This window comes from Bacillus sp. z26 (genome assembly GCF_058313635.1).
Genome location: NZ_JBZFQM010000006.1, coordinates 1 through 57,671 on the forward strand (window position 1 = coordinate 1; position 57,671 = coordinate 57,671).

A 57,671-nucleotide genomic window follows, 5' to 3' on the forward strand; every position below is an offset into this window, starting at 1 on the left:
ATATAATTGGAGCGGGTGAAGGGAATCGAACCCTCATCATCAGCTTGGAAGGCTGAGGTTTTACCACTAAACTACACCCGCATATTCAATTCATTGGAAGTTGATGGTCGGGAAGACAGGATTCGAACCTGCGACCCCTTGGTCCCAAACCAAGTGCTCTACCAAGCTGAGCTACTTCCCGTTATATTGGCGCGCCCGAGAGGAGTCGAACCCCTAACCTTTTGATCCGTAGTCAAACGCTCTATCCAATTGAGCTACGGGCGCATAATTAATTTAGTTGGTGCGGCCGAGAGGACTTGAACCTCCACGGGGTTAACCCCCACTAGGCCCTCAACCTAGCGCGTCTGCCATTCCGCCACGACCGCGTTATAATAACGCGACGACAACTTTCATTATAGTATTTATCCCACTTACAATCAAGTGATAATAAATGGTGCGGGTGAAGGGACTTGAACCCCCACGCCGTAAGGCGCCAGATCCTAAGTCTGGTGCGTCTGCCAATTCCGCCACACCCGCATATTTATAATGGTGAGCCATGAAGGACTCGAACCTTCGACCCTCTGATTAAAAGTCAGATGCTCTACCGACTGAGCTAATGGCTCTAAATGGCTGGGCTAGCAGGATTCGAACCTACGCGTGACGGAGTCAAAGTCCGTTGCCTTACCGCTTGGCTATAGCCCAAAGGTGTTTTTTCAAAACACTATTTATTATAATCACTTTTTCTCTTTTCGAGTTAAGTGTTATTTTTAATAAAAATGGCGGTCCGGACGGGACTCGAACCCGCGACCTCCTGCGTGACAGGCAGGCATTCTAACCAACTGAACTACCGGACCATTTTGTTAATTGCGGGGGCAGGATTTGAACCTGCGACCTTCGGGTTATGAGCCCGACGAGCTACCAGACTGCTCCACCCCGCGACGATCATATTCTTACTCTAACAACCTAAGTTGTGAATGGTGACCCCTACGGGATTCGAACCCGTGTTACCGCCGTGAAAGGGCGGTGTCTTAACCGCTTGACCAAGGGGCCATACATAGTATATCAATGGCATTCATTTCAGTCTCTCAGACACTTTATCATCTCTTTCAGATACTATCAAGCGCCTCAGTCGACTTTATCTATTATAACGGCATTTACTTAACTCGTCAACACTTTTTTAAAAGTTTTTTTCAGGTGTTTTTCAATGTCGTTTTTTGTTTTCGGCTTTTTTAAGGCCGCTCAAATAAATTACCATGTTTGCAAGGTCTATGTCAATGACTTTTTTAAAATTATTTTTCCACGGCATTTTCCACATACATATCTCTTAGTATCAATCTGTCTTTTTCTCCTGTACTCAAGCCCACATTGTCCACATTCGTATATCCATTTAATAGGCCGCGCGGTACGTTTGTTACTTTCTAAAGCAGAACAAAAACGAGGTGAGTTTGTTTCTGCCATCAACCTTTTGAAATCATGGTCTCTATGCCGGTAACCCTTTCCTTGGAGATGTAAATGATAGTGGCATAATTCATGTTTGATAATTCCCTCTAATTCACCTATTCCCATTTCATCTAAATATCTTCGATTAATCTCGATATTATGGCTGATTAATAAATACCGCCCGCCAGTTGTTCTTAACCTTTCATTAAAGATCGCTTTATGAGTGAATGGCCTGCCAAAATAAAGTGTTGATAATTTTTCAACTAATTGCTGTAACTCATTGTCTGTCATCTTTGATAAACCCTCCGCACTATTTAAAGTAACAAACCCGGCTGCCATCACATACAATAAACTAACCATGGGCGTATCACCCTATTCATAGTACAACATTTATCAAAGGAGGTCTAACCGTGCCTGGCTGGTTGCAAAATCAAATTCAAAAAGCCTTTTTTGAAAAAAACAGCAGACAAGTGCAGCTTTTGAATCAATGTTGGTTTTTTTATAAAAAAAGCATTGCCCTTTACGAATAAAGGCAATGCTCTTCATTTACTTTATTATATAGATGAATTTACCATTGTTAGGGCGATGCGTTCTTTGGGTATATCTACATGATCTACCCAAACCGTAACCACATCCCCAACCGATACAACATCCATGGGATGCTTCACAAACCGATTACTTAATTTCGAGATATGTACTAACCCTGCCTGCTTTACACCGATATCGATGAACGCACCAAAGTCTACTACATTACGGACCACTCCCTGAAGCTCCATTCCCTGCTTAAGGTCCTCCATTTTTAACACATCTGATTTCAGTAGAGGTGCTGCCAATTCATCACGTGGATCTCTTTCCGGCCTCATTAAGGCATCTATGATATCTCCCAACGTGATTTCACCAATATCCAATTTAACTGACATTTCCCTTCTATTTATGGTAGACAATGCTTCCCTTAACCGATCGCTTCCTAAATCCTCGGTTGTAAAACCAAGCATTTTCAATAATAAACGAACAGACTGATAATTTTCCGGGTGTATAGATGTTCGATCAAGCGATTCCTCTCCACCACTTATCCTTAAAAATCCAATGGCTTGTTCATATGTTTTTGCACCAAGTCTTGGTATCTTTTTTAGCGCAGCGCGATTAGAAAAAGCTCCTTCTTCTTCTCTTTTTTTGACGATATTTTGGGCTACAGATTTTGAAAGCCCGGCCACATATTGCAACAAAGAAGGAGAGGCCGTATTCACATTAACCCCAACCTTATTAACTGCTGTTTCCACCACAAAGCTCAGGGATTCATTCAGTTTCTTTTCTGAAACATCATGTTGATATTGACCGACTCCTACTGATTTAGGGTCTATTTTGACCAATTCTGCCAATGGATCCTGAAGCCTTCTGGCGATTGATACAGCACTTCGTTGTTCCACCTGTAAGTCCGGAAATTCTTCTCTTGCGATATCCGATGCTGAATAGACACTCGCACCAGCTTCATTCACAATGACATAATATATCTTTTCACTTTGCATCTTTAAAGTATCTGCAATAAATTGCTCTGTCTCCCGCGAGGCTGTTCCATTTCCAATTGTGATAATTTCGATGTTATATTTCTTTAGGATTGACAAGATAATTTTCGTTGCTTCATGCTTTTTAGCTACCGGAGGATGTGGGTAAACTACCCCAACCTCAAGCATTTTACCTGTAGGATCGACCACTGCAAATTTACAGCCGGTTCGATACGCAGGATCTACACCTAAAACCATTTTCCCTTTCAAAGGAGGCTGAAGCAGTAAATTCCTGAGGTTCTCTGAAAAAATATAAATAGCCTGATCTTCAGCCTTTTCCGTTAATTCATTACGTATTTCCCTTTCAATAGAGGGCTGAATCAATCGCTTATAGCTATCTTCTATTGCTTCTTTCATAATCCTCATGCATGGATTATTCGCATACAAATTCATTTTTTTATAGAGGTAATCTAAAATTTTCTCCACATCCGCTTTGACAGAAACTCTGAGCACTCCCTCTTTTTCACCGCGATTTAGAGCTAAAACACGGTGAGGGACTATTTTTCCAATTGCTTCTTCATAGTCATAGTACATTTCAAATACTTGTTTCTCATCCTTATCCTCATCTTTGCCAACTGACTTGATGGTACCACGCTTATATGTTTCATCCCGAATCCAATTTCTAAACGAGGCGTTATCTGATATATTCTCTGCGATAATATCTTTAGCTCCATCAATAGCTTCGGCAGCCGTTTCAACTCCCTTTTCCGGATCTACAAATTGAGCCGCTTTTTCTAAAGGTCTTGCGGAGACAGGCGCTTCCATAATCCAAGCTGCCAACGGCTCCAACCCTTTTTCTTTAGCTATTGTCGCTTTTGTACGACGCTTTTGCTTGAAGGGTCGGTAGAGGTCTTCCACCGTTTGTAATTTTACTGCCTTAGTGATATCACTGGATAACTCTTCTGTGAGCTTCCCTTGTTCCTTGATAATACGCAGGACTTCTTCTTTCCTTTTTTCCAAATTCTCGAGATAGGTCCACCGCTCAGATATTGATCTAATTTCTACCTCATCCAACGAGCCTGTCATTTCTTTTCGATAACGCGCAATAAACGGGATTGTATTTCCATCCTCTAACAGCGCCAATACATTATCAACTTGTTTTTCCTGCACTGAAAGTTCTGCTGCAATATGTTTACTCAGTTCCTTCTTGGATTTCATCCCATCAAACCTTCCCTCTGCATTAATTACTTTTATAGTAACATAACCTTCTTCACTTCAAATACCGCGCTAATACGTATAACAAAAAAGAAGCCTCTTATCATTGTAAAAGACTTCCAAAAATAATTGTAATATCATCGTTAAAGGCACTGTTTTGCCTTTCTAATTTTCTTGCCGTTTCTTCAAGAGAACCAGAACTACGCAAAAAATCTTTAGTTCCCTTCATTTCAAAACCATCTGAGTGAATGAAAAATTTAGAGGCCGGCACATACGTAAAACGTTGGGTATGGAAACGTTGCTTCCTTCCAGATAAGAAACCCGTTACAGGTAGGGGATAAATCAATTTACCATTTGGAGGGTATAAATAAAAACGTATATTGCCTACACAACTATAGTGGAATTCCTTCTTTTTAAAATCCACTTTAAAAATAGCTACGGCTGCGCCTCTTTTTCTAAGCAGAGCCTGATTACACCGCTCCATAATAACTTCAACTTCTTCGCTCTGAAACTCTCGGACAACATTTGTAACTGCCCGAGATGATTCATGCGCAAACTCTCCTGACCCCAATCCATCTGCGATTACACATATAAAGTAATCATCGGTCACTTCAAAAAAATAATCGTCTCCACACAAAAGTTTCCCTTGTTTAGGGGACTGAGAAGCAATTAATTGAACTCTGCTGTCTCGTAATACTTCGTGATTCACCGTATATACTCCGAATTCTCAGCATTAATGGCTTCTTGCAATTTTTTTATAGCACGACGCTGGAGACGAGACACGTGCATTTGGGAGATACCTAAGCGGTCTCCGGCTTCCTTTTGACTCAGGTTTTCTAGATACGTATATTGAATAATTTTCTTTTCGCGATCTGACAATACATGGAGAACTTTTTCCAAAACCAGACGCTGGTTCACTCTTTCATATCCTTCATCTACATTACCGAAAATATCTAATAGAGTGACCGTTCCGCCGTCCGAATCTGCTTCAATTGAGTGATCCACTGACAGAGCTTGATAACTTTTACTCATTTCCATGGCTTCTAATACTTCTTCCTCAGAAACTTCTAAGTACTGAGCAATCTCTTCAATCTTTGGAGAGCGTTGTAAGGTTGAGGTAAGTTCTTCAACAGTTGTTTTAATTTTTGGCCCAAGTTCTTTAATTCTGCGTGGGACATGGACACTCCATGTTTTATCACGTAAAAAACGCTTAATTTCACCAATTATTGTTGGGACAGCAAATGCTTCAAAGCTTTTTCCAAAGGAATCATCGTATCTGCGAATAGCACCCAGCAATCCAATCATACCGACCTGAGCAATATCTTCGTGATAGGATTTACCCTTTGAATATTTTCTTGCAATGGTTTCTACCAGTCCCTGATAGTGCTGAACAAGTTGAGCTTGCGCTTCTTCATCTCCGTGCAGTTGATAGGCTTTAATCCATTCGGTGACTTGTTCTCTCATTTGAGCCTTTTTCTCTTCACTAATTTGAGATTGTTTCTGCATCACTCTCCACCTGCTCTCCCTCAAGAAACTTCGTCATGAATACTGTCACACCTTCATTTTGATGTATTTTCACTTCATCCATGAGTGTTTCAATCAGATATAGACCTAATCCTCCTTCTCTTAAGAATTCTACCGATTGGTCTCTTTCGTACGGTCCCAAACCTTGTCTCACTTCTTCAAAATCGCAGCTTTCTCCGTTATCAACCACCATCACTTCCAAACGGTCTTCATATAACCCGAAACCGATAACCACTTCACCGTTATGGTTTTCTTTGTAGGCATGCTGTACCGCATTTGTACAGGCCTCGCTGGTAGCAATTTTCAAATCTTCTATACTATCATATGAGAATCCCATACGGCTGGCTATACCTGATAAAGTTAATCTCATTACCCCAATAAACTCAGGTTTTGCTGGTATCTTCATTTCAATATATTCATATGTTTCACTCATTGCGATCCACCCTCTGCATGGCTTTTTATATGGATTATATCCGCTAGACCAGTTATTTCAAAAAGACGATGTAACCTCTCAGATAGTCCGATGATTCTAAAATCTCCATTATGCGCACGAACATTTTTAAACAATCCTACAAACACTCCAAGACCTGTGCTATCCATATAAGAAACTTCTGTCAAATCGACAATCATGACTACTTTATCCTGATCCGATAAAGGGAAAAGTGCCTCCCTTAACTTCGGTGCTGTGTATGCATCTATCTCGCCTTTAACATTTACATGTATTTCAGAATTCACATTTTGTACATCAATCGAAATGTTCATGAATTGTACCTCTCCTCAAAAAGTCAAGTTTCGCTTCCTAACCTATTACCCGATTTTATCCCTTTAAAACTTCCGCCGCATAATTATTAAAGTGAAATCATCCCTCAATTGAAAATTCTGCATCTTTTCGAGCTTTTTATAAAGATTATTCACAATTCCTTGAGCATCTAAATGAATGGATTCCTGAATAAATTTAACCAGAGTGTCTCTTTCAATAAATCCATCATTTGTTCTGCATTCCGTTACTCCATCTGATAGGAGAATAATCATATCGCCTACTTCAATTTTGCGTTCATATTGCTGGTAGGTCGTTCTTTTATTTACCCCAAGCAATAAACCCTTGGCACTTAATTCAGTAAATTCATTTTCTTGATATCTATAGAAAAAGCCCGGTTCATGCCCAGCAGATGCATAAGTAAAAATATGATTAGAGGGATCATACAAACCATAGAACATGGTTATAAACATACTCGGACCTACATTTTGCTCAACTACGCGATTAATACTTTCAAGAACACTGGCCGGAGAAGTACGATGCTCCGGTAGAGAATCCATCGCATACTTGATCATAGACATACACAATGCTGCTGGTATCCCTTTGCCAATAATATCAGCAATTGCTACAGCTACCCGACCATGTTCATCTTCGACAAAGTGAAAATAATCTCCGCTCATATGCTTAGCAGGAACGCTAATGGCACCAATCTCCAGATTTTTGAGGATGGGAACTCGCGTTTCCAATAAAGTTTGTTGAACATTAGCGGCGATTTCCATCTCACTCTTCAGTTCTCTTTGTTGATGGCGAAGACTCTGTAATTCACGAAAAGCAACACCATACTCCATCATAATTTCCAATAAAAAATCAAGAGAGTGGCTAACTTCCTCCGAAACATCTGGAAGAATCTCCTTCAGTGCATTCTTATGTAAACTTATGATTTCTTCTGGAGATATCATATGTTCTATCGCTTGTTTGCTTAATTTATGTCCGAGATATAATGCTTTTTCCGTATGCTCTGTCAAATAGTTTGAGAGAGCTTCACGGTATCTTTCTTCCATGCACTCTCTATTATCCACCTATCTTCCCCCTATCGAAGCCATTTGGTTGATGTAATGCACGTACCCTTTCCAACATCGGAGTCAATATCAAAATCATCCATCAATCTTTTGACTCCAGGGAGTCCTGCTCCAAGACCACCTGATGTTGTATACCCATCTTCCATCACTCTTCTTATATCACTTATTCCGGGACCGTTATCCTCAGCAGTGACTCTAAGGCCTGTTTTTCCATTATCGTATACCTTTTCAATGCATATTTGACCCTGCCCTGCATATAAATATATATTCCTTGCTAATTCACTTATGGTTGTGGTTATTCTTGCTTGATCCACGGTGCCAAACCCCAACTCTTTGGCCACGTTTCTGCCCACCTGACGGGCTGCAACAATATCCCATTCATTTAGAATTTTTACGTAGGATTGGGTGCTCATCATGCTAGTCCCCCAGTTCCTTTTGTAATTTCTCCAAACCTTTTTCTAGATCCAATGCGGTCATAACATCGGATAATGTAATCCCCAGTTCGATTAACGTGATGGCAACAGCCGGTTGAATGCCTGTAATCACAACCTTCGCACCCATTAGTTTGGACATGTTAATAACATCGCCAAGGACTTTAGCAATAAAGGAGTCTATAATATCCACTGAGGTTAAGTCAATTACCACTCCGTTCGCATTTGTTTCATGTATTTTATGCAATAAATCCTCTTGAAACTGGAGCGCTGTTGCATCATCCAGTTCCCACTGAATGGAAATCAACAGGCAATCGTGCAGCTTTAATATCGGAATCCTCATACTAACTCCTCCGAGGTTATTATAATTTTTCTGTTTGTAATTTCCAGGGCAGCCTCTACACCCTTTTTCAATGTATTTTTAGTTATGATTTCATCTAAGTTAATCCCAAGATTAACAATTGTTTGAGCAATCTCCGGGCGTATCCCGCAAAGCATACAACGCGCGCCAACCAAGCGAACAGCCTCTGCAGCCTGGATAATATGGTGGGCCACCATGGTATCTACAACCGGTACCCCTGTAATGTCAATTAACACTACTTCTGAACGATGCTTAACAACGCCATCGAGAAGGTTCTCCATTATTTGTCTGGCACGTTCTGTATCTATTGTTCCTATTAAAGGCATTACTGTAATCCCTTCAAACACCGGAATGAGCGGGGCGGATAATTCCTGAAGAGCTATTCTTTGCAAAGAAACCGTTCGTTCCCATGTAGATGTATAAACATTAAGGATTTCATTATTCAGAGGAGTAATCCATTCATCAAAATCGAGCACAATCTCAAGCTGATTTTCTTTTGTCATTACTCCCTCGTTAACCAATCCTTCTGTTACTACGATATTGAATGCCTTCATCCCGTCATTCACAAATGTTAACGGCCAGCCTAAACGAATAATCTTAGCTGCAAAATCACCTAGTTTTGTCTTGAACTCTTCATCGGAATCTGTAATATTAGATATCAATACATCGATAAACTCATTACTTGTGTGTAAGAACATTTGGTCAGAAACTATCTTACCAACTCGTTCGTCTGCCTTTTCTTCTACGCGGTTAACCCACTGCCGTAAAATAATGTCTTTATGATCCTGGATATAGTTTTGCACAAGCTTATTCATTAGTTCCTCCTCCATCGAGTTTTTCTGAACTTTTTATATGAAAATTTGCTCTTTTAATGAATTATTGAATAATTTTAAAAAGTCATTTACACAAACTATTATAAACACTTGAAAAGAAAATAGGAAATTAGAAATCCAAATCCCTTTGTTTTATTAAAACAGAAAAACCACTACTTCTTCATACTTTCTATAACTTACACTTTATTCCCTCTATTCTTCAAAATAAACGTTAAAATTTATCTTTACCACTCTGTAAAAGTAAATAAAAAGGCTGCCAAGAATTCAGATTCTTGGCAGCCTAGCCTTCAGTACAGAAGTATATTTTTATAATCTTTTTATTATTATAATTCCACAAGTCCCAGACTGATTTGGAGCGCGTTATCGACCTTACGCATCATTTCATCATCCAACTGTGTTATTTTATCTGTTAATCTCTGCTTATCAATTGTTCGAATTTGTTCAAGTAAAATAACAGAATCACGTTCGAATCCATATTTTTGGGCGTCAATTTCTACATGGGTTGGCAGTTTCGCTTTTTGTATTTGAGCCGTAATTGCCGCAATAATTACGGTAGGGCTAAATCGATTACCTATATCATTCTGAATAACAAGAACAGGTCTTACCCCACCTTGCTCAGATCCAACCACCGGAGACAAATCAGCGAAATAAACGTCACCACGCTTTACATTTATACCCTTATTCACCGCTAACTAGACGCTCCACGGCATGTTCAGCCTCATATTCTGCCTGAAAAGCTTCAGCTGCCATAGTCAAATTAATATTGGCCATCTCCATATATCCACGGCGCATGGATTCGCGAAACTCTTTCTTTTTGCGTTCTTGCAAATACATTTTGGTTGCTTGATAAATAAATTCGCTTCGATTCACATTTTCTTCTCTCACGTATCCATCCAACTCACTTAGCAAATTTTGGGGCAAGCGTATTAGAATTTCCGTAGTTGCACTGGACTCAGACACAGGCAAACACCTCCACCATCACTACAAACCACATAGTTCTTTACTATTCTATCTTACCATTAATACTTCTGCATGCAAAGGTGTCTAGTACATTTCTTTCTTATTATGAGGCTAAATAGATGTTCTTTATTCATCTTTCATGCACAATATGCTAAATACTCAATACCGGAATAATTGATTTACAGTTTCAACTATTGAATTATTCTGTTTATACACCCGAGGAATTCGACTGGATAATTGACAAACTACCTCATAGTTAATTGTCTCTAATTTTCGGGCAATCTCATCAGCTGTAATCGTATGATCTCCATCGGACCCGATGAGCGTAACAATCGTATCTTCCGGTACAAATTGATCTAATTTTACCATGCATTGGTCCATGCAGATCCGTCCCACAATAACCGCTCGCTTTTCTTTAACCAGCACAGATTGACCAGATAGTTTTCTTATCCATCCATCAGCATATCCAATAGGCAGTGTTGCAATCCACTCTGGTCCCTCTGCTTTATACGTTGCACCGTACCCAACCGTATCCCCTTTAAATATCTTCTTGATTTGCTTTACTTTCGTATAAAGTGATAAGGCCGGCTTTAGTGACACAGGCAGAAGATCTTTTATTTCAGGGGATGGGCTTAAGCCATACATAGAAATGCCAAGCCTTACTGTATTAAAATACGCATCAGGATATCGCATAGCTGCCGCACTATTACTAGTATGAATGAAAGGCGGCAAGTATTCCATACTATCAAGAATCTCCCTGAATTTCAATAATTGATTTTGAGTTCTGCTTAAATCAAGCTCATCTGCGTTAGAAAAATGTGTAAATACCCCTTCGAGATGGATATGATCCTGATGTTTAAGGATATATTCAATTTCTTTCATTTCTTGTTTGTTTCTAATTCCTAGCCTGCCCATACCCGTATCAATTTTCACATGTATATTTAACGGTTGCTCAATATTTTCTTCCTGTAAATATTCAATAGCTTTCCCAATCCAATCAATATCATGTACATTTAAAGAAATATTGTACTGCACTGCAACCTTTGCATCTTTAGCTCCTGTAGAACCAAGCACTAATATCGGAACCTTAATTCCTGCTTGGCGCAGCCGAATTGCCTCATCCAGAAAAGCTACCGCTAAACTCGTTGCTCCGGCACCAAGGGCTGCCTCAGCCACTTGTCTATCACCATGACCATAAGCATTCGCTTTTACAACTGCCATGATGCCAGTAGTAGAAGGTAAGTACTGCCTAAATTGTTTGACATTATGCTGTATATGATCCAAATCTATTTCTGCCCAAGTATCTCTATACGATAATTGACTATTTTTCATAAGAGGTTGACCTTCCTTTAGATGTTTATAACATGATTATTCCCCTTAATGAATAGATAGTCAATTCATACCTAAAGAAACCCAAAAGAATAGGCCTGTATGTATAACAGACCCGTTTATCATTATTTCTCTGCAGTTTCTTGTACAGATCGCGCAATCATGACCATCTCATCTGCTGAGAGATTTTCTGTTGCCAGCATAAAGTCTATTCCTTCATAAGACCAGGATATCGAGTTTTCTGTCATATTCCCGATTGTGAATCCTAAATCTACAGGCTCACCTTCCGCTGTCGTAACCGCAGCTTCTTTAACAATCTTTGATTTGCTCTCAATTAGAGTGTATTGTTTATTATCACCCGCAAATGTCAGAACAGCCCTCTTTCCATCATCTGATTCAATCATTTTCTCACCTGCAGGCTCCACTCCCTGAATCTCAGCAGTTGGATATTGAACTTCAAAATCGACCTCTTCTTCAGAAGACATGACCGGTACTTCCAGCTGTGCCCCTGTCATATTTTTTTTCACATCAAAGTCACCATTGCCGTAGTTAGGATTAAACTTTGTTTTTTCAAATTCCACCTGAACTAACGTATTACGATCAGAATCCATTACGTCTACACTTATCGGCTCCAGTGTTTTCCGGTCGAATTTCACGACTTGTAATGGGAGCATTTTATTATTTTGATACCTCGTTTTTGTCTCAAACACATAGCTATCTTCTGTTTCTTTAAAGGTTGCATCCTTATCTACAGATACATCTGTGATTAAGGATTCGTACAGATATGCCTGTGAGCTGTTTTTAGGCCATTCGCTCTGAAATTTAAAGCTTTTATTAAGGGCAGGAGTTAATACAAATACTCCTTCTTTATTCCGCAAAATAATTTGACTTTGATCTTTTTGGGCATTTTTCAAGTTTACACGGTAGTCTGACGGCGATTGATACCATACTTCCACATCATATACTTGTGGTTCCGCCCCCATTTTCAAGGTCATTTTTGCATCAGTCTTGTATCCCTTTAAATCATTCATCTTTTTCGTTAGTGCGTCTACAACATCTGTTTGTGATTTTTCCCCGCAGCCTGCCAAGACCAACATAAATCCTATTGTCAGCATCAGCATCATTAACCTTTTCAAGATCTCATCCCCTTTTAACAGTAGTAAGTAAAAGGGAGAGGAAAAGCCACTCACGTTTCGTTCGTTTTAATCTCACATTTTATTTAACAACGTATTATCTGGATATATTCGTTCAAAACAGTTAGTATTTCTGCTATTCTTTATTTAACTCCTACCTGTTTTTTAAACGCCCGCTATTGCGAGTGCTATCCAAACTAAATGTGGGGATAGTAAACTTCCGAAACAAGGCCTTGTCTCTCCAATTCGCTAATTGAATATATGAGACAATCCTTCTGATTATGTGCTTGTTGGACAAACAATTTGTTTTTACTGTTCCTCTAAAATAACCTGGGCAGCTGCATATTGTTTTGTATGGGTTATACTCACGTACGCCTTCACTTCTAAAGGATGCTGAATAACCGGTTTACCATTACTGCCTGGCATAATACTAATATCACGGAATGCAAGTTTTCCGCCAATACCTGTTCCATACGCTTTAGAAAATGCCTCTTTGGCAGAAAATCTTCCGGCAAACCATTCAATTTTCCGAATTTCACTTAATGACAGGAAGTATTCTTTCTCATCTGCCGTTAGTATACGATCCACGAATTTCGGCTGTCGTTCAAGTAGATTTTTCACTCTCTCAAGTTCAATAATATCTAAACCAATCCCAATAATCATTGGTTCCCACCCTCACATTTTATGGTGATATATTTTTCAATCACACTCTATTATAAATGATTTACCAAATCTTTTATGTAAGGATGATGTCTTTTGTTCACACGTACTGAAAGTTTTCAACAGTTTCTCCGTTATTATCCGGGAGTGAGTATTTTAACAGCCATTTGTATAGCCCTTTATACCCTTACCTCTTTGCCGATATTTCCCGGGAGAGACCTCTATACATTATTAAGCGGAGTTAATTTCTACATAGCAGAGGGCGAATATTGGAGATTGGTCACATCAATTTTTGTCCATGTTGGTTTCTCCCACCTTTTGTTTAACTGTTTCTCCTTGATCATAATCGGTCCTGGTTTGGAACAAATTTTGGGGACACCCAAATTTATTTTATTTTTTATGCTGACCGGTGTTTTAGCTAATCTGCTTACTTTCTTTGCTGAACCCCTTATGTATGCTCATGCAGGAGCCAGCGGTTCTATTTACGGCTTGTTTGGATGTTTCGCTTATATCGTCTATTTTAGAAAAGACTTAATCTCGCCCCAAAATTCACAAGTCATTTTAGCTTTAATTATTATTGGTGTCGTTATGTCCTTTTTCCAATCATCCATTAATATTACCGGTCATATTGGCGGCCTCATATCAGGTTTCGCCCTCGCTCGGATATTTTTGTCCAATCGACAATGACCAAAAAATATATTTCCATTATAGGAAGAAATAACTATAATAAAGTATAGTATCGATAATGTTGTAGAGAGAAGGTAGAAGATAATGTATTCAGCATTTAAGGAATTAGAATATTTGATTCCTCCTCCCATAAAAGGAAAAGGCCGAGAATGCCTTACATATACCATCGCTGAGTGGGTAACATTATCAGAAACCTTTTCCCTTAAGACATATGAAGAGTTTCACCCAGTCTATGTCATGCAAGCAATGGCTTCTCATTCATTAAAAAATGAAGAGGAAGCCTTTAAAATAGTTAAGTCATATTACGGCAAATGTACATCTGGAACGGTTCATAAACTATTCATTCTAGAATATTTATTGCGATTGGGATGCATTGAATGGATTAAACAAATAGTATTGGAAGATTCCTCAGAACCGGAAGAGAATGAGTTAAAAAAGGTATTTTCCATTTATATCGACCAGGCAGAAGCCCAAACAGATGACATAGAATTGATTGATCGAGCATTTAATCTATCATCCAGCTGCTTGGAAATAAATATAGCTTCGATCATTTCCCATCTGTATGGAATTAGCCAATTACGTTTGCAGGAACCCTTTAACAAATTAATAAAAGCAGTTGAATCCATGCTTTTATTATGTAAAGATCAGGATTTGTTAACGATTTTTAAAATACAGCTTGGGGAAATGTACTTAGTTTCGATCTTATGCAGCAACACAGACCCTAAGCATGTACGAAATGCCTGTCAATTATTTAGCGAGAGAACAGAGTTATTAAAACAATTCCCTACTCTTGAGATATCTTTATGTCACATCTTAGCCCATTCTTATATGTTTGATAGCTTTATGATTGCAAAAAAATGGATCATGAAGGGTCTGACCTTAGTGAATAATGTACATCCACAGCGCAGGCCCTTTCTTGAATCCTCTCTTAATTGCTCAATGGATATTTTCAGGAGCATATGGCAAAGGGAATTGGATATTATACCAGCATCCATAGCTGAAAAGGCTCATCGTTTTATGGTCACTGGTCAGACAAGCATGGGAACTCAGCTATTGGACTCTATATACTCGGAAAAAGGATCACTTACCTTTTTTGAACACTTTTATTTAGCAATGAGCAAAGATATTAATACTATGCGAGAAATTCAACTACTTTTCATACATAGTCGGAATTACTATTATGCTCAGCTCATCGACTTTTACTTATCCGAGGGTCATAAGAAAACGTAGCACCCTTTAAAATTTTGATATCATCCAGCGATTGCAATTCTTCCATCATCTTGAATACGGCAAAGTCTTTGTGTTTCGCTTCTAGCATGCAATCAATTTGACTGGCCAAACTATTGTTTCCTTTTACTAATTCAATCACTTCTTCTATACGCACATGATCAGCATGTGCTTTTTTATTTTTCCCCTCTTTTTGGGATGAAAGATGGACTTTAACAGCCAGGGTCGAGTTGCTCCAAGTCAGTACGATTCTTGGCCACTGCTCTTTCCAATCGCCATGGTTATTGATTTTATGATGGTGTAAATCAAACACCATGGGTATTGACAGTTTTTCACAAAGATAGAGGGTATCGTGGATGTCAAATGTTGTATCATCATTTTCCAGTATAATCATTTCCTGTAGTTCAACAGGCACATAACCCCAATTATTAATGAATTGTTCTAAGGCTTGTTCCTTATCTTGATATAATCCGCCAATATGTAAAACACACCGGTGTTTTGGCGGAATCCCAAAAGCTATTAGTAATTGATAATGCATCCGTAATGTCTTAATGGACGTCTTTAAGATATTCTTATCATCACTATTCAAAATAACATAATGATCCGGGTGAAAATCAATTCTCATATCACGGTGTTTTTCCAGATATTCTTTAATAGCTCGGGTTTCATCTATAATACTTCGCATATAATTCCAATCTCTTAACTCCGGATGATTAGCCAGCGGTATTAATTTTGAGGAAAACCGGAAGAATTTGATGCCATTTGCTTCATTATGAATCAGCAAACGAAGGCAATTTTTCAGGTTGGCTTTTGTAATGGCCTCTAATCTCCTTATAGCTGCATCCCTGTCTGCCAACTTGCTGAATTGTGAATAGGTCATCGTTTTTGATGGTGATGCATTTTTCAATTCCATACTCATAGCTACGTAACCCAAACGAACGAACGTCATGAATTCCATTCGCCTCCTTTTTCTTATTATGTACAAAGGAAGCACGTAAAATAAAAAAAGGCCAATCCTCGCTAAGTGAGGATTGGCCCTATCATTATTTATTATTTACTTGTGTTTTTTGGCTTGGAGTTTGAATAGGACTTTTTGCGTCCATTTGGATTGCTGCTGCGTTTTCTGTCTCCACCGCCGCGGCTGTCTCTGTCTCCACCTCTATTGTATGGACGTTTGGCGCCACCTTTTCCGCCTTTATAAGAAGAACCTTCTTTACGGAACGGCAATGGTCTCTCTTCTGAAATATTTACAGGTTTTTCATCAGGATCTCTAATGAACAATTTCAAAGCGGCAGCAATTAGTTCTTCTGCACTTTGGTCTTCCAACATTTCTTTAGCCAATGGAAGATACGCTGATATGTCTTCCGAAGAAACAACATTGTACAATTTTTCTCTAACTGTTTTTTGTTGTACTTCCAAAGCATCTGTAACAGTCGGAGCTTTCATACGGTCCATTTTTCTTTTAGTCGTACGTTCTACCACTTCAAGATAGGACATTTCACGAGGCGTTACGAATGTAATAGCCATTCCTTCTTTACCCGCTCTTCCTGTACGTCCAATACGGTGGACATAACTCTCAGGATCTTGAGGAATATCGAAGTTATAAACGTGTGTAACACCAGAAATATCAAGGCCACGTGCCGCCACATCAGTAGCTACCAATATATCGACTGTTCCCTCTTTAAACTTGCGTAAGACTGACATACGACGGGCTTGTGTCAAGTCACCGTGGATACCTTCAGCTGTATAACCACGCACTGTTAATGCTTCTGCTAATTCATCAACCCGACGTTTAGTACGACCAAATATAATAGCTAATTCCGGCGTATGAATATCAAGCAGACGAGTTAATGTCTCAAATTTTTCTCTTTCCGGAACGCGAACATAATATTGGCTGATGGCTGGAACTGTCATTTCTCTCGCTTTTACACGTACCGTTTTCGGTTCATGCATAAATCTTTCAGCAATGCGACGGATTGGATCTGGCATTGTTGCAGAGAATAACAATGTTTGATGATTGTCTGGAACAGAAGACAGAATAGACTCAATATCTTCAATGAATCCCATGTTCAACATTTCATCTGCTTCGTCCAGTACGACTGTATGAACATTGTTTAAACGAATTGTTTTTCTGTTAATGTGATCCAACAGTCTGCCTGGTGTACCTACAATGATATGCGGACGTTTTTTTAATGCACGGATTTGACGAGAAATATCCTGTCCACCATATACTGCAAGAACTCGAGAACGATTACCCGCTCCAATTTTGTACAATTCTTCAGAAACCTGAATTGCAAGTTCACGTGTCGGCGCAATAATCAAACCTTGGATTTCATCTTTGTTTATATCGATTTTTTCGATCATCGGAATTCCAAAAGCAGCAGTTTTACCTGTACCAGTTTGAGCTTGTCCAATTAAATCTCCACCTTGCAATGCAAATGGAATCGTTTCTGATTGGATTGGAGTTGCTTCTTCAAACCCCATTTTCTCTACTGCTCTTAATGTGTCGCTGCTAATTCCTAATTCACTAAATAATGTCATTAATTTTTCTACCCCTTTTTCACAAAAATCGGTGTTTTTTTAACAATTGCTTCAATATATTTTTCATTCCTGTAAAACAGGATTACGGGTCATTTAATCGTGCCTGTCGCACAGGGTTTCGATCTCATAAAAAAAAGCGGCCGTCAGTATCCCGGCAGCATGAGTTCATAAGTCCAATTCATTTGGAAAATTTTCATGAAACGCATGTATTTAACTTATGTTAACAAATACTGAGCCGGATTGCAAATGAACAAGATTGCAATATTCTATTATGCTATGGATTGATTTTAATTTCATCAAGCTATTTCACTTATTGAACAAGCCTTTTATCTTTCTAAAACAGGAGATAAATATCCGCGTTCATACACCGCCTCCCTCTATTACGAAGATAGGATCTATATAGATCCTGTGTATGAAAGACACACAACACAGTAATTTTTTGTGCGATAAAGTGGAATTGATGAGTATTTCAGATAGAGGTTTAAGTATAAATCTTTTTGTATCGCACGTCTGTGAATTAATTTTTTAAAAGTCTGGGTGTCTTACGTTGATTGCTTTTTTTCATCAGATCTTATAGCAGTAGACAGTCAAATGATCCCAACAGTATTAATCAATCGATTGATTAGTTAAAGAAAAGCCGGCTAATCCCTTGCTACAGCAAATATCTTGTCACTGCAGCCTTTCAGGTGAAAAATTCTAACTATTCACTCAACCTCTATTCACATATAGTTTATATATACCCAACTGTAGATAAAATATGCAGGCAATGTCGGATTATTTAGATGATGTCCTTCATTCTTCACTACAATGCAAGAATGAAGGACATCTACCAAATATATATGAGAGGCGGTAAACTAATTAGGAAAACTAATTTTGGAGGTTGCGAACTATTTCCTCTAGTTTCATTCCCCTGGAAGCTTTAACCAACACAATGGAATGCTGATCAATAACCTCTTTTAATTTTGCGGATAATTGATCTTTATCATTGAAGTGGTAAACACGCTCTTTACCTATGTTCCCCGCAGCGCTTTCAGCAATCTTTTCTGCTAATTTTCCATACGTGAAGACATAATCAATTTCCTCAGTGATTAATTCCCCCATTTTTGAGTGATATTTCTCTTCTTCCGGTCCCAGTTCAAGCATATCTCCGAGTACAAGGATCTTCCGGTCGGCTCCTGTCATGCCCTTCACCAATTCAATGGCAGCTTTTACAGAAGTCGGACTGGCATTATAAGCATCATTGATGATTTTTTCGCCTCGCGCTCCCACTGACACTTCCATCCTCATATTTGAAAGCTTCACTTCGGCAAGCCCTTTTGCAATTTGATCCCATGACAATCCCATCGTTTTACCAGCTGCTATAGCGGACAAAGCATTCAGTACATTATGATTGCCTAATAGTGGCAATACAAATGAATGAATACCCTCTACATCAATCGTAAATCTCATTTCATTCTCACCTGATTCACTTTGAATAGGATAATAGTCATTTGTCATGCTGCTGCCGAATGTAATATGTTTATAATCATCCTTCGATACCCTGCTAACCAGAAGTGGTTCATCCCCATTGTAAATGAGTGTACCATTCTTCTTTAAGCCCTCAACAATCTCCATTTTGGCATCTGCAATTCCTTCACGGGAACCAAGGTCAAGTAGATGTGATTCTCCGATGTTGGTAATAATCGCAGCATCTGGTTGTCCTATACTTGAAAGCAGGGAAATTTCTCCGCGACTGCTCATTCCCATTTCAAGAATCAGTATCTCTGTATCTTCTGGGGCAGACAGAATGGTAAGAGGTAATCCAATATGGTTATTGTAATTCCCGCTCGTTTTATGGACCCGGTATTTTGTTTTCATAATGGACGCAGTCATATCTTTAGTAGTCGTTTTACCATTACTGCCCGTAATCCCGATAACTTTCGTATCCAGCTCTTGCAGATACGCTTTAGCTAACTGTTGCAATGCTTTTAAACTATCCTTAACGTATATCAATGCCGTGTTTTCAGGAGGGTTAGGTGCATCTGTTTCCCAAAATGATGCAGCTGCTCCCTGCTCAAATGCTGCCTCAACGTGATGATGTCCATTGCTATGTTCACCTTGAAGAGGGACAAATAGGTTACCATCTTCGATTTTTCTTGTGTCATTTGTCACTCCTGAAACAAGAATTTCTTGGAATCTTTCATTTATAGTGCCGTCTACCATAGCTGCAATTTCAGCCAGTGTGCGTTTGATCATATTAATCCTCCATTACCCTTTATCATCCCTGAAATAGAAACAACTACTCTGACAAATCGGCGATATGTTACTCCCTTGTCGTTTCCTCTTTACAAGGCAATATACCAGGCCTAACCATATCATATGGTTAGGCCTGAACGATGTCCGGCTGCTGCCTCTCCCAAGGATATGTGTGGTGCCCTGTTTAACCAAATTACGTACCGTATAGATTGATTAGCGTTAAATAGTATATTTGATTTTTTGCTTTTCAGCATGCCTTTCGATAGCTAGATTGATTAGTTTTTCAATTAATTGTGGGTATTCAACACCCGTGTGGTTCCAAAGTAATGGGAACATACTGAAAGGTGTAAATCCAGGCATCGTATTTACCTCATTGATATATGCTTTTCCATCATGCGTAAAGAAGAAATCTGCTCTTACAAGTCCGGAGCAATCCAATGCTTTATAGGCCTTGATTGCCATATCATGCAGCATTTGATATTCTTCTTTTGAAATTTCAGCAGGTATCACCAATGCTGTATCTCCGTCTTCATATTTCGCTTTATAATCATAGAAGTCTTTTTTCGGTATAATTTCACCGGCCACCGAACATTCAGGATAATCGTTGCCGATTACGCCAATTTCAACTTCTCTCGCCGTAACTCCTTCTTCAACAATTACTTTACGGTCAAATTGGAATGCCTCTTCAAATGCTTTATGAAGTTCCCCGGCATTATCACATTTGCTAATTCCCACACTGGATCCTAAATTGGCCGGTTTAACAAAACATGGATATCCCACTGCATTTTCTACTTCCTGGCATACTTTTTCTTCGTTACCGCTCCATTCTGAGCGTAAATAGGAAACATAGCCAACCTGCTCCAAGCCAGCCTGCGCAAAGATATTTTTCATAATGACTTTATCCATACCTGCAGATGACGCAAGGACGCCATTTCCTACGTATGGAATGTTAAGCAGCTCCAATAGCCCCTGTACCGTTCCATCTTCGCCGTTTGGACCATGTAATAATGGGAAGACAACATCGAATGCCTGCTCGGATCCATTAGCAATAATACTAGCAAAACCTGTTGTCTGAGCCTCCTGATTACTTCCATCGAATTCCAATTGCTCAACAGATTCAATCGGTCCCTGTAATTGCGGTCCTTTAATCCATTCACCTTCTTCATTTATGTAAATCGGATGTATATCATATTTAGAAGAATCCAACGCCTTGATTACCGCTAAAGCAGTTTGCATGGATACTTTATGTTCAGCAGATTTACCGCCATATAATAATCCCAGTTTGATTTTCATGTTATTTACCCTCCGTTAGTTGATACATACCTTATTGTATCATTTCCTTTTCAGAACATTAAATTAATATGCGATCTAATTTACCTTAATAGGCAAATCAAACATTCATCTTATTATATGCATTTTTGGATACAATTTGTGAACTGTTATATCTGTTTAATAAACAGGAAAACCTCCCTTAATCTTACAGGAGGTTTATTTTTCTTCTATAACCCATTCCTTCATTTTCTTCTGATAAACCAAATTGACTGTTTGCCTCTTTTGATAAATCAACCTTAATTCATCTTTTAATTCATCTTCATGGCGATAATCGCCGACAGCCCAGATCGGAATCTCAATACTCTGTCTTGTTTGAATAGATTTATGAAAGCTGATAAGCGCTCCCTCATTAAACAAAGGGGATAACTGTTTAAGAATATCTAATGGAATAACTGGATTTTCGGGTCTTTTCTTGCCGCCAAGCCATAGTCTGTCCGGTCTATTTGTTTCCACATGCTCTGGAATCAGTTTAGCAATCAACTGGTAAAAGTCATTCCAATACCGGTAATAAATTTTATTATAAAAACCATCTTCCAATGTTAAATACACAAACCGATTATTTAATTTTTGATAAAATGGGGATCTTAGATGGTTAAATGTATGTCTGATAAACAATATTTCAGCTATTTCCCATGGAGCCAATTCTTCCAGTCCCTCAATATCCTCAAAATCAATCCAGTTTATATGTCCGTATTCCTTTCCATTTTCTTTATAATATTTTTTGTAAAAGGGGAAAGAAACATAATTAAACTGTGTATGCATATCGTATTCAACATCCATAAACGGATGGTCCAATAATAAAACATTTTGCGGCGGCTCTTTCAAAGATTGCATAAAGCTGAAAAAGTCTATGCCAAATGAAGCTACAAAATGCTCAGTTTCCTGTTTATGAAGATATATAAAGTCTCTTTTACCCTGTTTCAATACAAACCCCTCCGGCATGTGTTCATCAATAAGATGTTTGGTTGCGATTAGACTACTTTTCCTGAGTCAACCCTCTATCTTATTACCCATTCCATTTTTAAACATATAGGTGCGAACTGTTTCTCTCTTATTCTAGACGATGTATTATCAAAAAAGATTCAAAAAAACGTAAAAAAATTATATTGTAAAGTTGTTGTAACATTGGTAATCCTTCAATCTGTCAAATAGAAAAAGATAAGTATGCCCCAATCTTATTTATATATTGTTGTTTAAATTGAAGTAGAATTTTATATAAGACTTTAGCTTTAAAAATTCAAATAATTCGATAAGCTTTGCATACTAAATTATATGACTTTTAGTACTACAATACTAAATTTTCGCCTTGACTATTTTTTATTCTTTTCCCTTTTCGAGGAGATACAAATCATTTCCTCTTCGGGGTTAACTTCAGGAGGGAACCGACCTGTTCATTTAATTTCGTCGTATGATAAGTTCCAGTAACCCAATCTTCCATTTGGTTTTGATACCACTTGCTGCTTAAATGGCCGGACTGTCCGGGTCCAACTAAATGATCTGCCTTTGATAAATCAGAGAGTTCTGCAACGAATCTCCAGGATCCGCCATGATTAATTTCACCAAGATTATTATACCCGGCTGCCCGGACAGTAACCGAGCTCCCCCCGCTTTCCACTGCTCCTTTATAATTAAATACATATTGAAGGGGACTGACACTGGATAAAGGATGTCTAAATTGAATTTGATGGTAATCTCCCCACCTCCAATTAGTAAGATTTTCACCTTGGAGTTCCTTTCCTTTTATCAACGCTTTTGTCAAACTAGTTTCCAGCACCTTCTTTATACCGCCCTTTTCATCCACCCATATACTTTCTTCACCCTTTAGCGTTTTCCGGAGAAGTTGATCAACAGCCTGCTTTTTGCCTCTGAAAAGAGAGAGCATTTCTTCAGATATTTCCTCATCGAACAGGGTATTTGAAATTTCCGTCATCCACAATTGAAATATCAATGGAGCAGCCATGTCTTTGTCATCGATGTAATTCCAGTCCTGCAGGATCTCAATAGCCTCATTTTCGTTCTTTGATATCTCTTCTAAAAATTTAGGTAAAAATTCTTCTGCCTGCAGGTTCAGTTGATCCATTTGCAAATCTTTCATACCTTCACTTGTTAAATCATGTTCACTTGAAAGAACATCATTAATCCTCATTTGGCGATAGGGCTGTGCCCAATCATGACTTATATGATAAGGATAACTATTATTTGTTACCTTATTGTTTGCCGTTGATATATACCCTTTTTCAGGATTAATGGTACGTGGTAATTCAGTAAACGGAATATATCCAATCCATTCATTTTCCCCCGTCCAGCCTTCTTTGGGCAAAAGTGCATCCTGTCCTTCTTTACGTATAGGTATCTTCCCATTAGCCTTATAAGCAATGGTTCCATCCTTTGAAGCAAACACAAAATTTTGTGCCGGCGTTTCAAAATCCTCCAGTGCCTTTTCAAATTCGGTCCAATTTTTTGATTTTCCCATATTAAGCACTGCTTCTAACTCGTTTGAAGGCTGCAAGGCGGTCCACTTTAAAGACAAGACATGTTCCTTGCCGGTATTTTTCAGAAACTCTGAGATAATAGGACCATGGCGGGTAATGGTAATTTTATAATCCTCCGTCTTCTGTCCTTTAATTTTTATATCCTCATGAATAACATCTACCTTTTCCCATTTTTCCTTATAGAGAAATTCGTCTTCCTGTCCAGGATTTCTTTTCTCAATATACAAATCTTGTACATCTGGACCTACATTTGTAACTCCCCATGCAATATCTTGGTTATGACCAAGGATAATACCCGGAATGCCCGCAAAGATGACCCCGCTTACGTTATAGCCGGGACCTTCCAAATGGGTTTGATACCAAACAGAAGGAGTGGCCAGCGATAAATGAGGGTCATTGGCCAATAAAGGCGCGCCGGTTTTGGTTTTCTCTCCTGATACAACCCAATTATTGCTTCCATTAAACTCATTTGGGACCACTGAAGCAGATAAACTGCCCTCTATGTCGAGTTCATCCTTTGATATATTTACCGGAGCTCCTGCAGGATAATCAGGGAATAATTCATATGCCTTTTCTTTCGGGAAATTTTGCAGCAAATAGTGGCGAAAAGCCTGACTGTTCCAATTGCCTCCCAAATCAAAAGCCATATACTTTCCGATTGTCAGCGAATCAATAGGTGTCCATTTCTCCGGTTCATATCCAAGAAAGGTAAATTCGACGGGCCATTTTCCATTCCCCTTCCTTTCATTCATGTAGGCGTTTACACCATCGGCGAATGATTGCAGTATTTCTTTAGCCTCCTCTGAATAAGCCGGATAAGAAACTTCAGCAGCTCTCCTCAGGCCCAATGTACGAAAATATTTATCATTCTCAAGCGTTGACTCTCCAATCACTTCACTTAACTGACCGGATGCCTGCCTTCTAGACAAATCCATTTGAAACAACCTATCCTGCGCTTGGACATACCCTTGAGCGAAAAATAAATCCTGTGTATTACTGGCCTTTATATGAGGGACTCCTTCTTGATCACGCAAAACGTCCACTTTATTTTGTAATCCTTGCACCCCAACCTCTCCCTCTATTTGCGGCAAAGGACGTTTCACAAAATATACTACTCCAATCGATCCAACCATAAGGATGGCAGCAAGTATTGCAATCACCCATAAACTAATTTTCTTTCCTTTTGACATCGGTTTTCTCGGCACCTCAATTTCCATTATATCCCACCCTCATACACCTTACATTCTATAAAAGTTGAGAGTTTCCTTTATTTCTTTTTGACCATCACAGGCCCTTCTATCCTTCGATAAAAATCAAAAAAGCCGACATATATATGTCAGCTTACTTATGATATTTACTTCAGTTTAATTCGTTGAAGACGCAAGGCATTTAATACGACACTCACTGAACTGAATGCCATGGCACCACCTGCGAGCCAAGGTGCGAGAAGCCCCATAAACGCAACTGGGATTCCCAGAGTATTATAGCCAAAAGCCCAAAATAGATTTTGTTTAATATTACGCATCGTCTGTTTGCTTACATAAAGTGCATCAGCAATCCCATTTAAATCACCCTTCATCAGGGTAATATCTGCAGCTTCCATCGCAATATCTGTACCAGTTCCGATGGCAATACCTGTATCAGCCAACGCAAGAGCAGGAGCGTCATTAATGCCGTCGCCAACCATAGCCACTTTTCTTCCTTCAGATTGAATCCTTTTAACCTCATTTGCCTTGCCTTCAGGAAGGACTTCAGCAATCACATTTTTTATACCGGCCTGCTTTGCGATAGCCTGTGCGGTTTTCTGATTATCGCCTGTGATCATCCAAACATCAATGTCCATATCTTTGAGGCGTTGGACGGCTTGCCGAGAAGACTCTTTAATGGTATCCGCTACAGCAATGATTCCAGCGATAGTCCCATCAACAGCAACAATCATCGCCGTTTTCCCTTTTTCCTCAAGTTCCTCCATGATTGTTGTAATAGGAGTAATATCCAGGTGATTGTTCATCATCCATTTTCTTGTTCCAACCAAGACTTGATTTTCCCCAACAGATGCATATATTCCAAAACCCGGATTGCTCTTGAAATCGGTTGCTTCCGCAAGTTCATAATCTCTTTCAGCAGCCGCTTCCACAATTGCCTGGGCAAGTGGATGTTCAGAAGGTTTCTCTGCTGCCGCAACTAGTTTTAACAGTTGTTCTCGGTCCCATTCACCAATTGATTCAATATCTGTTAAAACTGGCTTACCATTTGTAATCGTACCGGTCTTATCCAATATAACGGTATCAATCTGGTGAGCAGTCTCTAAGTGCTCCCCGCCTTTAAATAGAATACCGTACTCAGCCGCCCGCCCAGACCCGGCCATGATAGATGTTGGGGTAGCCAAGCCTAATGCACAGGGACAGGCTATAACGAGGACAGAAATCATATTTTCCAATGCCCTTGTGAAATTTCCGTAGTCCACGATAAAATACCATGCCAAAAATGTTAAAATGGCGATGCCTACGACAATTGGGATAAAGACACCTGATATTTTATCAGCCAATCGCTGAATCGGCGCCTTTGAGCCCTGCGCCTGTTCAACCACTTTAATAATTTGGGAGAGAGCTGTATCTTTGCCGACTTTAAGGGCCTCTATCTTTAATGCACCATTTTTATTAATAGTGGCTCCGAATACGTTATCGTCCCTATTTTTATCTTTAGGGACACTTTCGCCAGTTAACATCGATTCATCTACAGCAGACCTTCCTTCCATTACTTGCCCGTCTACAGGAATCCGTTCCCCTGGTTTCACATAGATTATGTCCCCTTTTACCACATCAGAAAGAGGGATCTTTATTTCTTTTTGATTCCGTATTACGGTCGCTGTCTTAGGCTGCAAGCCCATCAGCTTTTTAATCGCATCTGAAGAGCGGCCTTTTGCCTTGGCTTCAAATAATTTACCCAGCAAAATTAACGTAATTAAAATGGCACTTGTTTCAAAATAAAGATGCGGCATCTCCCCATGATGGCTTCCACTCTTTACAATCGATTCATATAGACTATAAAAATAAGCTGACGACGTACCAAGCACCACTAATACATCCATGTTGGCACTGCCATTTCGCAAGGCTTTATAGGCACCTTTATAAAATTGCCAGCCAATAATAAATTGGACTGGTGTTGCCAAAGCCAGCTGTACCCAAGGATTCAGTAATATATCTGGCACATACATCCAGGAGGTAAAGGAAAAATGAGCTACCATCGTCCACAATAATGGCAAAGAAAGAACTGCAGCCGCTATAAACTTAAACTGCTGTCTCTTAATAGCCGACTTTCTTGAATCGTCACCTTCTTTTGACTGTTGGTTCTTCGGCGTAGCTCCATATCCAAGCTTTTCTATTTTGGCGATTAGCTCTCTTTCGGATAGATCTCCCACGCTATATACGATTGTTCCTGATTCCACAGCAAGATTTATAGTAGCGTCAAGGACACCCTCCGTCTTATTCAGCACCTTTTCTATCCTGGCTGAGCAGGCCGCACAGGTCATTCCGGTAATCACCAATTCAGATTTTTTCGTCACAACGCCATATCCAATCTTTTCTATTTTTTCTTTCAAACCCTTCGCTGATACAAGAGCAGGATCATAGTTGATGATTGACGTTTCGGTGGCTAAGTTCACATTTGCCTCTTGAACACCTTCCATTTTTCCCAGCACCTTTTCAATCCTCGCTGAACAGGCTGCACAGCTCATTCCAGTAATCTGAAATTGAATTTGCTTCATGATTTCACCACCTTCTTGTTAGCTGCCCCCTGATAAACCCCAAATGATGAACAGCTTAGTCTAAAACATCAATAATCTTAATCGACTTCATATCCTTGGTCATCAATGGTTTCCTTAATGGTCTCCAGACTAATCATGGCTGGATCATATTGGACTTCAACCTTCCCCGTCTCCAATGTAACGGTTACGGATGTAACTCCACTTAAATCACCAACACTGCCTTCCACTGCTTTAACACAATGTCCGCATGACATCCCTTTTACATCTAAGATTGTTGTTTCCATTTTAATTCCTCCTATTTTTTCATTAATTTTTGTATGGTAATCAATACCTCATCTAGGACTTCCATATCACCTTGCTGAATCCGTTTTGCTACACATGATTTCAAATGGCCTTCGAGCATCAGCTTCCCAACAGCATTCAACGCTGATTGTGTAGCGGCGATTTGAGTAATAATATCATCACAATATATATCTTTTTCAATCATTGCTTTAATTCCTCTGATTTGCCCCTCCACCCGATTTAAACGAGTGATTAAATTTCTCTTCACTTTTTCAGAATGATGGCTTTTTCGTTCGTGATCGGTGTGGCAATGGCTGCTCATATCTTCCATTAACTCTCTATCGTTCATAATGACCTCCCTTCTGCTCACACTGTTAATTATACTATACCCCCCTATCGTATCTTCCTCAACATTTCATTCTTCTAAAAAAGGATATAAAACCTGACTGAGAACCCGGTATTTTCACATCCAGCCTTCCTTGCGTTATACTTATGATTATTCACTAATGACAAAGGAGACATGTACGTTGCTTACAATCTATTTAACTAGACATGGACTTACAGAATGGAATGTAAATCGCATCATGCAAGGCTGGGGAAATGGTGAACTGACCGAAAAAGGCATAAATGATGCAAAGGCCCTAGGGAGTAGGCTTGCAGATGTAAAGCTTGATAAAGTGTACAGCAGCACTTCCAAACGTGCTTACGAAACAGCTCAATATATTATTGGAGAACGTGAGATCAGCCTTATTCAGGAAGATGATTTACGGGAGATGCATTTTGGTGATTGGGATGGTCGTATCAGGGATGAAATAGAGGCGGAATATCCAGAGGAATTTAAAATCTTTTGGGAAACCCCGCATTTATTTGAAACGGAGACAGGCGAAACATTCGAGCAGCTCAAAAAAAGAGCCGTAGCCGTATTTGAACGGATTATAACTGATAATCCTTCCGGTACGATTCTGATTGTGACTCATTCCATCTTCCTGCGAGTTCTGCTTACGTATATTAAAGATACTCCATTATCAGATGTCTTTAAAGCGACTCCTCCAGGTAACACAAGTTTAACGAAGATCGAAATTCGTGAAGGGGAAATGGAACTCCTATACGAAAATGACATGCAGCATGTAGAAGTATAAATAAGCTTAAAGGCTTTCCTTCAATTAATTGGAGGTAAGCCTTTAATTTGTTTATCTCTCTTTTATGTATTGTCCCGTAATCTATATGATACAAAAGATACAGGGAAAAACTTATCAACCAAATCCCCTTAAGGCAGAGAGACTTTTCTAGAATGACCCAACTACAGAATTAAAACTTCTCTTCATTCTTAAAAAATTCTTCCGCATAATCCACTGCCTCACGCAAAGAAAACAACTTGGAATCAGCACTGCCAATTTTACCTTTCTTAACGGAGCACTGCTGTTCGAATGCAATCCCTATTGTTTCAAATTCAGTATCATCATAATCAATATCTGTGTACTCCACCCATTTCCGCTCTCCTTCTACAAGGATAGGTGCACCTTTTTGGATTACTTCTCGTGTACCGGAACGATATTCAGCTAAATGAAAGCAAGTATTCGTTTCGTAGCTGGTTCCGATAAATAGGACATGGGCATCTGAATCATACAGTTTTCTTAATGGAGACCCTTCCCCAAGGCCATTTTCTATAGTGTGCTTGGCCAGGATATCCTTGCTCTGTTTCCCCCATCCTGTGAACGAAACATTTGGATGATCACTCCTTAACACACCCGGATAGGTGCGAAACAATTCAGCTATTTTCCCCATTCCATAAGTTGGCGTAATCTCAGGCTCATAAGCTGGCATTGTATTTCTCACTGTTTCCCACCATTCCCAGGGGATTGGTGGGTTTAACCATTCCGCCGGGTCCGATAAATCAGCTGATTGAGCCGGCATGATAAGGGTCCCTTCAGCTGTAACTGTATCCATTAATGCCTGAATAATGGATACTGGCCCACCATTAATCCAACCAACTGACGAAAGCGAGGAATGAACAAGGACTGTCATACCTCGCTTTAATCCTAAATTGCGCATATCTGTACGGAGTAGCTCACGCGTACGGGGAAATGGGGTATTCTCAATCAACTTAGACATAGACTCACTTCCAATTCTTCTTTTCTATCATTTTAAATGGATAAGGAAGTTTTGTAACCTAACTCTATATTTCCCCTGTTATCATGTGTATATGATGTTTCAAAATTTCCATGGTTGCCGGAGTTTCCATATAAATCTCACCATCTGTATCCGCAGCCAACACTTCATCCGTTTCAATCGACAAAGATGCAGTCTGCAAATGTATTATTCTCGCTTCAAAATCCATTGGACTCTCACCAGGAGGATCCAAAGAAAATATATCTAGAAATGCACCAAACGATGATTCTTTCACTATTAAAACATCAAAGAGTCCATCATCCATTTGAATGTTTGGCAGTGGGATTTGTCTGGTCCCAATGTATTTACCGTTCAGTACTAATATCATGACTGCTTCATCTTGATACTGTCCCTGATCAGTTGTCATTTTAAAATGAAAAGACTCTGCTTCTTTTACAGTCCGTAACGCGCTAATAATGTAACTCATTTTACCCATTAATCTTTTTTGGTTTTCATCTATATTATTCGATGTATGGGCAATTAATCCAATCCCCCAGAAATTAAGAAAATAGCTGTCATTAACTTTCCCTATATCAACAGGAATAGACGACCCATTCATAATAGTCTCTGCCGCTTTTTTTAGATTTTGAGGGATATTGAGCATTCTGCTGAAATCATTGCATGTTCCTCCCGGCAATATAGCTAAAACGGGTCTCTTATCCAGAGAAGCAAGACCATTGATGGCTTCATGAACCGTTCCATCTCCACCGAGAATAATAACAAGGTCATACCTTTCCCCTAGTTCATGACAAATCCTTTTAGTTTCTCCCGCCTCTTCTGTCTGCACTACTTTTAGTTCTTTCGTCTCCGTGCTGATGACAGGAAGTACAGCACCAAGTGCCAAATCCGTCTCCGTTTGACCAGCAGCACCATTGTAAATAAATAGTACATTATTATACATATTCCTTCTCCTCATCTTCCTAATACTTATTCTTCTTCTATTCCCATATTGTCTATATACAAAAACATTTCTCTTCTAATAAATGGATAATTTACAGATAATTCAATATAATCAATTTACAGTAAATATTTGAAAGGATGAAAGAAAATGAAAACCGCTGATTTATGTGATGAGTATACTGATCTTCTTATACTATGCAGAACTCCATTTCATTCTTATGGAAAGAAAAAAGAATTCCATGGAGAGATTCGAACAGTTCAAGTATACGAAGATAATGTATTGGTAAAGGAAAGCTTGGAAACAATTGAGGCTGGCACTGTTTTAGTGGTGGATGGAGGGGGCTCACTGAATTGCGCACTCTTAGGTGACAGATTAGCAGCTATTGCAGCTGAAAGAAACATAAATGGAATCATTATTAACGGGTGTGTCCGCGATTCAGCGGATTTGGCCGGTATAGATATCGGGATAAAAGCGATTGGGACTTGCCCATTGAAGAGCGAAAAAAGAGGAGAAGGTGCCAAAGGCGGAAAACTTTCATTCGGAGGAACGGAATGGGTATCTGGACAATATGTGTATGCAGATGATGATGGCGTCATTATTTCAGAAAAACCTTTGCATTCCAGGCTGGGATAACTGTATTCCAGCTTTTTTAGATGAGCCAAAAGTCATTATTTGTACCATTAACGAACATACGTTCTTATCTTTTCCAAATCTATGCTATAATAAACTAGCAAAAGTCATTTCCATTAAGTAGACATTAACTAACTGAAATGGAGTGATGACCCATGTCCATCTTTTAGACATTTATGGTAACATTCAGTTTTGCTACCTTGATCCTGACAGTAATCACGATAAATAATAAAAAATAGACCTCTCTATCTATTGAAAGATAGCGAGGTCCAAGATACTAATGACCTGTCTCCAATAAGGAGTGGCTTTTGCAGAATCATGAATGCCCACCATTCATGATTCTTTTCTAGTTAAAGAGTATCATAAAGATTGAGCAAAGTCACTTAGAGGAGTATCCTGTATATATGTGAATTTTTAACCATATATCATAAAAAAGTTTAAACCCTAATCTGTCGGTGAAGAGAAACACATAGCCATTTTTTATCAGGAGGTGAATCTTTACTCATGGTTCGGGTAAAGAACTTGAATGGAGACGATGAACATAGTTAATCTAGTTTTACTTTTATTTTTATTGGTAAGTACGATGTTTTTCGTTGCATCGGAATTTGCCATTGTTAAGGTCCGGGCGACCAGAATAGATCAGCTTGTTGCAGAAGGAAATCGGAAAGCACTAGCAGCTAAGAGGGTCGTCACACATTTAGATGAATATTTATCAGCTACTCAACTTGGAATTACCATTACCTCATTAGGTATTGGGTGGCTTGGGGAGCCAACTGTAAAACATCTCATTGATCCCCTTTTTAAACAGTTACACATTCAAGAATCAGTGGCATCTGTTATTTCTTTTATAATTGCATTTTCAATTATTACGTTTTTACATGTGGTAGTAGGAGAATTGGCGCCTAAATCTGTTGCGATTCAAAAGGCAGAAACAATTACAATGAATTTTGCACGCCCGCTTATTATGTTCTACAAAGTGATGTTTCCTGTAATATGGGCACTCAACCATTCCGCTCGTTTTATCACTGGTTTATTTGGTATAAAACCGGCTTCCGAAGGAGATATCGCCCATTCTGAAGAAGAATTGCGGATGATTCTTACTGACAGTTATAAAAAGGGAGAAATCAATCAATCCGAATTTAAATATGTGAACAATATCTTTGAATTTGATGACCGGATTGCCAGAGAAATTATGGTTCCGCGCACTGAGATCCATGCGTTTCAAAAGGATAATATATTAGAAGATATTGTTGGATCTTTAAATAATGAACAATATACGCGATATCCAGTTACGGATGGGGATAAAGATACGATTATTGGGTTTGTAAATGTAAAAGAATTGTTAACAGCCAGTCTTAGAAGGGGCTTGAAAACAGATATGCCCATTCGGGATTATATCAAACCAATTATTACAGTAATTGAAACAATTCCTATTCATGATTTACTAGTTAAAATGCAGAAGGAACGTATACACATAGCCGTACTGCTTGATGAATATGGCGGAACTTCAGGTATTGTTACTGTTGAAGATATTCTCGAGGAAATTGTTGGAGAAATCCGCGATGAATTCGATACAGACGAGCTTCCAGAGATTCGTAAAATAGGTGATTATCATTATATTCTGGATGCAAAAATGCTATTATCTGAGATTGAGGACCTGCTTGGAATACAAATGGACTATCCGGATGTCGATACATTAGGCGGATGGTTTTTAACTCATAAAATCGACGCAGCCATTGGAGATTCTTTAGAAGAAGATGGCTTCATCTTTACCGTAGAGGATGCGGAAGATCATCATCTATTATATATCGAAGTAAAAAAGGCACCGAAAGCATAAAAGTAACAGATGAAAAAAAAGCATGCTCACTGTGAAGTAGCATGCTTTTTTCTGTTAGCTTCCCATAAAGAAATACTCGTTAAAAGCACTCGCTGATCATCTAGGTATGGATCCGAAATCCGATGAGTTACTCAATGGAGGTAATATCTATCGCTTATTTGATTGATTACTGTTTCTTACATAGGAGACTGATAACTACAACCCAAAACCCTATCAGACATCTTTATTAGTAAATCGTTCGAGAGCTTTTATAGTCCTTGTCTATCTTTATTCAGTTTTCCCATCCCACTCGAGCATGCCACCATTCATATTGGTTACATCATACCCTTGAGATTCGAGGAACTGAACAGCTCTGGCACTTCTCCCCCCAGCATGGCAAACTACAATATATTCTTTGGATTTATCCAACTCATTCACGCGAAATTCAAGTAGTCCTAAAGGAATATTAACCGCTGTTGGAATTTTCCCGCTTTGAACTTCATCTACTTCACGAACATCAATAATATTTAAGGACTGTCCGGCAGTTAATTTTGCTTCTACTTCTTGTGGTTCGATTGTTTTCATATAATGATTTTTCCTCCTTTAGTACTTTTCTATATTACCCCTATAGGTATAACAAATTTTGATAAAAAAAGCCAACCGAAGCTCTCAGCGACTTTTGACTAATAAATTTACAGCTTCATTCACTAATTTTTCCTTCTCCCCATCTTCCGCACCTGTCACACACTCGATAAGGTTATCACTGACAATGACACCAATTGTTTTATCGACTGCAGAACGTACCGCAGACAATTGAGTCACGACTTCTTTGCACTCTTTTCCATCTTCCATCATTTTCAATATCCCGCGTAATTGCCCTTCCATTCGTTTTATACGATTCTTGATTTTATCATTATAATCCATTGTTATCGCTCCCTAAATTACTCAATTCAGTATCACCTGCAGAATTCGATATTTAAAAAAACCATACATATATCAGACTACATCATTTCTCTCCCATTAATTAGTATCAGTATACCTGATATCCCAAGCAGATTCTATGCAGTCATGCACCCTATCCGCCTCACATCAAAACTTACTATTCCAACAAAGTTATTTTTTAGTATTTTGGTTAATTAATAACAGTGAAGGGTATTTAATTAGGAAGCAATTTCTACACGATTAGAAAGGAGATTCTACTGGAATGAAAAAAAATACTCTTCCTTTTATTTTTCTGCTAATCCTGCTTACCACCCTGACTGCCTGCGCAGAAAAGGAGCAAATGGCAAGCGGCGCAGAACTAATTAATAAAGATCAATTCGTTTTCACCGCATCCGGAGAATTCAAGCCCTTCAGCTATATGAAAGATGATATGACCATGACTGGCTTTGATATTGAGGTTGGGGAAGCAATCGCTAAACAATTGGGACTTGAACCAGTCCAAAAGCAAATGAAATTTAAAGGAATTGTCGAGGGTGTAAAAACAGGTAGAGCAGATGTTGCAGTAGCCAGCCATACCATTAATGAGGCACGTTCAAAGTTCGTCCTCTTTTCTACTCCATACTACTATTCCGGCCCACAAATTTTTACCCGTCCAGATAGTGACATTAAAACAGCTGAAGATTTAAAAGGGAAGGAAGTCGCAGCAGCAAAAGGATCTACATATGCAGACACTGCCAACAGATATACTTCCAATATTAAAACATATGATAGTGATGTGACTGCGCTCAAAGCATTAAGCAATGGCCGCCATGATGCTGTCATTACCGATTTTGTTACAGGTAAAACCGCTGCTAAAGAAGGTTTTAAAATTGTAGGAAAGCAGCTTATTGAACGCAGTGAACAAGCGATAGTCATTCCAAAGGACAACCCTAAGCTTCTTGCAGAAGTTAATAAAGCGCTTGAGGAGTTGCGTAAAAACGGTACTTTATCAAAAATCAGTATGAAATATTTCGGTGAAGACATCACTCAGAAACCAGAAAAATAAGAAAGGGAGCTGTTATGATTGCAAAGTTTATCGCACTTTTTTCAAACATTGGTTGATACCCGCGGGGTATTCTTTGATGCACTTCTTCTAACTCTTGAATTAACAGTTGTATCGATTATTACCGGAATTATTATAGGACTTTTTGTAGCATTGCTAAAAATCTCGAAAATCAAGATACTCGGATATATTTCTGATGCCTATATTTATCTTGTTCGAGGAACTCCATTAATTGTTCAAATTTTTATTCTTTATTTTGGTTTCAGCGGCATCTTTTTAATTCCAGATTTCTGGGCAGCCTCTTTAGCTCTCGCCTTCCATAACGGAGCTTATATTGCTGAGATATTCCGTGGCACGATTCAATCGATTGATAAAGGACAAATGGAGGCTGGTCGCTCACTTGGCATGACGCGTGGACTCGCCATGCGCCGAATTATTTTTCCGCAGGCTTTCCGAAGGGCTCTGCCACCGCTTGGAAATCAATTCATTATCGGGCTCAAGGACTCTTCCCTAGCCGCTTTCATCTCATTAAATGAATTGTTTAATGTTGCGACAACGCTCGGTTCCAATAATTTCGACGAAATGACCTACTTGCTCATTGTTGCAGTTTACTATCTAATATTGGTTGCTGTCTTAACAATTGGTCTTCGCACTTTAGAAAAGAGAATGGCGATTAGTGATTAGTCAAAGGGGGATGAAAAAATGTATGAATCAAGAGAAATGATTAGAATTGAAAATTTGAATAAATCCTTTGGGGATTTACATGTTCTTAAAGACATCAATATGACTGTTTATGAAAGCGATGTTGTCTGTTTACTCGGATCAAGCGGTTCCGGAAAAAGTACATTGCTCCGTTGCTTAAATTTTCTGGAGAAAAAAGATAGTGGCTCTATTTATGTTGAAGGAGAACAAATTGAAACGTCCACTCATAATATCAACGAAGTACGCCAAAAAATCGGGATGGTCTTTCAACATTTTAACCTATTTCCTCATAAAACTGTATTGGAAAATATAATTGAAGCTCCTATTATGGTGAAGAAACTGTCTAAAGATATCGCAACAAAAGAAGCATTAGAGCTACTAAAAAAGGTTGGCTTGGATGACAAGGCCGATGTCTACCCAAACAAATTATCCGGTGGACAAAAACAACGTGTAGCCATTGCCCGCGCCTTGGCTATGAAGCCCGATATCATGTTGTTTGACGAACCAACCTCTGCACTTGACCCGGAGCTGGTTGGTGAAGTTTTAACCACCATGAAAGAACTCGCCGAAGAAGGCATGACCATGATCATCGTCACTCATGAAATGAGCTTTGCCCGTGAAGTAGCTGACTGGATATTCTTCATGCATGAGGGAAATATTTTAGAAAAAGGCACTCCTGCACAAATATTCGAGAATCCTACAGAAGAACGCACCAAAGAGTTCTTTGGAAGCCAGTTATAAATTCGCACCTTCCAAACGTTAAGGTGTAATGAACCCTCCCCATCGATGGGAAGGGTTCTTTTTTTGTGATTATACTGGCATAGGTGTGGGGTAGGTGCTTCCTACAGAATTCACGTGCCTTTGATTTGCCTTTACCCGGGGATAGCCAGTCCATAGGCGGGGCATAGGTGCTTTCCTACAGTCTTCCTACACCTTCAACTCACCTTTACCACAGTATAGGTGTGGCTTAGGTGCTACATTGGTGCTTTCCTACAAACTCCCTATACCTTCGACCCACCTTTACCCCGGTATAGGTGTGGCTTAGGCGCAACATAGGTGCTTTCCTACAGACTTCACGCGCCTTTGACACACCTTTACCCCAGTATAGGTGTGTCATAGGTGCAGCATAGGCGCTTTCCTACAGACTTCCTACACCTTTGACTCACCTTAACCCCGTTATAGCTGTGTGATAAGTGCTGCATTGCTGCTTTCCTACAGACTTCCTACACCTTTGACTCACCTTTACCACGCTTATCGTAACTGCACACAGCTTATTTGCTGTCTTTCCAAAATAAAAAGGTGCCGATTGGTGGACGGCACCTTTTACCACCATACTAGTTATGATTGTTTTTCAACGAATTTCTTATATAATTCTCTTGAATTATTTGGGTAACACGAGTAAGTAGTATTTGTATCGATCAGTGGATGATCCCGAGGAGAGTGATTAAAGTACGTGGCGTAGCTGCTCCACTGATAATCCTGGGGTTTTGTAACTAAGCCTGCTGCAACTGGGTTCATATGAATATATTTACTTACATTTAAAAAATCGTTTGGGTTATCGACTATTCTGGAATAGTACCTTGATTGGAATACATGACCCTGAGATTGGTAGGTATGATTATAATACATGGCATACCTTTGTTGAATGGTTTGCATGATTTTACTTGAAGATAGATCGGAGAGTTCTATGAGAAGGTGAAAGTGATTGTTCATAAGGCAATACGCATGGATTTTAAATTTAAATTTGCTATGTGTTTCGGCAAGAATAATCATGAATTTATGCTTATCAAGCATGTTATAAAATATTGGCTCTTTTCTAAACCCCCTATTAGTGATGTGGTAAATTTGTAATGCATCAAACAAATTTTGATTATCGAGCAATTATAGTACCTCCTTTATAGTTAATATACTACTATTTCGTCCAAGGGCGATCTAATTCCTATGAAAATGTAAAAATTTTATCATAAATAAAATCTCCCGTATTCTAACATAAAAACCGACTCCACTCTAAAGTGAAATCGGTTTTTTTAAGCCTCATTTTTTATGCATTTTAAATTCCAGGAAGAGCTCATTGTAATGAGCCAGCATCTTTTTGCCAAGATTATCGTATACTTCAAGTCGGTCTGTCAGTTCAGCAGATGGATAGAAGCGTGTATCACTGGACACCTCTTCTCCCAATATCTCAAGGGCAGCACTATTTGGCGTTGAATAGCCAACATAGTCTGCGTTTTGGGCTGCATTTTCTGGATCCAGCATAAAATTGATAAATTGGTGTGCTCCATCCACATTTTGGGATGTTTTCGGAATAACCATATTGTCAAACCAGAGATTCGATCCTTCTTCCGGTACGACATAATCTATATCTTCGTTATCCCACATAATATCAGCAGCATCACCAGACCAAACCAGCCCGACTGCTGCCTCCTCCTGAGCAAGGAGCATTTTGATCTCATCGCCCACAATAGCTTTAATATTTGGCGTTAATGTATCCAATTTAGACTTCGCTTCCTGCAAATGCTCTTCATTCGTGTCATTTAATGAATAATGAAGGCTATTCAAGCCCATTCCAATAACCTCACGGGCACCATCGACAAGCAAAATTTTATTCTCTAAATCTTCATCCCATAGATCATTCCAGCTTTTGAACTCTTTATCCGGAAGGAGCTTGGTATTATAGGCAATTCCAACGGTTCCCCAGAAATATGGAACTGAGTATTTATTATCCTCATCAAAGGAAAGATCGAGGAAACGAGAATCGATATATTTCATATTTGGTACTTTATCGTGATCAATTTCAATCAGTAATTCTTCTTCTTTCATTTTACTGATTGCATATTCAGAAGGGACTGCCACATCATAGGACGTACCGCCCTGCTCAATTTTAGTCATCATTGCTTCGTTGGAATCGAAGGTTTGGTAAATAACTTTAATCCCCGTTTCCTCTTCAAATTTATCAATCAAATCCGTATCGATATAATCTCCCCAGTTGTAAACCGTTAAGGTATTGTCTCCGGCATATCCTTCCGATGCATTTAACCGATTGATCAAATACAGAAGGCCGAATGAAATGACCAAAATCAGAATTAGGGTACGGGTCAGCTTACTCATTCTTTAACCCCCATTCGCGGTTTGGAGCTTCTTTGTGTAATAAAGTAATATCCAATAACCAATAAAATCGTAAATAAGAATAGTAAGGTAGATAAGGCATTAATTGTTAACGTAATCCCTTGTCGTGCCATGGAATAGATTTCTACTGATAAAGTTGAGAATCCATTACCTGTCACGAAGAAGGTTACTGCAAAGTCATCAAGTGAATAGGTTAATGCCATAAAGAAACCAGCAAAGATACCAGGTGTGATAAAAGGAAGAATGACCTTTGTTAAGACATTCCACTGACTTGCTCCCAAATCACGCGCTGCATCAATTAATGTCGGACTCATTTCCTGAAGTTTAGGCAGTACCATGATTACAACAATCGGAACGCTGAATGCGATATGGGATAAAAGGACGGACATAAAGCCCAATTTAATCCCTATGATGGTGAACATAATTAAGAAGGAAGCACCAATAATGACATCAGGGCTCACAATCAATACATTGTTCAAGGAAAGCAATGTGTTTTTCGTCCTTCTCTTTCGTACCTCATGGATCGCCAAAGCTCCAAAAACACCGAGTACGGTAGAAATCGTAGCCGATAATAGAGCGATGACTAATGTATTTAATACAATAATAAGCAATCGTGTATCGGCAAACACTTCTTTATACCATTTCAACGTAAAACCATCAAAGCCATGCATTTTTCCGCCGCTATTGAACGAATAGAACATCAGGTAGAAAATAGGGGCATAAAGGATGGCAAATACAAGAATTAAATATAGATTTGATAGCTTAAATTTCTTTTTCATAATCCATCCCTCACTTTCTTCTACCTGTCAGAATCATAATTAATGCCATCGCGATGATTAGGAAAACCGCAATGGTAGCACCCATTCCCCAATCCTGTGTAACGAGAAAATGCTGCTCAATTGCTGTCCCCAATGTAATGACACGGTTACCTGCAATCAAACGCGTGATCATAAAGAGTGACAGGGCAGGAATAAAGACAGCCTGAGCACCTGATTTAACGCCGTCGAGCGTCAGTGGGAAAATTACACGGCGGAAAGCCATCCATTTTGATGCTCCGAGATCACTGGCCGCATCCACATAGGATTGGTTCATTTCCTCCAGCGCATTGTATATGGGCAATAACATAAACGGTATAAAAATATAGGTAGAAACAAAGATGAAACTAAAATCAGTAAATAGGATTTGCTTTGTTCCTATGCCGAGCACCTCCAAAAAGGCGTTGGCAGCACCGTACGTACCAAAAATCCCAATAAAGGCATATGCTTTTAAAAGCAGGTTAATCCAGGTTGGTAAAATAATTAATAAAAGCCATAATTGCTTATGCTTGGTTTTCGTTAATAATAAAGCGGTCGGGTATGCAATTAATAAGGAAATCACCGTAACTAAAAATGCATACCAAAACGAACTTAATGTCATTTTCAAATAGACAGGTGTAAAGAATTTGCTATAATTCTCCAAGGTGAATTGCCCGTCCAGCCCGATAAAGGAATAATAGACAACCAGAATAATCGGGAATATAACGAATAAAGCAATCCAAATGGAATACGGGATCAAATAGAGAGTTTTTGCTTTATTCTTCATGGCCGGCCTCATTATACGCTTCTAAGCGTTTATCGAATTCTTCTTCTGTTTCTCCCGGCAGCATGATATGAATGGCTTCGTCATCAAAACTTAACCCAATTTCTTCTCCAACAACTGCTTTTTTCGTGGAGTGAACAAGCCACTCATTACCTGCTTCATCAAAACAGCAAATTTCATAGTGAACACCACGGAATAATTGAGAATCCACACGTACCTGCAATTTCCCCTGTTCACGTGTAGTGATTTCTAAATCTTCAGGACGAATGACGACTTCTACTGATTCATTCTCTCTGAAGCCTCCGTCTACACAGTCAAAACGTTTATCAGCAAATTCCACTAAAAAGTCGGCAATCATTTTACCAGGGACAATATTAGATTCTCCAATAAAATCTGCGACAAATCGGTTAACCGGCTCGTCATATATATCAGTAGGTGTACCGCTTTGCTGAATTCTTCCTTTGTTCAAAACAAAAATTTCATCGCTCATGGCCAATGCTTCTTCCTGGTCATGTGTAACAAAGATAAAGGTAATCCCAAGGCGGCGCTGTAATTCGCGCAATTCATACTGCATTTCTGTACGAAGCTTTAAATCGAGCGCTGACAATGGCTCATCAAGTAAGATTACTTCCGGTTCATTTACTATGGCACGGGCAATAGCTACACGTTGACGCTGTCCGCCAGACATTTCTTTGATCTCACGTTTTTCATAACCTGCCAAGTTTACAAAGCGCAGTGCCTCTGTCACCTTCTTAGCAATGTCTGCATTTTTCATTTTCTTAATACGTAAACCAAATGCAACATTTTCAAATACGTTCAGATGTGGAAAAAGGGCATAATCCTGAAATACCGTATTTACCTGACGCTCGTTTGCCGGTACATTATTAATCAATTTTCCGTTAAAATAAATCTTGCCTTCAGAAGGCTGCATAAATCCGGCAATCAAGCGGAGGATTGTAGTCTTTCCGCAACCAGATGGCCCTAAGAGTGTATAGAACTTTCCTCTTTCAATTTCAAAGCTGACATCATTTAATACTGCTGGATCGTCATCATATTGCTTTGTGACGTTCTCAAAACGAATGATAGTATGATCGTTCATGTTCATTACTCCTTCTCGTGGATATTATTATAGATAAGAATCCGTCGCTACAAGCAATAGTTCAGAAATCCCGTCGAAATCATTAATAAGTTGATGTTCCTCGGTTGCATTAAAATAAATAGCTTCCCCAGCTTTGGCAAAGTATGTTTTTCTGCCGAGAGTTATCATAATTCTCCCTTTTAATACATAACCAAATGTCTCCGAAAGTGACGGCTCAAACTTTTTGAACTCTCCCTTTTGCTGCAATGTCAACAGAATCGGTTCCATTTCCTTTTCATTTGATTCCGGAACAAGCCATTGAAGTTGATAACCCCGATCTTCATCTATAAAATCTGTCGTATCGTTTTCTGCGTATACTACTTTTTGTTCACGCTCTTCCTCATCAAAAAATTGCTTTGGGGTACAGCCCAGAACCTCGAGTATATCAAAGAATGTCTCGATGGAAGGCGAACTGAGGCCTCGTTCCAGCTGAGAGATGTATCCCTTGCTTAAATCGGTTCTTTCACCAAGTTCTTCTTGAGTCAAACCTTTTTTTAATCTTAAATTTTTAATTTTGCTTCCAATTTCCATTAACATGGTATGACCTCAATTTCGTTTATTATAAGTAAACTCTCACTAGAGAAAGTTTATTATTATCAAACTTAATGTTTACTCCCAAACTTACACTATTATACAACATTTTTAGGAAACATCAACAGAAACTCATATTAAAGTAAATTTTTAAATTTTATAAAAAAAAGCATCTACTTCTTTCAGGTACCTCTTTCTGGTTACATTTAATTATCGTCAATAAATTAAGATAACATAAGTCAGCTAGGGAGAACCGATTAATTGACCAAATGACCAGATTACCGATCACCCTTAGACTGATTCTGTTTAATATAATCCATCGAGGGATTTAGATTAAAAATGCATCTTTGAAAATTCCAACAGGAGGTACTTATATGAATAAAAATTTGTATTAAGATTGTTTGTTGCCTGCATCGAATGTATGGATGTATGTAATGTTTGTTTTGATGCCTGTTTAAAAGAGGATCATGGGCTAATGATGGCAGAATGCATCCGTCTGGATAGAGAATGTGCAGATATTTGCACGTTTGCAGTTAAGTCCATGCAATCAAACAGCCCTTTTACGAAGGAAATCTGCAATCTTTGTGCAGCAATTTGTAAAGCTTGCGGTGAGGAATGTCAAAAGCACGATCATGACCATTGTCAAAGATGTGCCGAGGCTTGCTTCAAATGTGCTAATGCTTGTCTCAGCATGACTGCCTAGATCAGCAAGGTGATTTTTCTGATATTCAGCAAAAGGCCGCAACAGGTAATGTGTAAACCTGTTGCGGCCCTTTTTATTTCCCAAAAAGTAATTGAAGAATTCGTTCCCCAGCCATCCGATTCTCTCCCTTATATGGATAACAATGAATGTGAATGGCAGGGTTAAAATTAAGTTCAATAATTCCATAATTTTGTTCATTTGCTTCAATAGTATAATCCTCAATTACCATATCAACTCCACAGATTATGGCTCCTGCAGCTTTAGCTGATTGTATAGCCAATTCTTTATAGCTTTCTGGAATCTCATCCGTAAAATCAATACTATCTCCACCCGTACTGATATTGGAGTTCTCTCTCAAATAAACAATTTCACCTTTTTGAGGGATATAAGCAAAGTCTTTACTTTTCCCCTTCAGGAATAATGCTTCACTTTCCCCCAAATGGATTTTCTCTAGAGGAGTTTTATAGCCCTCCCCCCGCAAAGGATCTTTATTTTTCTCCATAACCAGTTCAGCAATGCTCGATTGTCCATCACCTATCACATTGGCAGGTACACGGTGCAGAATTCCAGTCACTTCATCCCCCATCACAAGAAATCGATATTCCTTACCATTTAGGAATTCCTCAACTAAAACGGTCCGATCATGGCAAAAAGCCATTTCTAAAGCTTTTTGATAATCGTCCTTTGAAAAAGAACCTGTGAAAATCGTAATGCCTATTCCAAAATTGGTCGATTTAGGTTTAATAACAATTTTCTTGGCATGATACTGCTGATAATCTTTAAACGCTTCCTCTATCGAATGATAAGTTCCTCCACCTGGCACTCTTATATCGACGTTACGAAGGACTTCCTTCGTAACAAGCTTATTCTCCATAACTAAAACGGTACTGTATGAATCGAGCGATGTTTTGGTCGCCTGCTTTACATACTCTGTTTTCTTCCCATCCGTTAAAGCAATGAAATTATCATCCCGGTCAACTATCTTAACACCTATTCCTCTTTTAATAGCATCTTTCATTAGAATCTGAGTTGATAGCTCCATATCCTCATAACCCACTGCGGTAAAAGAAGTATTTTCACTTTCGTGTAAATACTTAAAGGAATGTTCCATATGAAACATTGCATAAGATGATTGCTTAATACCATTCTTTATTTTCGCTGCATATGAAAGTTCTGGATTAATAAGTATATTTTCAATAGTATCCAGAATCCTTAAGTATTTCTCTTCCAGTTTTAATTCCCTCACCATATCTTTGATGCCCGCTATAATTGAAAGATAACTCAATTTGTTTTCATTCTCTTCGTCCAGCAGCAGCATGTATAAGATGAATAAGTGAATAAAATAAAGAATCTCCTTACTTGTTCCAATCTTAAACAAAGGGTTTAAATCCAGCAGACGAATCTCAATATATTTAATCCCATTATCTAATAGGCTTTGCAGGGGATCATCGGTTCTGCCTGCCTTCAGGCGAAGTGTATGATAATATTCATTTGCACTCAACAACTCATGTTCCTGTATCAAAACTCGGATATCGTTCACATATTTTTCGACTGATTGATAGGAAACATTATAATCTTTTCTATTTTTATAGCCGCAAGTACTGTTTCTGAATGAAGGGATTCCGGGAAGATAATAACTTCCTTGCATTAATCTCTCTGCTCTTTGCAGACATTCCGGTATATATGTATCATGAAAAACAGGACTGGCTCCGGTCACTTCAACTAATAGATCTCGATAGCGGTTAAAATTTCGACTGATTTTTAAATAAGTATCATTTTTGAATTCCTGATAGGATTGATGGTCTGATTGTGCTTGAAACAATTCGCTTAGCAATTCTTCAGAAAACGAAAAGTTATAATGAATTCCGCTGATTAATTGCTTCTTACGTCCATATTTTCGAGCAAGCTCGTTACGGTATTCTTTAGCTTGATCATTTTCCATCTTCGCTATTGGAATCATGGGTTCATCGGGAAGAATAGGTGGATTACTGCCAGTCCACAAATATTCTCCTTGTTTCGAAAGTTCCATACTCACGATATCATGAACATTCTCCAAAAAATCAAACGCCTCCTCAATCGTCGGGAACACAGGAGTTATCATCTCTATTTGAGACTCAGAAAAGTCTGTTGTAATATAGGGGTTATTTGTTCTGTTTCCAAATGCAGCCGGATGTGGTGTCAAAGCCAGTTTTCCATCTTTATTAACCCTCGTATTTTCCTTTTCAAGCCCAAAATTACCCCTTAACAATTTTTCGGATACGTTCTTTTCTTTCATAATTCTTAAAAGTTTATGGTCTATATGTGTCATATCTACAATCTCCCTTACCAACCGTTACTCTGCGAGTATTCTTGATGTCTTATTTCTCATTTTTCGTAAAGTAAAGATAAACCAAATCACCAGAACAATCCCCTTCAACAGGCTGCTGATAGCAATACTCATCCATACGCCATTTAATCCAAATGGTCCGGATAAAAAGAGGGCCATTGGGATTCTGAGTACCGTAAAAGTAATGCTAAAAATAGGTGGAATATAGGTTTTCCCCAACCCGTTAAATGCTCCGACTGTTAAAAGCTCCATACACATAAAAACTTGTGAAAATCCAATGATCCGCATATAGTCTGCTCCCAGCTTTATGCTATCCGGCTCACTAATAAAAATAGAAAAAAGCGTCTCTGGCAATAAAATAAATATGAGCGAGGTGAAAATACCAAAAGCTATAGTCATACACAAAGCAATTTTGTAACCTATATGGATTCGATCGAGTTTCTTTGCGCCATAGTTTTGTCCGACAAATGCGGCAATTGCACCCTGCAGCCCACCTATTGTCATATAGGAAATGGACTCAATTTGTATACCGACTTTCTGAACGGCAATTGCCTCTGCACCCCATTGAACAATAATTTTTGCAATAATGATGGATATCCCAATAAATGTTACCCTTTGTATGGTTATGGGGATTCCCATTTTAATGACTTCCACCATTTTTTCACTTTTCAAATTTGTAATGCGTCCAAAATATAGGTATCGCTTGGAGTTGAACCAGAAAAGAAGCGTGACCGTCATGTTTGCTGTTAAAGTGGCCAGTGCCGCTCCAATAACTCCCATTCCTGGTATAAATCCGACTCCAAAAATCAAAAAAGGATCGAGAATGATATTAATGATAAAACCAATCATATAAACCCGAAATGGTGTTTTACTGTTCCCCATACTATTAAGAATCATGCTATACAGTAAATTTACGATTGAAAATATAACACCAATCATAGAGATGACTAAAAATTGCACTGCCATCTTCTCCACCTGGTCATTGCCAAGTTCAAAAAAACCAATAAACGAATCTTTATATATAAAAACAATTAGCGTATATAAAATAGCGAGAATAAGCGACATGATAAAGCCATTTCTTATGTATTCTGCCGCTTCTTCTTGTTGATTAGCTCCTATGCATTGAGCAATTTTTACCCCGCTTCCGATTGAGACCATCGTAGCTAGAGCCAGCGCCAAGTTAACAAAGAAACTTGCCGTCCCAATCGCAGCCACCGGGCCGCTTCCAAGCTTGCCAACCCAAATCATATCGACCATACCATAAGTCGTCTGGATAAAATTTGTTGCAATGATAGGAACGGAAAGCTTCAGAAGAGATGAAGAGATAGCATCTTCTGTTAAATGATAAGCACCCTTCAATTTCTTACCTCCTATCTTGTTCACTGTTTACGTAAAAAGGTGATAATCGACTCTATTCTTTCTTCGCACAATCGATAAATCGTATATTTCCCCTCTCTTCTTCCTTTAATGACCCCTCCCTTTTCCATAATTTTCAGATGGTGACTGACAGTAGAGTTCGGAAGAGAAAGAGCTGTGACAATTTCACATTTACATAAGTCTTCAATTAATAATAATGATAGGATCTCCAGGCGAGTCGGATCACCAAGCGCTTTAAACATTTCTGCCAGCCCCAGTAATGATCCTTCATCATGAACAACTGGAAGCTGTTGTTTGCCTTCTTCACATATACAGCGCATTCTGTGATCCGTTTTCAGTTCCCATGGCATCGTTATTCTCTCCTTTTAACATAACTATAAATCTAGTTTTATAGTTTCATTATACCTCATCGTTTTAATAATGGAAGTTATTGCGGTACACTATTTAAAGACATATTCCATTGGAGGAGATAGTTTGAACTGTAAAATAAATCGTAACGCTGCCAAAGAATTAAAAAAAATGCTCAGCGCAGAAGAGGCTGAGGGGAAAATGATTCGTGTAGTTATTTCGCATATGCACGGCGATCATGCCCACTATGATATTGAGTTGGACACACCGTCCGAGCATGATGAAATAGTTAAGACAGATAAAGATATCGATGTCTTACTCGATACACGTGAAGATTTTCTAGATGGAGTTTGGATTAAATATTTCCATTTACCTGAGCCAGGTTTTGAAATTACGAACCCTCAGAAAAGCGGACATGGACACAATCATTAATATATTAAGTACAAAGGCAACCGATTAATCGGTTGCCTTTTTTGTATAAATAATCATTGTTGGTTCATATTAACAATTGAGTTCATTAATTTTATTAAAGGAGTTGACTGATTAATATGGGCATTTTAAGTGGAAACCCACAAAAAGAACCACTGCATTATGGTGAAGTATTTGCTACATGGACATACTTGATGGGTGCACAAGCTATGATCCCAGGCTACCAAACCTTAAAAAATCATACAGGTGATCATGATTTAAAAAGATTATTAGATGACATGATTGACAATGCCAAATCAGAAGTAAAACAGCTTCAAGAGATATTAAAACATAATGGTATTGCTCTACCGCCTGCACCACCTGAAAAACCGGAATCCCAAATTGAAAACATTCCTCCTGGTGCTCGTTTTACAGACCAAGAGGTTTCAGCGCGTGTAACAGCCGATATCGCAGCTGGACTTGTCGCATGTGCTCAAGCTATGGCGCAATGTATCCGTGAAGATATCGGATTAATGTTTGGACAATTCCATATGAAAAAAGCACAGTATGGTGCCGCGCTATTGAAAATAAACAAAGAAAAAGGCTGGTTAGTCCCGCCTCCTCTTCATGTTCTGACTACAACTGAATAAATACTAAAAGAAGGAAGAGAGACATACATGTATTATTACAAAGAAGAGCTAATTAATATCATTAAACCTGATAAGCCAGACCCTCCTGCTGCGAAAGTATTACAGGAAACCTTGGGCGGACAATTTGGGGAAATGCGAACTATGATGCAATTTTTCTTCCAAAGCAATAATTTCAGAGGAAAGGCCACTCAATATCGGGATCTAATCCGAGGCATATTTTTAGAAGAAATTAGTCATGTCGAGCTTGTTCAAAACACCATTAATCAGTTGTTAAATGCTTCTGGTCTTTCTTCACAACCAGGTGATGGAGGCGTTGATGGCGCACCTTTGGATGAAGCAATTAAACATGCCAATCCTCATCATTATATAATGGGGGCACAGGCATCTCTACCAGTTGATGCAGGCGGAAATCCATGGAATGGTTCATGGGTATATGACCATGGGAATTTAATAGCCAATCTGTTGAATAATCTCGTGCTTGAATCAACAGGCGTTCTTCAAAAAACAAGAATTTATGAAATGAGCAATAATCAAACGTTTCGGGAGACTCTCGGATTTTTAATCGTCAGGGATAATGCTCATCAAAATGCTTTTGCCAAGGCTCTTGAAACTCTGGGTGTAGATTGGGGTAAACTCTTCCCAGTTCCGAATTATGATATAAATAAATATCCTGAATGTAAGAAATTTGTGGATATGGGCTTCCATAATGCTCAGTTTAACTTCCGATTAGACCCAACGAGAATTGCTGAGGTTTTCCAGGGACAAACACCGAGCAGAAATGGCGGAACACTATCTGTCACTCCCCCACCGCAAGGATTCCCTGTTCCACATTTACCGGATCTGCCAAATGAGCATGCATCTGGATTAAGCGATATGGATAGATAAAAAAAACAGCTACGGTTTCAATTATGAATCCGTAGCTGTTTTTTGATTGAATTTTCTAAATATTTTATTTACATATTAATCACTAAATGTATAAAATTAACATCATAGTGTTAATGCAATAAGAAAAAGGGGGCGGTCAATTGGCATGTTTAAAAAAATGGTTATAGGTATTCTTATGATGGTTCTAACTTGCAGTTTAGTAGGATGCCGAGGCCATTTAAGACAGGATGTTATGGTTATGGGGGAAATTAATGAATATAGTGATAGAAGTGTTATGTTATCACTCTCAAGTACTCTTCTAGAACATTCCATTATCCATGTTACATTAAAAGAAATCGACGATGATAAAATCGCATGGGAGGGATATACAACAGTCAAAGATGGCGGCTTCATAAAGTATGAGTTTAAACGTCCTAAGATTAATCAACAATATAAACTTGAAGTCTTATTTGAGCCCAATAAACAACCAGCATCCATTAAAAATGTATATGGTGCATCAGGAGAATATATAAGAGACGACAGTCCGGGATATAGATCTTATACATATAACGAAGAATTAATGAAAGGAATCATCATGTATGGAGTCATTAACAGCTTTGATGAAGAAACAGAAGGCAAAGGCCAACATCAGTCATGGTACTTGGAATCAGACTTTACCAATTTAGAAAGTATGTTGGAGTAGGTGAATATACATATGAACTATTTAAAAAGATTATCTTCCTTTTTATTGGATTTTATTTTAACTATACTGGCTATCATCTTTATTATTCTAATCTTCAGCTCCATATGGGAATGGAATCAAGCAGACCCATCCATTAGCTGGTGGAATGCATTCACGAACCAGGCCCGAGATATTTACGAAGCATTCCTCTTTATCGATCAAATACAAATTATGATTGAATCAAGCGCATACCCGCTCGTTCCAAAATTTTCGTTGTTTTGGACCAGTCTGAAAGAACCTTTCATTTATACACTGCTTATTTTAGGGGGCACTTTATTAGCAACATTTATCGCAGCCCTATTACTGGAATTATTCCATTACTTTTCATCACGATTCCTTCAGAAAATTTTCCGTGAAATAGCCTTCTTTATTCAATCCATCCCAGATGTCATCATGATTTTTGCGATTCAATTATTTTCAATTTGGATCTTTAAGAAGACCGGTATGCTCATTCTGGATCCTATCGCTTTAGATGAAGACCATGTTTACATCCTGCCTATTTTGGCTCTGTCTATTTTACCAATTTTTATGCTATTCCAAATGATTGATTTATCAGTCAGTGAAGAAGAAGGAAAAATGTATGTGGAATATGCCTATGCAAAGGGACTTTCCAAAAGCGAGGTTTTTTTTAAACATATTCTTCGCAACACGACTATCACTATTTTTTCAAATCTGCAATATCTACTTTGGTTTATTATCTCAAGCCTGCTCATTCTTGAGCGCTTATTTAATATGGATGGGCTTTTCTCTTTTATAAGAGGGCTGGATATCAAGTTTATTGCTATTGGATTGACATTCTTATTTATTCCCTTCTATTTACTGGATGTATGGGGAAAAACAATTGTTAATCGTGTAATGGGCGGTGGGCAATGATGATGACAAAATTACTTAAGAACCCATCTTTTATCATCGGCTTTCTATTTTTATTTATCCTGATTGTAACGAGCCTGCTCTATCCAGCATGGATCAAGCCGCATCTTGAGCCACCGCCTGAGCTTGTCTATGAAGAGGGTGTCCTTGTGGATAAACCGCCCTACCCTCCAAGCCTGAAGTATCCATTGGGCGTAGACAGAATTGGTCAGGATACATTTTGGAACGTTATAGAAGGAGCTAAATATACATTATTTATTGCTGCTTTAATTGGGACTTTACGAATGGTTCTCGGAATAGGTACAGGCATTTTATACGGACTATATCGTCAACGCTTCAGTTGGGCTATAGAACCTTTAACCCGCGCATTTCGTTTTATTCCAACCATATTAATTGCGATGATGTTTTTTGTATCTGAAAGTGGATTGGGTATACTCTTTAAGCAGTGCTTAATGCTAGCAATCATTACCTTTCTTCCATTGACCTCCGTCATCGGTAATGAGCTGCTTTATTACTTAAAAAACGAATTCATCCATGCATCCCGTCTACTGGGAGGATCGAAGTGGTGGATTATAAAAGTCCATATTATGCATCATCTAAGACCAAGAATGATTGTTATTCTTCTTCAGCAAATTGCCCAATCTCTAGTGTTGCTTGTTCAGCTTGGTGCTTTCCTATTTGTGATTGGCGGCTATGAACTGATAGACCTTGGTCCACCAGGCGATCCTTCTAATATTGCCACTTCTCTTTCACATGAATGGTCAGGGATGATTGGTCTTTCTTATCAAGAATTGCAGTACAATAAATGGATTGTGCTCGGTCCATCACTTGGTTTTGTCTTAAGCTTATTCTCTCTGAACCTAATTTTGAGAGGGATTCAAAACGTACTGACAGACCGCTCCTACATCAAAAAAACAGAGGAACATACTCAGAAAGTGAAGTTGGATCAAAATGGCTTCGAATTGGTTAATCCGATTAAATAAATTTTAGGATAAGAAAACCCCTTTTTCCGTATACGCATGAAAAAGGGGTTTTCTATGGGCGTTATAAAATAAAATAGGAAAATAAATACAATAAAATCATACTAATAAAGATGCATATATTTGATACAGTGCCAATCATCATCGTCGTTCTATATTTAAATTCATGGGCATATGGAATGACAGCAAGACCAATTGGGAGGACTAAACCAATTAAAACGGTGTATTTAAACATATCATCAACCGGCAGGATAAAATATAATGAAATGCCGACTAGTAACCCCAAGCCATAGCGGAATACTAAATATTTGATAATAGGACGAATATATTGCCTTTCAAATGAAAACTTCAAATAGATTCCGAGTAATAACAAGGCCAGTGGCATATTGGCTTTAGATATAATGGTTGCTACATCCAAAAGAACGGCCGGAAGTTGGATATGCCCAAAATTCAGGGTACTCATAATGAGGTAAGTCATTAAAGGAATCGATTTTCCGAATTTCATCAGAACGGAGTGCCACTCCAGTCTCATACCATCTTCAGAAAAATAACTTCCTACTAAATAGGCTAACCCAAATACAATGAATGAGTTACCAACATCAAACATCCCAAAATACAATAATCCCTCTGTCCCCCAAAAGGCTTCAACAAGAGGAAACGCAAAAAGTCCAACATTATATCCTGAGGCAAGCATTAAAAAAGTACCTTTAATCTCTCGTGTCTCTTTTCTAAACACAAAATAAGCCACTGCTGTCGAGAAAATTCCATAAAGGACAACAATAAGAGTAATTCCTATTAGAGACAGAGTGATCGTTGAAGTTTGCAAAGATACAATGACCAAGGATGGCAAGGTGATATTAAAAATGATTTTCGAAATAACCGCTCCATCGGATTCTTTTAATATACCAGCTCTTTTAAGAAGGTAACCAAGCGCAATAATAAAAATGATATATATAAATTCCTGATTCAATGCTGTATCCTCCTTTATATCAATCATCTAATTTTATCATTACTATTCCACCTTTTCCCATATAAAAGGATGTCACTTCAGTGTCTTATCTTTTTTTAAAAAAACGATTCACTTTCCCAGGCTTCCGTCATGATGGCGATCATGTCCGCTCACATAGATTGAGATTGTATGTTGCTATTCTGTTCTTAGGACTATTAAACATGAGCAATTTCCTCAGAACTGCTACAATGATTTTAAATTTTTTATGGAATAAAAATTAACCGTTGACCTGAGCAGACAATTTTATCTAATTTAGCGTTTATATAAAGTGGTATATTTCTATTAAATAATCACCGTATCTATCATGTTTACACCTATAAATTTTCGTACAGAATCTGGACTGGATTCATTATCCAAAACATGATTGACCTAACTGCTGTAAAATAGTATTGAATAGAAACTCGTATATTTATTGCAGGAGGTAAAGACTACATGCTACAGGCTATCAAAGATCGTTTAATTGTTTCATGCCAAGCTCTTGAAGATGAGCCACTCCATAGCTCAATGATTATGAGTAAAATGGCGCTTGCTGCGATGGAAGGCGGTGCAGCCGGCATTCGGGCTAATTCGTATGATGACATTGTTGCTATCAAAGAGGAGGTTCCATTACCTGTCATAGGAATCGTGAAGCGTGATTATCCTGATTCACCTGTCTATATTACACCCACACTTCGAGAGGTAAGTGAAATCGTATCTGCCGGAGCAGATATGATTGCCCTGGATGCCACTTATCGGCCTCGACCATCGAAAGTGGAACTCGAATTCTTTGTGCAATCCATCCGCCTTCACTTCCCTAATCAATTACTTATGGCCGATATATCTACTCTTGGTGAAGCCATTGAAGCAGAACGAATTGGTTTTGATTGTATATCTACAACATTGGTAGGTTATACACCGTATACAAGCAGGAAATCTATTTATGATGATGACTACAAATTGTTGCGGGATCTTGTTTCAACTGTCAAAATCCCGGTTATTGCAGAAGGGAATATTTTGAATCCAGAAATGGCCAAACGCTGTTTAGAAGTTGGTGCCCATTCTGTCGTGGTTGGTGGTGCCATTACACGCCCTCATCAAATAACAAAACGATTCACAGATAAAATGAAAGCGTAAGAGGAAGTTTCCCCTTACGCTTTCATTTTATGGATGTGACACGATTAGGGAAAGATTTCCCTCAAGTTCAAAATCACCTATACCAGATGGAAGAATAAAATGAGTGCCTTTTTCTAACGTATATTTCCCCATAGTTGTTTTAAGGACCCCTTCTCCATTAATAACACTAAAAAGCATAAAAGGCTGATTCTGTTGGAAGGAAGTTACTTCACTGATATCCCATTTATAAACGGAGAAAAACTCTGTTTCCACAAATGTTGTCAATTCTGCACCAGGCATCACCGTTTGGGTACTCTGCACCTCAGCATCTTTATGAGGTACCCTGCTCACATCTATTGATTTTTCAATATGAAGTTCTCGTTTTTGCCCCTTTTGATCTTTACGGTCATAGTCATACACACGGTATGTTGTATCAGAGCTTTGTTGTGTTTCAAGCACAAGTGTACCCTCACACAAAGCATGGACCGTTCCACTTGGAACATAGAAGAAGTCTCCAGGCTTAATTGCTACACGACGCAATAAACGATTCCATTCACCCTTTTCAATCATGGACGTAAACTCATCTTTGGATTGCGCAGTATGCCCGTATATCATTTCTGCACCTTCCTTACAATCAATAATGTACCAGCATTCTGTTTTGCCCAGTTCACCGTTTTCATGGAGATTCGCATATTCATCATTCGGGTGGACCTGTACGGATAAATCAGCATTGGCATCCAAAATTTTTGTTAAGAGAGGGAATACCTCCCCTTCCATATTCCCAAATAAATGCCGTTCTTCATTCCATAATTCAATTAAAGTCTTGTCTGCATAAGGTCCATTTTCGATAATCGATGGGCCATTTATATGACCGGAAATCGCCCAGCATTCACCTGTATATTCAGATGGAATATCATATCCAAATTTAGTTCTAAGCTCTGTCCCACCCCAAATTCTTTCTTGAAAAACAGGCTTTAAAAAAAGAGGTCCTGTCATTAATGAATCCCTCCAACACGCAATTATTATGTACATTAATAACTATAATTCAAGGAAGAATCCTTGTCTAATCACAATCTCGCTGTCTTTAAAGGAATAAAATAGAATTAGTAAAGGCAAAAAAAGAAAGCTGAACCCCATATGATTCAGCCTTTCTGCTATTCTCTTTTATTGTGACATTTTCTTCCTGTTTAATCCTTATTTAACAGCTCCACAAGCTATCCGGTCACCGGCATTACCTGATGGCTGTGTTTTTCCATCATCAGGATTTTTATGAATGACTAATGCAGTTCCATCAGAATCGACCAGAGATACATCATCCCCATCAGATAAAGACACATCTTCTGCATTTACTGTAACCTTAGCAACTCCATCCTTATTTACATCAAGATTTGGAAGATCTCCGACATGCGGGCCTCCCTCATGCTCCGCCCCATGCTTTGCATCAGTTGGATTAAAATGTCCGCCAGCAGACTCAAAATCAGGAGCCTCACATATCCCCTTTTCATGGAAATGGAAACCATGCAATCCCGGCGGCAGACCTTTTGCTTCCAATTCAATCACTACCCCCTTTGCTACCTCGTTCAGCTCTGCCGTTCCTATCTTCTCTTTCTTATTGTTATAAATATCAATTACTTTACTCTGTACTTTATCCGACCCGCTATTCTTTGTATCATTTTTAGTTTGCTCGGCCTCTTCTTTATTACAGGCTACCAATAAAATAATCATGAGCATTAATATGAAAACACCAGTCTTTTTAATCATAGATTAGCCTCCTCTTTTAGTATCTTCTTACCATATTTTTCAAATATTAAACGATTTTTCAAAAATTTAAATCCTAAGTCCTGAGTGGGCTCCTAAATGTTTACTCTTTTAGCCCATGACTAAAGATGATTTTCTCTATTGTCTTACCTATTCGTTTTTCGTCTTTCAACTCTAACTAATCTGGTTGCATGGATCGGTTGCTCAAATTTCCTTTTTTCTGAACATTTGTGTTAAAATGTGTTTATTGTACCAACCGTACCAATAAAAACCTTAAATACCAATTTTGCCTCTCCTCGGTACCTCTATTGTTTTGTTAATTCTGTTTATAGAAACTTAGTTAGACTTCTTAACTAGTTACCTATTTTTCTTGCTCTCAACTTCTATTCATTATCTTAACTCTCCTCTTCGAAGATAGATAGAAAGCAAGATTTAACCTGAAGCAGTTTATATCCTAAAAAACATCAAAAGAAGGGAGCTAGAATATGAAAACTTCTAAACTTAAATTTTCATTAGCTACTCAAATTTTAATCGGATTAGTATTAGGAATTATTGTTGGTGCTATTTTTTATCAGAACATAACTGCACAAACGTACTTGCAGCCTCTCGGAGATATATTCCTCAATTTAATTAAAATGATTGTCGTACCTATCATCATCTCCAGTATTATAGTTGCTATAGCAGGCGTTGGAGACATAAAAGCAGTCGGAAAACTTGGTGGTAAATCGCTATTATACTTTGTCTGTGTAACCATGATTGCCATTATAGTAGGTCTGTTATCCGCTAATATTTTTCAACCCGGTAAAGGCGTAAACATGGAAAATTTGGAGAAAACAGATATATCCAGCTATGTTGGGTCTGCTGAAGCCAAGGAAGACCAATCTATTATTGATATGATCGTTCATATTGTTCCAGCCAACCCATTCGAAGCATTTGTGACAACTGATATGCTTGCTATTATCTTCTTCTCTGTCCTTTTCGGACTAGGTGTTGCAGCAGTCGGTGATAGAGCAAAGCCTGTTTATAACTTTTTTGACGGCGTTGCACAAATTATGTTTTATATAACTAACCTCATTATGAAATTTGCACCGATTGGTGTATTTGGATTAATCGGTGTAACGATTTCCAAATTTGGATTAGAATCTCTTATTCCGTTAGGAAAGTTAGTTATTACCGTATTTGGAACAATGGCTTTCTTTGTCGTTGTCGTTTTAGGATTGATTGCCAAAGCAGTCGGATATAGTATCTTCCGCTTGTTCAAAGTATTAAAAGCAGAACTTATTCTTGCTTTCTCTACCGCTAGTTCTGAAGCAGTTTTACCAAGAATTATGGATAAAATGGAAAAAGAAGGTTGTCCAAAACATATCTCCACCTTCGTCATACCAACGGGTTATTCCTTTAACCTAGATGGATCCACCTTATACCAAGCCTTGGCAGCTTTGTTTATTGCCCAGATGTACAACATCGATTTATCTGCAATGGATCAAATTACTCTAATGCTTGTTCTCATGATTACATCTAAAGGAATAGCCGGTGTACCGGGAGTTTCCTTCGTCGTCTTATTAGCTACACTTGGCACAGTAGGTATCCCAGTTGAAGGGTTAGCATTTATCGCTGGTATCGACCGTATCCTCGATATGGGCAGAACTGTTGTAAATGTACTGGGTAATGCTCTCGCATCGGTTGTTATCTCTAAATCAGAAAAAGCATTTAACCCTCCTTCTGAGCTAAAGCAGGATGTAATCTAATAAAATTAGAATTCACAGGAAAAGCCTGGATTGATTAACGTCAACCAGGCTTTTTTGCACGCTTAAACTATTTTTTTATAAAAGACCTATGGAAGTTTTTACTCCCCAATTAGCGGCCTCATCTACATTAGGAAGTTGGATCCTACATAAGATTGCGAATGTACCCTACCTCTGCAATCTCCTGAATGCAGGAAGTAAATAAGTAAAAAACTAAAACAGGTAGCAGTCTGAACTTTATTCAATTGAAAAAATCCATCAATTGAAGATTCTGTTCATTCCACTACCTGTTTTATTTAAGGATATATTAAACTGTCTCTTTTCCAAATTGTATTCGATGCAGGTTTGCAAATATCCCATTTTGATTCAGTAATTCTGTGTAAGACCCATCCTCTGCTATGCCCTCTTCAGTCACCACAATCAGGCGGTCGGCATTACGAATGGTCGCTAAGCGATGAG

59 protein-coding genes and 10 tRNA genes (1 of these 69 running past the window's edge) are annotated in these 57,671 nt (G+C 38.6%); 18 read left to right on the forward strand and 51 right to left on the reverse strand.

Annotated elements, in window-relative coordinates:
- Positions 1-7: 7 nt before the first annotated feature.
- From AC4G3K_RS15715 to AC4G3K_RS15765, 11 genes are all read right to left on the reverse strand, one after another.
- A tRNA-Gly gene (locus AC4G3K_RS15715) sits at positions 8-81 on the reverse strand.
- A gap of 23 nt (positions 82-104) precedes the next feature.
- Positions 105-181, reverse strand: a tRNA-Pro gene (locus AC4G3K_RS15720).
- Positions 182-187: 6 nt separating this feature from the next.
- A tRNA-Arg gene (locus tag AC4G3K_RS15725) sits at positions 188-264 on the reverse strand.
- Positions 265-278: 14 nt separating this feature from the next.
- A tRNA-Leu gene (locus AC4G3K_RS15730) sits at positions 279-365 on the reverse strand.
- Between the two features lie 66 nt (positions 366-431).
- A tRNA-Leu gene (locus AC4G3K_RS15735) sits at positions 432-516 on the reverse strand.
- A 10-nt stretch (positions 517-526) separates the two neighbouring features.
- Positions 527-602: transfer RNA gene (locus tag AC4G3K_RS15740), tRNA-Lys, on the reverse strand.
- Positions 603-606: 4 nt separating this feature from the next.
- A tRNA-Gln gene (locus tag AC4G3K_RS15745) sits at positions 607-681 on the reverse strand.
- A 75-nt stretch (positions 682-756) separates the two neighbouring features.
- Positions 757-833 (reverse strand) — tRNA-Asp (locus AC4G3K_RS15750).
- Between the two features lie 10 nt (positions 834-843).
- Positions 844-917: transfer RNA gene (locus AC4G3K_RS15755), tRNA-Met, on the reverse strand.
- Between the two features lie 37 nt (positions 918-954).
- Positions 955-1,029 (reverse strand) — tRNA-Glu (locus tag AC4G3K_RS15760).
- A gap of 216 nt (positions 1,030-1,245) precedes the next feature.
- Positions 1,246-1,710 (reverse strand): SprT family protein, encoded by a 465-nt coding sequence (locus tag AC4G3K_RS15765; protein WP_491133918.1) that lies wholly within the window; start codon positions 1,708-1,710, stop codon positions 1,246-1,248.
- 119 nt (positions 1,711-1,829) lie between these two features.
- On the opposite strand from AC4G3K_RS15765, the gene cmpA reads away from it, so the two are divergent.
- On the forward strand, positions 1,830-1,949 hold the full coding sequence (cmpA, locus tag AC4G3K_RS15770) for a cortex morphogenetic protein CmpA (protein ID WP_491078044.1): 120 nt from the start codon (positions 1,830-1,832) through the stop codon (positions 1,947-1,949).
- 24 nt (positions 1,950-1,973) lie between these two features.
- Here cmpA and AC4G3K_RS15775 read toward each other — a convergent pair whose 3' ends face one another.
- The 14 genes from AC4G3K_RS15775 to acpS all read right to left on the reverse strand — a co-directional run bounded on the left by AC4G3K_RS15775 (position 1,974) and on the right by acpS (position 13,206).
- Positions 1,974-4,139 carry a Tex family protein gene (locus AC4G3K_RS15775; RefSeq protein WP_491133891.1) on the reverse strand — a complete coding sequence of 722 codons (2,166 nt, stop codon included), beginning with the start codon at positions 4,137-4,139 and terminating at the stop codon, positions 1,974-1,976.
- Between the two features lie 100 nt (positions 4,140-4,239).
- Complete coding sequence (locus AC4G3K_RS15780; RefSeq protein WP_491133892.1) at positions 4,240-4,845, reverse strand: PP2C family serine/threonine-protein phosphatase; 606 nt, start codon at positions 4,843-4,845, stop codon at positions 4,240-4,242.
- Positions 4,842-5,642 carry an RNA polymerase sigma factor SigB gene (gene sigB / locus AC4G3K_RS15785; RefSeq protein ID WP_491078041.1) on the reverse strand — a complete coding sequence of 267 codons (801 nt, stop codon included), beginning with the start codon at positions 5,640-5,642 and terminating at the stop codon, positions 4,842-4,844. The genes AC4G3K_RS15780 and sigB overlap by 4 nt, the downstream gene beginning before the upstream one ends.
- Positions 5,620-6,093, reverse strand: coding sequence for an anti-sigma B factor RsbW (rsbW, locus tag AC4G3K_RS15790; RefSeq protein WP_491078040.1), 474 nt, complete (start codon positions 6,091-6,093; stop codon positions 5,620-5,622). The genes sigB and rsbW overlap by 23 nt, the downstream gene beginning before the upstream one ends.
- Positions 6,090-6,422 (reverse strand): anti-sigma factor antagonist, encoded by a 333-nt coding sequence (locus AC4G3K_RS15795; RefSeq protein WP_491078039.1) that lies wholly within the window; start codon positions 6,420-6,422, stop codon positions 6,090-6,092. Before AC4G3K_RS15795 ends, rsbW begins: the two co-directional genes overlap by 4 nt.
- 63 nt (positions 6,423-6,485) lie before the next feature.
- Entirely contained in the window at positions 6,486-7,496 is a 1,011-nt protein-coding gene (locus tag AC4G3K_RS15800; RefSeq protein ID WP_491078038.1) for a PP2C family protein-serine/threonine phosphatase, read from the reverse strand.
- 11 nt (positions 7,497-7,507) lie between these two features.
- Positions 7,508-7,909: an anti-sigma regulatory factor gene (locus AC4G3K_RS15805; protein ID WP_491078050.1), complete on the reverse strand. Its 402-nt coding sequence runs from the start codon at positions 7,907-7,909 to the stop codon at positions 7,508-7,510.
- Positions 7,910-7,913: 4 nt separating this feature from the next.
- Positions 7,914-8,270, reverse strand: coding sequence for an STAS domain-containing protein (locus AC4G3K_RS15810; RefSeq protein ID WP_491078037.1), 357 nt, complete (start codon positions 8,268-8,270; stop codon positions 7,914-7,916).
- On the reverse strand, positions 8,267-9,103 hold the full coding sequence (locus AC4G3K_RS15815; RefSeq protein ID WP_491078036.1) for an RsbT co-antagonist protein RsbRA: 837 nt from the start codon (positions 9,101-9,103) through the stop codon (positions 8,267-8,269). Before AC4G3K_RS15815 ends, AC4G3K_RS15810 begins: the two co-directional genes overlap by 4 nt.
- A 341-nt stretch (positions 9,104-9,444) precedes the next feature.
- Positions 9,445-9,795, reverse strand: a complete 351-nt coding sequence (locus AC4G3K_RS15820; RefSeq protein WP_491078049.1) for a type II toxin-antitoxin system PemK/MazF family toxin — start codon at positions 9,793-9,795, stop codon at positions 9,445-9,447.
- A gap of 4 nt (positions 9,796-9,799) precedes the next feature.
- Positions 9,800-10,081 (reverse strand): CopG family ribbon-helix-helix protein, encoded by a 282-nt coding sequence (locus AC4G3K_RS15825; RefSeq protein ID WP_049672447.1) that lies wholly within the window; start codon positions 10,079-10,081, stop codon positions 9,800-9,802.
- A gap of 159 nt (positions 10,082-10,240) precedes the next feature.
- The gene (alr, locus tag AC4G3K_RS15830) at positions 10,241-11,413 is read right to left on the reverse strand and encodes an alanine racemase (RefSeq protein WP_491078035.1); all 1,173 of its coding nucleotides are present in this window, start codon (positions 11,411-11,413) and stop codon (positions 10,241-10,243) included.
- A 122-nt stretch (positions 11,414-11,535) separates the two neighbouring features.
- Entirely contained in the window at positions 11,536-12,546 is a 1,011-nt protein-coding gene (locus AC4G3K_RS15835; protein ID WP_491133893.1) for a LolA family protein, read from the reverse strand.
- A gap of 306 nt (positions 12,547-12,852) precedes the next feature.
- Entirely contained in the window at positions 12,853-13,206 is a 354-nt protein-coding gene (gene acpS, locus AC4G3K_RS15840; RefSeq protein WP_491078033.1) for a holo-ACP synthase, read from the reverse strand.
- Positions 13,207-13,299: 93 nt separating this feature from the next.
- On the opposite strand from acpS, the gene AC4G3K_RS15845 reads away from it, so the two are divergent.
- Together AC4G3K_RS15845 and AC4G3K_RS15850 are read left to right on the forward strand one after the other, a co-directional pair.
- Positions 13,300-13,890, forward strand: a complete 591-nt coding sequence (locus AC4G3K_RS15845) for a rhomboid family intramembrane serine protease (protein WP_491133894.1) — start codon at positions 13,300-13,302, stop codon at positions 13,888-13,890.
- An 84-nt stretch (positions 13,891-13,974) separates the two neighbouring features.
- Positions 13,975-15,120 carry an AimR family lysis-lysogeny pheromone receptor gene (locus AC4G3K_RS15850; RefSeq protein WP_491133895.1) on the forward strand — a complete coding sequence of 382 codons (1,146 nt, stop codon included), beginning with the start codon at positions 13,975-13,977 and terminating at the stop codon, positions 15,118-15,120.
- Here the strand turns inward: AC4G3K_RS15850 and uvsE are convergent.
- The 9 genes from uvsE to AC4G3K_RS15895 all read right to left on the reverse strand — a co-directional run bounded on the left by uvsE (position 15,080) and on the right by AC4G3K_RS15895 (position 28,114).
- Entirely contained in the window at positions 15,080-16,066 is a 987-nt protein-coding gene (gene uvsE, locus AC4G3K_RS15855; RefSeq protein ID WP_491133919.1) for a UV DNA damage repair endonuclease UvsE, read from the reverse strand. The genes AC4G3K_RS15850 and uvsE overlap by 41 nt on opposite strands.
- 101 nt (positions 16,067-16,167) lie before the next feature.
- Positions 16,168-17,658, reverse strand: coding sequence for a degradosome RNA helicase CshA (gene cshA / locus AC4G3K_RS15860; protein WP_491078029.1), 1,491 nt, complete (start codon positions 17,656-17,658; stop codon positions 16,168-16,170).
- 867 nt (positions 17,659-18,525) lie between these two features.
- Positions 18,526-19,893, reverse strand: a complete 1,368-nt coding sequence (locus AC4G3K_RS15865) for a UDP-N-acetylmuramoyl-tripeptide--D-alanyl-D-alanine ligase (protein ID WP_491133896.1) — start codon at positions 19,891-19,893, stop codon at positions 18,526-18,528.
- Positions 19,894-20,112: 219 nt separating this feature from the next.
- Complete coding sequence (locus tag AC4G3K_RS15870; RefSeq protein ID WP_491133897.1) at positions 20,113-21,186, reverse strand: D-alanine--D-alanine ligase; 1,074 nt, start codon at positions 21,184-21,186, stop codon at positions 20,113-20,115.
- A 195-nt stretch (positions 21,187-21,381) separates the two neighbouring features.
- Positions 21,382-22,149: a hypothetical protein gene (locus AC4G3K_RS15875; RefSeq protein ID WP_491078026.1), complete on the reverse strand. Its 768-nt coding sequence runs from the start codon at positions 22,147-22,149 to the stop codon at positions 21,382-21,384.
- Positions 22,150-22,573: 424 nt separating this feature from the next.
- Positions 22,574-24,934 carry a penicillin acylase family protein gene (locus AC4G3K_RS15880; protein ID WP_491133898.1) on the reverse strand — a complete coding sequence of 787 codons (2,361 nt, stop codon included), beginning with the start codon at positions 24,932-24,934 and terminating at the stop codon, positions 22,574-22,576.
- Positions 24,935-25,071: 137 nt separating this feature from the next.
- On the reverse strand, positions 25,072-27,483 hold the full coding sequence (locus AC4G3K_RS15885) for a heavy metal translocating P-type ATPase (RefSeq protein ID WP_491133899.1): 2,412 nt from the start codon (positions 27,481-27,483) through the stop codon (positions 25,072-25,074).
- Between the two features lie 77 nt (positions 27,484-27,560).
- Complete coding sequence (copZ, locus tag AC4G3K_RS15890; protein ID WP_491078023.1) at positions 27,561-27,767, reverse strand: copper chaperone CopZ; 207 nt, start codon at positions 27,765-27,767, stop codon at positions 27,561-27,563.
- Positions 27,768-27,778: 11 nt separating this feature from the next.
- A complete protein-coding gene (locus tag AC4G3K_RS15895) occupies positions 27,779-28,114 on the reverse strand; it encodes a metal-sensing transcriptional repressor (RefSeq protein ID WP_491133900.1) in 336 nt (111 codons plus the stop codon).
- A gap of 178 nt (positions 28,115-28,292) precedes the next feature.
- Here AC4G3K_RS15895 and AC4G3K_RS15900 point away from each other — a divergent pair, with 178 nt between their 5' ends.
- Positions 28,293-28,904, forward strand: coding sequence for a histidine phosphatase family protein (locus tag AC4G3K_RS15900; RefSeq protein ID WP_491078021.1), 612 nt, complete (start codon positions 28,293-28,295; stop codon positions 28,902-28,904).
- Positions 28,905-29,073: 169 nt separating this feature from the next.
- On the opposite strand, the gene AC4G3K_RS15905 is transcribed toward AC4G3K_RS15900, so the two are convergent.
- A complete protein-coding gene (locus AC4G3K_RS15905; RefSeq protein ID WP_491078020.1) occupies positions 29,074-29,877 on the reverse strand; it encodes an AAC(3) family N-acetyltransferase in 804 nt (267 codons plus the stop codon).
- 64 nt (positions 29,878-29,941) lie between these two features.
- Positions 29,942-30,865 (reverse strand): diacylglycerol/lipid kinase family protein, encoded by a 924-nt coding sequence (locus tag AC4G3K_RS15910; RefSeq protein ID WP_491133920.1) that lies wholly within the window; start codon positions 30,863-30,865, stop codon positions 29,942-29,944.
- 117 nt (positions 30,866-30,982) lie between these two features.
- Between AC4G3K_RS15910 and rraA the strand changes: the two genes are divergently transcribed.
- Together rraA and AC4G3K_RS15920 are read left to right on the forward strand one after the other, a co-directional pair.
- The gene (rraA, locus tag AC4G3K_RS15915) at positions 30,983-31,468 is read left to right on the forward strand and encodes a ribonuclease E activity regulator RraA (protein WP_491133901.1); all 486 of its coding nucleotides are present in this window, start codon (positions 30,983-30,985) and stop codon (positions 31,466-31,468) included.
- Positions 31,469-32,000: 532 nt separating this feature from the next.
- On the forward strand, positions 32,001-33,302 hold the full coding sequence (locus AC4G3K_RS15920) for a hemolysin family protein (RefSeq protein ID WP_491078018.1): 1,302 nt from the start codon (positions 32,001-32,003) through the stop codon (positions 33,300-33,302).
- A 267-nt stretch (positions 33,303-33,569) separates the two neighbouring features.
- Here AC4G3K_RS15920 and AC4G3K_RS15925 read toward each other — a convergent pair whose 3' ends face one another.
- Entirely contained in the window at positions 33,570-33,866 is a 297-nt protein-coding gene (locus tag AC4G3K_RS15925; RefSeq protein ID WP_491133902.1) for a rhodanese-like domain-containing protein, read from the reverse strand.
- Between the two features lie 84 nt (positions 33,867-33,950).
- Positions 33,951-34,205, reverse strand: a complete 255-nt coding sequence (locus AC4G3K_RS15930) for a metal-sensitive transcriptional regulator (RefSeq protein WP_491078016.1) — start codon at positions 34,203-34,205, stop codon at positions 33,951-33,953.
- A 280-nt stretch (positions 34,206-34,485) separates the two neighbouring features.
- Between AC4G3K_RS15930 and AC4G3K_RS15935 the strand changes: the two genes are divergently transcribed.
- From AC4G3K_RS15935 to AC4G3K_RS15945, 3 genes are read left to right on the forward strand one after another with little or no spacing between them, the layout of a single operon-like run.
- Positions 34,486-35,268, forward strand: a complete 783-nt coding sequence (locus tag AC4G3K_RS15935; protein WP_491078015.1) for a transporter substrate-binding domain-containing protein — start codon at positions 34,486-34,488, stop codon at positions 35,266-35,268.
- Between the two features lie 18 nt (positions 35,269-35,286).
- Positions 35,287-35,949 carry an amino acid ABC transporter permease gene (locus tag AC4G3K_RS15940; protein WP_491078014.1) on the forward strand — a complete coding sequence of 221 codons (663 nt, stop codon included), beginning with the start codon at positions 35,287-35,289 and terminating at the stop codon, positions 35,947-35,949.
- An 18-nt stretch (positions 35,950-35,967) separates the two neighbouring features.
- Positions 35,968-36,708 carry an amino acid ABC transporter ATP-binding protein gene (locus tag AC4G3K_RS15945; protein WP_491078013.1) on the forward strand — a complete coding sequence of 247 codons (741 nt, stop codon included), beginning with the start codon at positions 35,968-35,970 and terminating at the stop codon, positions 36,706-36,708.
- Between the two features lie 597 nt (positions 36,709-37,305).
- On the opposite strand, the gene AC4G3K_RS15950 is transcribed toward AC4G3K_RS15945, so the two are convergent.
- The 6 genes from AC4G3K_RS15950 to AC4G3K_RS15975 all read right to left on the reverse strand — a co-directional run bounded on the left by AC4G3K_RS15950 (position 37,306) and on the right by AC4G3K_RS15975 (position 42,340).
- The gene (locus tag AC4G3K_RS15950; protein ID WP_491133903.1) at positions 37,306-37,848 is read right to left on the reverse strand and encodes an REP-associated tyrosine transposase; all 543 of its coding nucleotides are present in this window, start codon (positions 37,846-37,848) and stop codon (positions 37,306-37,308) included.
- 153 nt (positions 37,849-38,001) lie between these two features.
- Positions 38,002-39,075, reverse strand: coding sequence for an ABC transporter substrate-binding protein (locus AC4G3K_RS15955; protein ID WP_491078011.1), 1,074 nt, complete (start codon positions 39,073-39,075; stop codon positions 38,002-38,004).
- The gene (locus tag AC4G3K_RS15960; RefSeq protein WP_491078010.1) at positions 39,072-39,872 is read right to left on the reverse strand and encodes an ABC transporter permease; all 801 of its coding nucleotides are present in this window, start codon (positions 39,870-39,872) and stop codon (positions 39,072-39,074) included. The genes AC4G3K_RS15955 and AC4G3K_RS15960 overlap by 4 nt, the downstream gene beginning before the upstream one ends.
- Positions 39,873-39,882: 10 nt before the next feature.
- Positions 39,883-40,674 (reverse strand): ABC transporter permease, encoded by a 792-nt coding sequence (locus AC4G3K_RS15965; RefSeq protein ID WP_491078009.1) that lies wholly within the window; start codon positions 40,672-40,674, stop codon positions 39,883-39,885.
- A complete protein-coding gene (locus AC4G3K_RS15970) occupies positions 40,664-41,770 on the reverse strand; it encodes an ABC transporter ATP-binding protein (protein ID WP_491078008.1) in 1,107 nt (368 codons plus the stop codon). Before AC4G3K_RS15970 ends, AC4G3K_RS15965 begins: the two co-directional genes overlap by 11 nt.
- Positions 41,771-41,797: 27 nt before the next feature.
- Positions 41,798-42,340 carry a helix-turn-helix domain-containing protein gene (locus AC4G3K_RS15975; protein WP_491078046.1) on the reverse strand — a complete coding sequence of 181 codons (543 nt, stop codon included), beginning with the start codon at positions 42,338-42,340 and terminating at the stop codon, positions 41,798-41,800.
- 421 nt (positions 42,341-42,761) lie between these two features.
- On the opposite strand from AC4G3K_RS15975, the gene AC4G3K_RS15980 reads away from it, so the two are divergent.
- Positions 42,762-43,043 (forward strand): four-helix bundle copper-binding protein, encoded by a 282-nt coding sequence (locus tag AC4G3K_RS15980; protein ID WP_491078007.1) that lies wholly within the window; start codon positions 42,762-42,764, stop codon positions 43,041-43,043.
- 73 nt (positions 43,044-43,116) lie between these two features.
- Here AC4G3K_RS15980 and gshAB read toward each other — a convergent pair whose 3' ends face one another.
- Genes gshAB through AC4G3K_RS15995 form a run of 3 tightly spaced genes read right to left on the reverse strand, consistent with a single transcriptional unit; the run spans position 43,117 to position 47,096 of the window.
- The gene (gene gshAB, locus AC4G3K_RS15985; RefSeq protein WP_491133904.1) at positions 43,117-45,351 is read right to left on the reverse strand and encodes a bifunctional glutamate--cysteine ligase GshA/glutathione synthetase GshB; all 2,235 of its coding nucleotides are present in this window, start codon (positions 45,349-45,351) and stop codon (positions 43,117-43,119) included.
- Between the two features lie 24 nt (positions 45,352-45,375).
- Complete coding sequence (locus AC4G3K_RS15990) at positions 45,376-46,728, reverse strand: MATE family efflux transporter (RefSeq protein ID WP_491133905.1); 1,353 nt, start codon at positions 46,726-46,728, stop codon at positions 45,376-45,378.
- A gap of 20 nt (positions 46,729-46,748) precedes the next feature.
- Positions 46,749-47,096, reverse strand: a complete 348-nt coding sequence (locus AC4G3K_RS15995; protein ID WP_491078004.1) for an ArsR/SmtB family transcription factor — start codon at positions 47,094-47,096, stop codon at positions 46,749-46,751.
- A gap of 124 nt (positions 47,097-47,220) precedes the next feature.
- Here AC4G3K_RS15995 and AC4G3K_RS16000 point away from each other — a divergent pair, with 124 nt between their 5' ends.
- From AC4G3K_RS16000 to AC4G3K_RS16025, 6 genes are all read left to right on the forward strand, one after another.
- Positions 47,221-47,526, forward strand: coding sequence for an iron-sulfur cluster assembly accessory protein (locus AC4G3K_RS16000; RefSeq protein WP_491078003.1), 306 nt, complete (start codon positions 47,221-47,223; stop codon positions 47,524-47,526).
- Positions 47,527-47,642: 116 nt separating this feature from the next.
- A complete protein-coding gene (locus tag AC4G3K_RS16005) occupies positions 47,643-48,152 on the forward strand; it encodes a DUF3231 family protein (protein WP_491133906.1) in 510 nt (169 codons plus the stop codon).
- Positions 48,153-48,179: 27 nt separating this feature from the next.
- Positions 48,180-49,037, forward strand: coding sequence for a manganese catalase family protein (locus AC4G3K_RS16010; RefSeq protein WP_491133907.1), 858 nt, complete (start codon positions 48,180-48,182; stop codon positions 49,035-49,037).
- Positions 49,038-49,182: 145 nt separating this feature from the next.
- Complete coding sequence (locus tag AC4G3K_RS16015) at positions 49,183-49,719, forward strand: hypothetical protein (RefSeq protein ID WP_491078000.1); 537 nt, start codon at positions 49,183-49,185, stop codon at positions 49,717-49,719.
- Positions 49,720-49,731: 12 nt separating this feature from the next.
- Positions 49,732-50,631: an ABC transporter permease subunit gene (locus AC4G3K_RS16020; protein ID WP_491133908.1), complete on the forward strand. Its 900-nt coding sequence runs from the start codon at positions 49,732-49,734 to the stop codon at positions 50,629-50,631.
- Positions 50,631-51,611 carry an ABC transporter permease gene (locus tag AC4G3K_RS16025; protein ID WP_491133909.1) on the forward strand — a complete coding sequence of 327 codons (981 nt, stop codon included), beginning with the start codon at positions 50,631-50,633 and terminating at the stop codon, positions 51,609-51,611. The genes AC4G3K_RS16020 and AC4G3K_RS16025 overlap by 1 nt, the downstream gene beginning before the upstream one ends.
- 61 nt (positions 51,612-51,672) lie before the next feature.
- Here the strand turns inward: AC4G3K_RS16025 and AC4G3K_RS16030 are convergent, their stop codons facing one another.
- The gene (locus AC4G3K_RS16030; RefSeq protein WP_491133910.1) at positions 51,673-52,578 is read right to left on the reverse strand and encodes an AEC family transporter; all 906 of its coding nucleotides are present in this window, start codon (positions 52,576-52,578) and stop codon (positions 51,673-51,675) included.
- Between the two features lie 471 nt (positions 52,579-53,049).
- On the opposite strand from AC4G3K_RS16030, the gene AC4G3K_RS16035 reads away from it, so the two are divergent.
- Positions 53,050-53,730, forward strand: a complete 681-nt coding sequence (locus AC4G3K_RS16035; RefSeq protein WP_491077996.1) for an N-acetylmannosamine-6-phosphate 2-epimerase — start codon at positions 53,050-53,052, stop codon at positions 53,728-53,730.
- Positions 53,731-53,757: 27 nt separating this feature from the next.
- Here AC4G3K_RS16035 and manA read toward each other — a convergent pair whose 3' ends face one another.
- Both manA and AC4G3K_RS16045 read right to left on the reverse strand, forming a co-directional pair.
- Entirely contained in the window at positions 53,758-54,705 is a 948-nt protein-coding gene (gene manA, locus AC4G3K_RS16040) for a mannose-6-phosphate isomerase, class I (RefSeq protein WP_491133911.1), read from the reverse strand.
- Positions 54,706-54,903: 198 nt separating this feature from the next.
- A complete protein-coding gene (locus AC4G3K_RS16045) occupies positions 54,904-55,470 on the reverse strand; it encodes a superoxide dismutase family protein (protein ID WP_491133912.1) in 567 nt (188 codons plus the stop codon).
- Positions 55,471-55,952: 482 nt separating this feature from the next.
- Between AC4G3K_RS16045 and AC4G3K_RS16050 the strand changes: the two genes are divergently transcribed.
- The gene (locus AC4G3K_RS16050) at positions 55,953-57,215 is read left to right on the forward strand and encodes a cation:dicarboxylate symporter family transporter (RefSeq protein ID WP_491077993.1); all 1,263 of its coding nucleotides are present in this window, start codon (positions 55,953-55,955) and stop codon (positions 57,213-57,215) included.
- A gap of 304 nt (positions 57,216-57,519) precedes the next feature.
- Here the strand turns inward: AC4G3K_RS16050 and AC4G3K_RS16055 are convergent, their stop codons facing one another.
- Positions 57,520-57,671: the final stretch of an ABC transporter ATP-binding protein gene (locus AC4G3K_RS16055; protein WP_491133913.1), read on the reverse strand. It continues 1,573 nt past the right edge of the window; the window shows 152 of its 1,725 coding nt (coding positions 1,574-1,725); the start codon falls outside the window, past its right edge; its stop codon occupies positions 57,520-57,522.

Excerpts from the sequence above, each read along its gene's own strand:
- AC4G3K_RS15765 (WP_491133918.1), bottom strand. The coding sequence starts at position 1,710 with ATGACAGACAATGAGTTACAGCAATTAGTTGAAAAATTATCAACACTT.
- AC4G3K_RS15775 (WP_491133891.1), bottom strand. The coding sequence starts at position 4,139 with ATGAAATCCAAGAAGGAACTGAGTAAACATATTGCAGCAGAACTTTCA.
- sigB (WP_491078041.1), bottom strand. The coding sequence starts at position 5,642 with ATGCAGAAACAATCTCAAATTAGTGAAGAGAAAAAGGCTCAAATGAGA.
- rsbW (WP_491078040.1), bottom strand. The coding sequence starts at position 6,093 with ATGAGTGAAACATATGAATATATTGAAATGAAGATACCAGCAAAACCT.
- AC4G3K_RS15795 (WP_491078039.1), bottom strand. The coding sequence starts at position 6,422 with ATGAACATTTCGATTGATGTACAAAATGTGAATTCTGAAATACATGTA.
- AC4G3K_RS15805 (WP_491078050.1), bottom strand. The coding sequence starts at position 7,909 with ATGAGCACCCAATCCTACGTAAAAATTCTAAATGAATGGGATATTGTT.
- AC4G3K_RS15810 (WP_491078037.1), bottom strand. The coding sequence starts at position 8,270 with ATGAGGATTCCGATATTAAAGCTGCACGATTGCCTGTTGATTTCCATT.
- AC4G3K_RS15815 (WP_491078036.1), bottom strand. The coding sequence starts at position 9,103 with ATGAATAAGCTTGTGCAAAACTATATCCAGGATCATAAAGACATTATT.
- alr (WP_491078035.1), bottom strand. The coding sequence starts at position 11,413 with ATGAAAAATAGTCAATTATCGTATAGAGATACTTGGGCAGAAATAGAT.
- acpS (WP_491078033.1), bottom strand. The coding sequence starts at position 13,206 with ATGATTATTGGGATTGGTTTAGATATTATTGAACTTGAGAGAGTGAAA.
- AC4G3K_RS15850 (WP_491133895.1), top strand. The coding sequence starts at position 13,975 with ATGTATTCAGCATTTAAGGAATTAGAATATTTGATTCCTCCTCCCATA.
- uvsE (WP_491133919.1), bottom strand. The coding sequence starts at position 16,066 with ATGACGTTCGTTCGTTTGGGTTACGTAGCTATGAGTATGGAATTGAAA.
- cshA (WP_491078029.1), bottom strand. The coding sequence starts at position 17,658 with ATGACATTATTTAGTGAATTAGGAATTAGCAGCGACACATTAAGAGCA.
- AC4G3K_RS15865 (WP_491133896.1), bottom strand. The coding sequence starts at position 19,893 with ATGATCAAACGCACACTGGCTGAAATTGCAGCTATGGTAGACGGCACT.
- AC4G3K_RS15870 (WP_491133897.1), bottom strand. The coding sequence starts at position 21,186 with ATGAAAATCAAACTGGGATTATTATATGGCGGTAAATCTGCTGAACAT.
- AC4G3K_RS15880 (WP_491133898.1), bottom strand. The coding sequence starts at position 24,934 with ATGGAAATTGAGGTGCCGAGAAAACCGATGTCAAAAGGAAAGAAAATT.
- AC4G3K_RS15885 (WP_491133899.1), bottom strand. The coding sequence starts at position 27,483 with ATGAAGCAAATTCAATTTCAGATTACTGGAATGAGCTGTGCAGCCTGT.
- copZ (WP_491078023.1), bottom strand. The coding sequence starts at position 27,767 with ATGGAAACAACAATCTTAGATGTAAAAGGGATGTCATGCGGACATTGT.
- AC4G3K_RS15895 (WP_491133900.1), bottom strand. The coding sequence starts at position 28,114 with ATGAACGATAGAGAGTTAATGGAAGATATGAGCAGCCATTGCCACACC.
- AC4G3K_RS15905 (WP_491078020.1), bottom strand. The coding sequence starts at position 29,877 with ATGTCTAAGTTGATTGAGAATACCCCATTTCCCCGTACGCGTGAGCTA.
- rraA (WP_491133901.1), top strand. The coding sequence starts at position 30,983 with ATGAAAACCGCTGATTTATGTGATGAGTATACTGATCTTCTTATACTA.
- AC4G3K_RS15920 (WP_491078018.1), top strand. The coding sequence starts at position 32,001 with ATGAACATAGTTAATCTAGTTTTACTTTTATTTTTATTGGTAAGTACG.
- AC4G3K_RS15925 (WP_491133902.1), bottom strand. The coding sequence starts at position 33,866 with ATGAAAACAATCGAACCACAAGAAGTAGAAGCAAAATTAACTGCCGGA.
- AC4G3K_RS15930 (WP_491078016.1), bottom strand. The coding sequence starts at position 34,205 with ATGGATTATAATGATAAAATCAAGAATCGTATAAAACGAATGGAAGGG.
- AC4G3K_RS15935 (WP_491078015.1), top strand. The coding sequence starts at position 34,486 with ATGAAAAAAAATACTCTTCCTTTTATTTTTCTGCTAATCCTGCTTACC.
- AC4G3K_RS15945 (WP_491078013.1), top strand. The coding sequence starts at position 35,968 with ATGTATGAATCAAGAGAAATGATTAGAATTGAAAATTTGAATAAATCC.
- AC4G3K_RS15955 (WP_491078011.1), bottom strand. The coding sequence starts at position 39,075 with ATGAGTAAGCTGACCCGTACCCTAATTCTGATTTTGGTCATTTCATTC.
- AC4G3K_RS15960 (WP_491078010.1), bottom strand. The coding sequence starts at position 39,872 with ATGAAAAAGAAATTTAAGCTATCAAATCTATATTTAATTCTTGTATTT.
- AC4G3K_RS15965 (WP_491078009.1), bottom strand. The coding sequence starts at position 40,674 with ATGAAGAATAAAGCAAAAACTCTCTATTTGATCCCGTATTCCATTTGG.
- AC4G3K_RS15970 (WP_491078008.1), bottom strand. The coding sequence starts at position 41,770 with ATGAACGATCATACTATCATTCGTTTTGAGAACGTCACAAAGCAATAT.
- AC4G3K_RS15975 (WP_491078046.1), bottom strand. The coding sequence starts at position 42,340 with ATGGAAATTGGAAGCAAAATTAAAAATTTAAGATTAAAAAAAGGTTTG.
- AC4G3K_RS15980 (WP_491078007.1), top strand. The coding sequence starts at position 42,762 with ATGGATGTATGTAATGTTTGTTTTGATGCCTGTTTAAAAGAGGATCAT.
- gshAB (WP_491133904.1), bottom strand. The coding sequence starts at position 45,351 with ATGACACATATAGACCATAAACTTTTAAGAATTATGAAAGAAAAGAAC.
- AC4G3K_RS15995 (WP_491078004.1), bottom strand. The coding sequence starts at position 47,096 with ATGCCATGGGAACTGAAAACGGATCACAGAATGCGCTGTATATGTGAA.
- AC4G3K_RS16005 (WP_491133906.1), top strand. The coding sequence starts at position 47,643 with ATGGGCATTTTAAGTGGAAACCCACAAAAAGAACCACTGCATTATGGT.
- AC4G3K_RS16010 (WP_491133907.1), top strand. The coding sequence starts at position 48,180 with ATGTATTATTACAAAGAAGAGCTAATTAATATCATTAAACCTGATAAG.
- AC4G3K_RS16015 (WP_491078000.1), top strand. The coding sequence starts at position 49,183 with ATGTTTAAAAAAATGGTTATAGGTATTCTTATGATGGTTCTAACTTGC.
- AC4G3K_RS16020 (WP_491133908.1), top strand. The coding sequence starts at position 49,732 with ATGAACTATTTAAAAAGATTATCTTCCTTTTTATTGGATTTTATTTTA.
- AC4G3K_RS16025 (WP_491133909.1), top strand. The coding sequence starts at position 50,631 with ATGATGACAAAATTACTTAAGAACCCATCTTTTATCATCGGCTTTCTA.
- AC4G3K_RS16035 (WP_491077996.1), top strand. The coding sequence starts at position 53,050 with ATGCTACAGGCTATCAAAGATCGTTTAATTGTTTCATGCCAAGCTCTT.
- manA (WP_491133911.1), bottom strand. The coding sequence starts at position 54,705 with ATGACAGGACCTCTTTTTTTAAAGCCTGTTTTTCAAGAAAGAATTTGG.
- AC4G3K_RS16045 (WP_491133912.1), bottom strand. The coding sequence starts at position 55,470 with ATGATTAAAAAGACTGGTGTTTTCATATTAATGCTCATGATTATTTTA.
- AC4G3K_RS16050 (WP_491077993.1), top strand. The coding sequence starts at position 55,953 with ATGAAAACTTCTAAACTTAAATTTTCATTAGCTACTCAAATTTTAATC.